Below are 53,658 nucleotides of genomic sequence, written 5' to 3' on the forward strand. Positions count from 1 at the left end.
CACTCCGGATCACGGACCGGGAATCGATACGATGACCGCATGGTTCCCCATGACGTGAGCGAGAAGACGCCGGGCACGCTGCTCGTTGCGCGGCTGCACGTCGACCTGTGCAGGCTCTCCAGCGCGATCTGTACGAGCCGCCTGCCCGCCGGCCGCCGGGCCTGAGCCGGGCCCGCGGCCCGAGCACCCGTCCGAAACGCACCAACCCCCGCGCGGGGGCAGAGCCGCGCGCCCCACGCCACCTCTCCGCATCCGACAGGAGCCCACGCCATGGCCATCGAGGTCCGAATCCCGACCATCCTCCGCACCTACACCGACGGCGCCAAGGCCGTCGAGGGCGACGGAGAGACCCTCGCCGACCTCTTCACGGATCTGGACAGCCGCCACAAGGGGATCCGCGAGCGCATCGTCGACGGCGACGAAATCCGCCGCTTCGTGAACGTCTACCTCAATGACGAGGACGTCCGCTTCCTGGACGGCATCTCCACCAAGCTCAGCGACGGCGACAACGTCACCATCCTCCCGGCCGTCGCCGGAGGAGCCGCCGGGGCGAAGCCCCGTCCGGCCGGGGCGGCGGTCGGGCGACGGGCGGGCATGAACTGATGCGGTACGACAGCCCGCTCGCCGCGGTGGGCAACACACCGCTCGTCCGCCTGCCGCGGCTGTCGCCCTCGGCCGACGTCCGTATCTGGGCCAAGCTGGAGGACCGCAATCCCACCGGCTCGATCAAGGACCGCCCCGCGCTCCACATGGTCGAACAGGCCGAGAAGGACGGCCGATTGACCCCCGGCTGCACCATCCTGGAGCCCACCAGCGGCAACACCGGCATCTCGCTCGCCATGGCGGCCAAGCTCAAGGGCTACCGCATCGTGTGCGTCATGCCGGAGAACACCTCCCAGGAACGGCGCGACCTGCTCGCCATGTGGGGCGCCGAGATCATCTCCTCCCCGGCGGCCGGCGGCTCCAACACGGCCGTACGCGTGGCCAAGGAACTGGCCGCCGAGCACCCCGACTGGGTCATGCTCTACCAGTACGGCAACCCCGACAACGCGGGCGCCCACTACGCCACCACCGGCCCGGAGATCCTCACCGACCTCCCGTCCGTCACCCACTTCGTGGCAGGCCTCGGCACCACCGGCACGCTCATGGGCGTCGGCCGCTACCTGCGCGAACACAAGCCCGACGTCAAGATCGTCGCCGCCGAGCCGCGCTACGACGACCTGGTCTACGGGCTCCGCAACCTCGACGAGGGCTTCGTGCCCGAGCTGTACGACGCCTCGGTCCTCAGCACCCGCTTCTCGGTCGGCTCCGCGGACGCCGTCACCCGTACCCGCGAACTCCTCCAGCAGGAGGGTATCTTCGCGGGCGTCTCCACCGGCGCCGCGCTCCACGCCGCGATCGGAGTGGGAAACAAGGCCGTCGAGGCGGGGGAGCAGGCCGACATCGTCTTCGTCGTGGCGGACGGCGGCTGGAAGTACCTGTCGACGGGCGTCTACACCGCCCCGACGACGGAAGCGGCCATCGAAACGCTGCACGGCCAGCTCTGGGCGTAAGGGCTGTCCCGCAATCCCCTCGTACTCGATCGCCGGACGAGCCGAACAGACCGGACCACCGGCCCGTCCGGCGATCGGGCCCGTCTCCGGGCCGCGCCCAGGGCGCCTCGCGCCCCGACCTCAGCCGAGCCCGCGCACCCGCTCCCACACCCCCGGGTCCACCACCCCCACCCGCCGTCGGAACCCCCGCACGGCAACCTCCCGCAACTCGTCCGTCTCCAGGAAACTCGCCCGCTCCCGCGCATCCCCCACCGTTCCCGCGGGCAGCGCGATCACCCCGGGCCGCTCCTGGTGATGCTTGCTGGTGATCTTCGCGACGCGCGCCGAGCCACCCCGTACCGACAGCACCAGGCAAGGCCGGTCCTTCGCCCCGGGCCCGTCCTCGTAGGGCACCTCGGCCCACCAGATCTCACCCGGCCGCGGCCCGCGCTCCGGCCCCGTCCCACGCCCCGGCCCCGCCGGCGGGCGCGTCCGCCCGCCCGGACGCCCGCCCGAGCGCGTCCCCGCCCACCTGCCGGAACGCCCGCCCGGCCGCCGCCCTCCCCGCCCCCGCCCATCGGCGAGCGCCGCCACGAGCGCGAGCAGCACGACAACAGCGAACGCGATCCACCACCAGGACATGTCCATGTCCCGACCGTACCGGCGTTCCCACCTCTTCCATCGAACCGGTGACAGAGCAGGTGAGTTCCCCCACAACGGACGGCCGTGGAGGAGCGACCGGCTGTCTCGCGCCTTACGCTCGACAAACCGCTCAACAGACCGCACGAACCCTCCCCGTTCCCACGTCTCGGAGGTTCACGCTCCATGAAGCTCACCGTCGTCGGCTGCTCCGGCTCGTTCCCGTCCCCGGGATCGGCGTGTTCGAGCTACCTCGTAGAGGCCGACGGCTTCAGGCTGCTCCTCGACATGGGCAACGGCGCCCTCGGCGAGCTGCAGCGCCATGTCGGTCTCTACGACCTCGACGCCGTCTTTCTCAGCCACCTCCATGTCGATCACTGCATCGACATGTGCGCCTACTTCGTCGTCCGTTACTACCGGCACGGTGGCCCTGCCGGCCCCCTCCCGGTCTACGGCCCCGACGGCACCGAACAGCGGCTGACCACCGCGCACGGCGACACCCCGTCCGAGCGGGCGATGAGCGAGGTCTTCGACTTCCACACGCTGAAGCCGGGCTCGTTCGAGATCGGCCCCTTCTCGGTCCGCACGGAGAAGGTCCGCCACCCCGTCGACTCCTTCGCCATCCGGATCGAGCACGGCGGCCGCTCGCTCACGTACTCCGGCGACACGGGCGCCTGCGAGGCCTTGGACGAGCTCGCCGAGGGCGTCGATCTGTTCCTCTGCGAAGCATCGTTCATCCATGGCAAGGAGGACATCCCGGACCTCCACCTCAACGGCCGCGAGGCGGGCGAGATCGCCGCCCGCGCCGGAGTGGGACGTCTCGTCCTCACCCACATCCCGCCCTGGACCGACGCCGACCTCAACCTGGCCGATGCCCGCATGTTCTACGACGGACCGGTCGAGGTGGCGGCACCGGGCGCGGTCTACGAGATCTGAAGCCCGACCGACGCCGGGGACACGACGAAGCCCTCGCCTCCCGCCGGGGAGGTGAGGGCTTCGAGCCGTTGCGGCGTACGGGCCGGGCCCGCGCCGAGGGCTACTTCGCCTCGGCCTTGAGGAGCTCGGCCAGCTCCTCGTCGGACTCGCGGCCCGGGGTCGGCAGGTTGAACTTGGTGATCGCGAAGCGGAAGACCACGTAGTAGACCACCGCGAAGCAGAGACCGACCAGCACCAGCAGCCATGGCTTGCTCGCGATGCCGAGGTTCAGGAAGAAGTCGACCGCACCGGCGGAGAAGCCGAAGCCGTCCTTCATGCCGAGGCCCCAGGTGAGGGCCATCGAGACACCGGTGAGCACCGCGTGGACCGCGTACAGCACCGGGGCGATGAACATGAAGGTGAACTCGATCGGCTCGGTCACACCGGTGACGAACGCGGTGAGAGCGAGGGAGAACATCATGCCGCCGACGACCTTGCGGCGCTCGGGGCGGGCGCAGTGGACGATCGCGAGGCAGGCCGCCGGGAGGGCGAACATCATGATCGGGAAGAAGCCGGTCATGAACTGTCCGGCCGTCGGGTCACCGGCCAGGAAGCGGTTGATGTCGCCGCTCTTGCCGTGGTACTCACCGGCCTGGAACCAGGGGAACGAGTTCAGCAGGTGGTGCATGCCGACCGGGATCAACGCACGGTTGGCGACACCGAAGATGCCCGCGCCGACCGCGCCCGAACCGACCAGCCACTCACCGAAGTTGTGCAGTCCCGTGCCGAGCACCGGCCAGATGTAACCGAAGACGATGCCGATGACCAGGCCCGCGAACGCGGAGAGGATCGGGACCAGACGGCGGCCGCCGAAGAAGCCCGCCCAGGCCGGCAGCTTCGTCCGGTGGAACCGCTGGTAGAGCAGCGCGACGACGATACCCATCACCACACCGCCGAGGACCTTGGCGTCCACGGGTGCGTCCGTCATGACCACCTTGCCGTCGACGACCGTCGCGACCTGCGGCAGGTTGCTGTCGGTGAAGGTGGCGAGCACCTTCTGGAAGACCAGGTAACCGGTGACGGCGGCGAGGGCGGTCGAGCCGTCCGACTTCTTGGCGAAGCCGATCGCGATGCCGACGGCGAACAGCAGCGCCATGTTGTCGAGGATCGCGTTGCCACCCGCGGCCATGAAGCTCGCGATCTTGGTGATGAAGCCCGGGAACGAGTCCCTGCCGAGCATGTCGTCGTTGCCGAGACGGACCAGGAGCGCGGCCGCGGGCAGCACGGCGACCGGCAGCATGAGGCTGCGGCCGATGCGCTGCATGACCGCCATCGCGCCGGCGCCCTTCTTCTTGGTGACCGCGGGCGCGGTGTCTGCCGTGGACATCAACTTCCTCCATTGGACAAGGCGCCGCCCAGGTCGATGAGGGGGGAGGCGGCGACTCGAAGAACGCGGCAGATCGCCACGTGGTCTGAACCACTCAGTGGTGTAGACCAGTTGTAGCACGGTGTGGGCGGGATAAGGAACCTTCACGATCCGACTACTTCGCATGAGCTATCACCCACGTTCGGTGACATGACGAAGACCCCCGGACTCAAGGGTCCGAGGGCCTCTGTCGATGAGGTCGAAAGACCCCTCTGATCTGCTATTTCGTGAGATCCCGCTCGATCTCCGCCTCCAGCTCGTCGGGCTCCCGGCCCGGCGTCTGGAGGTTGAATCTGGTAATCGCGAACCGGAAGATCGCGTAATACGCGGCGGCGAAGACCAGGCCGATCGGGATGATCAGCCATGGTTTGGTCGCCAGGCTCCAGTTGATGACGTAGTCGATCAGACCCGCGGAGAAGCTGAAGCCGTCCTTGACCCCGATCGCCCAGGTCACCGCCATCGAGACGCCGGTGAGCACCGCGTGGATCGCGTACAGCAGCGGCGCGACGAAGAGGAACGAGTACTCGATCGGCTCGGTGATGCCCGTCACGAACGACGTCAGGCCGACCGAGAGCATCATGCCGCCGACCGCCTTGCGGCGATGCGGCTTGGCGCAGTGGTGGATCGCCAGCGCCGCCGCGGGCAGGGCGAACATCATGATCGGGAAGAAGCCCGAGGTGAACTGGCCGGCCGTCGGGTCGCCCGCCAGGAAGCGGTTGATGTCACCGTGCACGACCGTGCCGTCCGGCTTGGTGAAGTCGCCGAACTGGAACCAGACGAACGTGTTCAGGAACTGGTGGAGACCGATGACCAGCAGCGCGCGGTTGGCGACACCGAAGATGCCGGAGCCGGCCCAGTCCAGGTCCACCAGCCACTTGGAGAAACTGGTCAGACCGTCGCCGATCGGCTGCCAGAGCCAGGCGCACAGCGCGGCGAAGAGCAGGCCGACGAACGCCATGATGATCGGGACGAGCCGGCGGCCGTTGAAGAAGCCCAGCCAGTCCACCAGCTTGACCCGGTGGTACCGCTGCCAGAACCAGGCGGACAGCAGGCCCATCACGATGCCGCCGAACACCCCGGGGTTCTGGTACTGCGCGGCCGTCACCTTGGCGTTGCCGGTGACACAGGTGCCGAACCAGGTGCCCCCCGAGGTGAATGTCGAGCCGGGCGCGCAGTCCACCGGGAAGGCGTGCAGCACCGCGTAGTAGACGAGGAAGCCGGCCACCGCGGCGAGCGCGGTCGAACCGTCCGACTTCTTCGCCATGCCGATCGCCACACCGATGCAGAACAGCAGCGGGAGGCCGAGCCCCGAGTCGAGCAGCGCACCGCCCGCGGCCTCGAACACCTTGGCCACGTTGCCCCAGCGCAGGCCCTCGTCGCCGAATACGTCCGGCTGGCCGAGCCGGTTGAGAATGCCTGCCGCGGGCAGGACGGCGATCGGGAGCTGGAGGCTGCGGCCCATCTTCTGGAGGCCTTGGAAGAAGCCGTTCCACCATGTCCTCCGCGGTACTGCTGCGCTGCTCGTCGAGCTCATCGGCGTCCTCCCGGAACACGGCGCGGTCGGCAGTCGTTGCACACTGGTGTAGACCAGTTGGGGTACGGTGCGTAACCCGCCTGGAAGACAGGGCACCGATGATCGTCATCATTGAGGACGGTCCAGACACTCGCTCGCGAAGTTGGGCCAAACGTGCGTTACGGTGACGAAACGGACCCAGGGTGGGCCGTCGCACGCATGTGAACAACCAGGGAGAAGGCCATGGCCAGCAAGGCTGAGAAGATCGTCGCCGGGCTCGGCGGTATCGAGAACATCGACGAGATCGAAGGCTGCATCACGCGCCTCCGCACCGAGGTCCACGACCCCAGCAAGGTCGACGAAGCCGCGCTCAAGGCCGCCGGAGCCCACGGCGTCGTCAAGATGGGCACCGCGATCCAGGTCGTCATCGGCACCGACGCCGACCCCATCGCCGCCGACATCGAAGACATGATGTGACCGGCCGTCGAACCCTCCGCATAACCCCCCGCTGAGAGCCTGTCGGGTGACCTCGGATCGGATGGCGGGCGCGGTCCGGTGCGTGCGATTCCGAGGTGGAGGAGGGGGTCGACGCGGAGCGTCGGCGACCGACGACAACGCGGGAAGCGTACGTACCAGGGCGTGACCGCCCGGCCGGAGGTCACCCGACAGGCTCTGAGCCGGACCGCTCAGCTCCACGCAGGCCCCGCCCACCCGGACGGGGCCTGTGCCGCACCGGAACGGAAGCCGCGCCGGACCCCGCACCGCATCGCTCCGGCAGCCGCCCCGGGCACCCGAACGGGCGCCGTCCCCGCACCGGATACAGTCGACGCCATGTCTCGCATCGACGGCCGCACCCCCGAACAGCTCCGCCCCGTCACCATCGAACGCGGATGGAGCAAGCACGCCGAAGGCTCCGTACTCATCTCCTTCGGCGACACCAAGGTCTTCTGCACCGCCTCCGTCACCGAGGGCGTCCCCCGCTGGCGCAAGGGCAGCGGCGAAGGCTGGGTCACCGCCGAATACTCCATGCTGCCCCGCTCCACCAACACCCGCGGCGACCGGGAATCCGTACGCGGCAAGATCGGCGGCCGCACCCACGAGATCAGCCGGCTCATCGGCCGCTCCCTGCGCGCCGTCGTCGACTACAAGGCCCTCGGCGAGAACACCATCGTCCTGGACTGCGACGTCCTCCAGGCCGACGGCGGCACCCGCACCGCCGCCATCACCGGCGCGTACGTCGCCCTCGCCGACGCCGTCACCTGGGCCCAGCGCAAGAAGCTCGTCAAGCACGGCCGCAAGCCGCTGACCGACACCGTCTCCGCGATCAGCGTCGGCATCGTCGACGGCACCCCCCTCCTCGACCTCTGCTACGAGGAGGACGTCCGCGCCGACACCGACATGAACGTCGTCTGCACCGGCGACGGCCGCTTCGTCGAGGTCCAGGGCACCGCCGAGGCCACCCCCTTCGACCGCAAGGAACTGGGCGTCCTCCTCGACCTCGCCACCGCCGGCTGCGCGGACCTCACCGTCTTCCAGAACGACGCCCTCGCCCGCACCCTCGGCGAGTAACCCCCGCGAGCCCACGAGGAGTACGGGCAGGCCTCGGGCACGCAGGTAAAGAAGCAACCAAATACGCACCACAACGCGTCGTTACGAACACGGGCGCACGGGTCGAACCGTGCGCCCGTCCGCGTATCCGCACCCGGGGAGGAACCGCACCATGGCCAAGGCCGCCCGCCACCGCCGCATCACCCTCGCGCTGACCCTGACCGCCCTCGCCCTCACCGCGGCAGCCGGTTGCGGCGTGGTGGACAAGGCACTCGACTGCGTGCGTACCGCCGACGCCATCGCCACCGGCGTCGACAACCTCCAACAGGCCGTCTCCAACGCCTCGAACGACCCCACCCAGGCATCCGAAGCCCTCGACGCCATCGAGAAGGAGCTCCACGACCTCGGCGACAAGACCGACAACGCCGACCTCGGCAAGGCCGTCGACGACCTCCGGTCCGGCGTCGGCAACGTCCGTGACGCCATCGACAAGGGCGACGCCACCCCCGACATCACCCCCGTCACCGAGGCCGCCCAGGAGATCGGCAAGGTCTGCACGCCCTGACAGCCCGGACAGCCGTGACGGCCCTGCACGCCCTGACCACCACCGATACTGGGTGACATGACCCGCCTCATCCTCGCCACCCGCAACGCCGGGAAGATCACCGAACTCCACGCGATCCTCGCCGACGGAGGCCTCGACCACGAACTCGTCGGCGCGGACGCGTACCCGGACATCCCCGACGTCAAGGAGACCGGCGTCACCTTCGCCGAGAACGCCCTCCTCAAGGCCCACGCCCTCGCCGAGGCCACCGGCCACCCCGCCATCGCCGACGACTCCGGCCTCTGCGTGGACGTACTCGGCGGCGCCCCCGGCATCTTCTCCGCCCGCTGGGCCGGCACCCACGGCGACGACCGGGCCAACCTGGACCTGCTCCTGGCCCAGCTCTCCGACATCGACAACCCGCACCGCGGCGCCCATTTCGCCTGCGCGGCGGCCCTCGCCCTCCCCGACGGCACGGAACGCGTGGTCGAGGGCCGCCTCCTGGGCACCCTGCGCCACACCCCGTCCGGCACGAACGGCTTCGGCTACGACCCGATCCTCCAGCCGGAGGGCGAGATGCGCACCTGCGCCGAGCTGACCCCGGCGGAGAAGAACGCGATCAGCCACCGCGGCAAGGCGTTCCGGGCGCTGGTGCCGGTGGTGCGGGAGTTGGTGGGGTAACACGGCAACGCCCGGCCCCTCGTTGAGAGGGCCGGGCGTGCTCGGCCATTCGGTGCGCCCGGTCGGATTCGAACCGACACAAACACGACCACCTAAAGATCGCCGCTCACCAGTTGGCGTACGGGCGCAGAACGAAGCCAAGGTTACCGTGCTGCGCGGGGCCGGCGGGAGCGACTGGAGAAATTTGGGGTTTGGCTGTGGCAGGACGGGCACAGGTACCGCAGATTTTCCGCGCGGTTGTCGAGCCGGTCGCCGTTGACGTGGTCGACTTCCAGGGCCAGGCGCTTGCCCTGCCACACTCCCCCCAGGCCGCATTCGCCACAGACTTGCGGTACTCCGGTCTCGTCGAGTGCTCGTCGCAGGAGGGCTGTCTTTGTCCTCGGTGCCCCCGCGGGTAGCCGCTGCAGGATGTCCTGCGCTGCACGGCGGGTGGTTGGAGGGCAGCGCGGCCTGGTGTTCCACCCGGTGCCCGTACCGCACGATGCGCAGCGTTCCGGCACCCCCACGCGGATGAGTTCCCGGCGGAGCCGGTCGCCGGGAGTCCTTCCGTCGAGTGGCGACTTCAGAGTGAGCAGACTGTCATGCGGGCCCCTTGGGCGGCGTGAGGGCATGGAGAAGTGTGATGGGTCGATACCCAGCGCTGTGATTCGGCGGCTGATGTGAGTGTGGTTGCCTCCGAACGGGCTGACGCCAGGGCGTCGGAGGACATCCTTCATGCTGGCGGAATCGGCGACCACCTCGCGCAGCCGCGCTTCCTGGTGATTCGCGGCCTCGTACGGATCGACGAGTCGTCTATCGGAGGGTCACGTCCGATATCCGACAAGATGCGGAATGCTCTGCACTGCTTCGGTCGGGGCTGAAGCGGTGCAGAGCATTCCAGGGCCGGCGGAACTTCGGGTCAGATGCCGAGGTCCTTGATGATCTTGGCCACGTGGCCGGTGGCCTTGACGTTGTAGAGGGCTCGCTCGACCTTGCCCTCCTCGTCCACGACGATCGTGGAGCGGATGACGCCCGTCACCGTTTTGCCGTAGAGCTTCTTCTCGCCGAAGGCGCCGTATGCCTCAAGGGTCTCCTTGGAGGGGTCGCCGACCAGGGTGACCTTGAGGTTCTCCTTCTCGCGGAACTTGGCGAGCTTCTCGGGCTTGTCGGGGGAGACGCCGATGACGTCGTATCCGGCGCCGGCGAGCAGCTCCAGGTTGTCGGTGAAGTCGCAGGCCTGCTTGGTGCAGCCGGGGGTGAGGGCGGCCGGGTAGAAGTACACGATGACCTTGCGGCCCTTGTGGTCGGCGAGCGAGATCTCGTTGCCGTCGGCGTCGGGGAGGGTGAAGGCGGGGGCGGTGTCGCCGGGCTGGAGTCGCTCGCTCATGGTTCTCCTCAGGTGGCACGTGGGGTGTACGGGACCGAGCGTAATAGGGGTGCCGTCGGGTGCGTGGGCGGTCGAGCTGACAGACTGTCGATGAAGGTTTACCGGACGAGGACCACGGAGGCGGCGCGGTGTCGGATGCCAGGACCCCTGCGCAGATCGAGGCGGACATCATCAGCAGGCGTGAGCAGCTTGCGGTGGTGCTCGATGAGATCGGGGTGCGGGTGCACCCGAAGACGATCATGGGTGATGCGAAGGCCAAGGCCGCCGAGGCCGTGGACCGGACGGCGGGGCGGGCTTTTGTCGCGGTGAACCGGACGGTTTCGGACGTGAAGGCGCAGTTCGTGTCCGAGGACGGTGCTCCGCGTCTGGAGCGGGTGATCCCGGCGGCGTTGCTCGCGGTGGGTGTCGTGGGCCTGGTCGTGGTGTCGAAGCGGCGCAGGAACAACTGATGCCGCGATCCGCGTACCCCGGGGGCGTGCGGAGCCGCGGCGGGCAGGTAGGTTGCGGGGCGTGAGCGAGAACACCGACGACAAGCTGCCCATCCGCATGCTGCACGACCGTGTGCTGGTCCGGTCCGATACGCCCGAGGGTGAGCGGCGTTCGGGCGGCGGCATCCTGATTCCGGCGACGGCCGCGGTCGGCCGTCGGCTGGCCTGGGCCGTCGTGGTCGCGGTGGGTCAGAACGTGCGGACGGTGGAGCCGGGTGACCGGGTGCTGTACGACCCCGAGGACCGTGCGGAGGTCGAGGTGCGCGGTGTGGCGTATGTGCTGATGCGCGAGCGGGATCTGCACGCGGTGGCGGCGGACCGGTTCGAGGGATCGGTGGATTCCACCGGGTTGTATCTGTAGGCCGTGGCAGTCGCGAGTGACCTGGTGACCGGTGTCACCAGGTCTTTTGCTTGTTCTTTGCTACGGTGGAGCCACCCCGACGAGACGCGCCGTACCGGGTTTCGCAAAGACGACGCACCCGTGTTGTTCGCGTTCTGTCTTGTCGGAGGTGCTGTCGTGGCGTGGGTTCTGCTGGTTGTCGCCGGTCTGCTGGAAGTGGCCTGGTCGATCGGGATGAAGTACACCGAGGGGTTCACCCGGCTGTGGCCGAGTGTGTTCACGGGGCTCGGGATCGTGGCGAGCATGGTGATGCTGTCCCATGCGGCGAGGACGCTTCCGATCGGTACGGCGTACGGCGTGTGGGTCGGCATCGGTGCGGCCGGTGCGGCGATCCTCGGCATGGTGGTGCTGGGTGAGCCGGCGACCGCCGCCCGGATCTTCTTCGTCTGTCTGCTGCTGGTGGCCGTCGTGGGGCTGAAGGCGACCTCGGGTCACTGACGCGGTGCCACGGGCGCCGGGGGCGCCGGCGGTGCCACGGGCGCCTGGGGTGCCGGCGGTGCCACGGGTGCCGGCGGTGCCATGGGCAGCGAGGGCGCCGAGGGGACGGGGGTGCCCGGGGCGCCCGGGAACAAGTCGTGGCGGTTCCCGGTGTCGGGGCCGCCCGGACCGCCGATGTTCCCGTCGCCGTTCACCGCACCGCCGTTCGCGGCGCCGCCGCCGGTCGGGCCGCCGGTCTCCGTGCCGCCGATGGCGGGTCCGCCGGTTCCGGGTCCGGGCGGGCCGCTGGGCGAGGTGCTTCCAGTGCTGCCGGGCGGAGTGCCGACGGGGGGCCCGGACGGTGTCACGGTGCTGCCGGGGCTGCTGCTCTGTTCGGTGGGCGGGGCGGTTTCCTCGGCGCCGCTTTCGAGGTTGAGGTCGAAGTCCTGGATGACGGTGCCGCGGAGCGCGGCCTCGGTGTACTGGGCCCAGGTGCGGGCGGGTGTGTCACCGCCGTTGACGCGGGCCAGTCCGAGTGCTCCGTAGAGCGATTTCTGCACGCCGGTCTCGGGGTCCTGGCCCATGACGGCGATGACGGTGGTGAGGTCGGGGGTGTATCCGGCGAACCAGGCCGCCTTGTCGTCCTCGGCGGTGCCGGTCTTGCCCGCGGCGGGGCGGCCGGCCGCCTGGGCGGCGGCGCCGGAGCCGCTCTCGACGACGCTCTGGAGGATCGCCGTGGTGGTGTCGGCCGCCTCCCGGCTGACGGCCCGCCCGGTGTTCCTGCCGGGGAGTTCCAGGTCCGTGCCGCCCTTGCTGACCCTGTCGACGAGGACGTACGCGCCGTGCCTGCCGTGGTCGGCGAGGGTGGCGTACGCCTCGGCCATGTCGAGGACGCTCGCCGTGGCGACGCCGAGCGCGATGGATGGGTACGGGGCGAGGTCGGGGGTGTTCTCGGGGATGCCGAGGCCGATGGCGGTCTGCTCGACCTTTTTGGGGCCGACGTCCTCGGCCATCTGGGCGTAGACGGCGTTGACGGACTTGTCGGTGGCTCTGCGGACGGTGATGGGGCCGTAGTCGGTGTCGTCCTCGTTGGCGGGGGAGTATCCGGTGGGTCCGTCGGGGCCCTCGACCATGCGCCTGTTCATGCCGTCGTAGACGGTGTTGGGAGTGATGCGCCGCCCGTCCTGGGTGGTGGAGCCGTTGGCGACGGCGGAGGTGAAGACGAACGGCTTGAAGGTGGAGCCGACCTGGTAGTCGCGGCGGGTCGCGTTGTTCACGTACTGCTTGGTGTAGTCGATACCGCCGTACATGGCGACGACCCGGCCGGTGGCGGTGTCGATGGAGGCGCCGCCGACGCGGACGTTGCGGTCGGCCTGGCGGTCGGTGCTCGTCTGGGACATCACGTTGTCGTCGACGGCTTTGACGAGCGCGTTCTGCTTCTTCCTCTCCAGGGTGGTGGTGATCCGGTAGCCGCCGGTGGCCAGGGTGTTCTCGTCGATGATCTTGTTGCTGGTGAGGTAGTCGTCGACGGCCTGGACGATGTAGCCGCGCTGTCCGGAGAGTCCGGTGGGCGGCTTGACCTTGCCCGGCACGGGGAACTTCATGGCGGCGCGTTCGCCGGCGCCGAGCCACTTCTCCTTGACCATGCCGTCGAGTACGTAGTTCCAGCGCGCGAGGGCCGCGGTCTTGTTCTCGGGGTGGACGACGACGTCGTACGCGCTGGGGGCATTGAGGAGAGAGGCGAGGTAGGCGCCCTCGGCGGTGGTGATCGAGCCGATGTCCTTGCTGTAGTAGGCCTGGGCGGCGGCCTGGATGCCGTAGGCGTTGCGGCCGAAGTAGCTGGTGTTGAGGTAGCCCTGGAAGATCTGGCTCTTGGACTCCTCGCGGTTGAGTTTGACCGCGATGAAGAACTCCTTCATCTTGCGGGTGACGGTCTGTTCCTGGCCGAGGTAGTAGTTCTTGACGTACTGCTGGGTGATGGTCGACCCGCCCTGCGTGCCCTTGCCGGTGAAGGTGTTCCAGGCGGCGCGGGCCATGGCCATGAGGTCGACGGCCCGTTCGGAGTAGAAGTCGCGGTCCTCGGCGGCGAGGACCGCGTGCTGGACGGTGAGTGGGACCTGGGCGAGTTCGACGTTCTCCCGGTTGACCTCGCCGGAGCGGGCGATGACGCTGCCGTCCTTGTAGAGGTAGACGTTGGACTGCGCGGTGGCGCTGGCGTTGGCGGGCGGGATGCCGACGAGTTCGTACCCGGCGATGAAGCCGCCGATCAGGAGGGCGACGACGACGAGGACGGCGCCGACGACCATCCGCCAGGTGGGGACGGCGCGGCGCCAACCGGTGCGCTTGGGGCGCTCGGGCTCCTTCGCCCTGCCGTGCCCGCCGCCCGCTTCTCCGCCGTGGCCGCTCTGGCTGCCGTGGACGGCGTGAGCGCTGTTGTCGTCGTGGGCGGACGGATCCCTGGGGGCCCAGGGCCGGGGTTCGTTCTCCCCGCTCGGCTGCTGTGGCTCGTCGCTCATGTCCGTGCAGACTCCTCGGCCGCGGTCAGTTCCCTCATAGTGCCCTTTTTGATGGAATATGCCTCGGATCGACCCCCGAAAAGCGGTCGCGGCGGCTGCCTCCACTGGTCTAAGGTCTTGCGCTTTGGTGTCCAACGCCGTTGGGCGCCCGAGCGACGAGCGACGGGGGTGGATGCGTGCGGCTGTACGCGGTGGTGGCGGCGGGCGGGTTCCGGCGCTATGCCACCTACCGGACGGCGACGGCGGCGGGAGTCTTCACCAACACCGTCTTCGGTTTCATCATGACGTACACCTATGTGGCGCTGTGGGACCAGCGTCCGCGGCTCGGCGGTTACGACATGCCCGAGGCCCTCACCTATGTCTGGCTGGGGCAGGCTCTGCTGATGACCTGCGCCATGATGGGCGGCGGTTTCGAGGACGAGCTGATCGAGCGGATCCGTACCGGCGATGTCGCGGTCGATCTCTATCGGCCCGTGGACCTTCAACTGTGGTGGCTGGCAGGGGACTTGGGGCGGGCGGCGTTCCATCTGCTGGGCCGCGGCATCGTCCCGATGTTCCTGGGCTCGCTCGCCTTCGAGCTGGCGCTGCCCGGCTCGCCGGGGATCTGGCTGGCCTTTCTCGTCTCGGTGGCGCTCGGTGTCGTGGTCAGTTTCGCCATCCGCTATCTGGTGGCGCTCTCCGCGTTCTGGCTGCTGGACGGGGCGGGGGTGTCGCAGATGACGGCCCTGGCCGGGATGTTCTTCTCCGGGATGCTGCTGCCGTTGACGCTGTTCCCCGGCGTGCTGGGCGAGGTGGCGCGGGCGCTGCCGTGGTCGTCGCTGCTCCAGGTCCCCGCCGATGTGCTGCTCGGCAAGCACACGGGGTGGGGTCTGGTGGAGGCGTACGCCTTCCAGGGCGGCTGGGCGGTGACGCTGCTGCTGGTGGGGCGGTTGGTGCAGTCGGTGGCGACGAGGAGGGTGGTGGTCCAGGGTGGCTGAGACGGCCGGGGCGGCGAAGGCGGCCGGGGCCGGGACGGCGGACCCGCCCGAGGTGGTGTTCGTCGAGCGGTCGAGGCTCGTCGAGGGGGTCCGGGCATACGGGCTGATCGCGGCGATGTGGCTGCGCTCGACGATGGCGTACCGCGCCTCGTTCGCGATGACGGCGTTCGGGAACTTCGCGGCGACCGCCTTCGACTTCGTCGCGATCCTGCTGATGTTCTCGCACGTGGACGCGCTGGGCGGCTACTCACTGCCCGAGATCGCCCTGCTGTACGGGGCCTCGGGCACGGCGTTCGGGCTCGCCGATCTGGTGATGGGCTCGATGGACCGACTGGGGCGGCGAGTGCGCGACGGCACGCTGGACACGCTGCTGGTACGGCCAGTGCCGGTGCTCGCCCAGGTGGCGGCGGACCGGTTCGCGCTGCGCAGGCTGGGGCGGATCACCCAGGGGGCGCTGGTTCTCGGGTACGCGCTGGTGGCGCTGGACGTCGACTGGACGCCGCTGAGGGTGGTGATGGTCCCGCTGATGCTGCTGAGCGGGGCGTCGATCTTCGCCGCGGTGTTCGTGGCCGGGGCGGCGTTCCAGTTCGTCGCGCAGGACGCCTCCGAGGTGCAGAACTCCTTCACGTACGGAGGGAACACGCTGCTCCAGTACCCGCCGTCGATCTTCGCGAAGGATCTGGTGCGCGGGGTGACGTTCGTGGTGCCGCTGGCCTTCGTTAACTGGCTGCCCGCGCTCTACGTGCTGGGCCGGGACTATCCGCTGGACCTGCCGGACTGGGTGGCGTTCCTGCCCCCGGTGGTGGCGGGCCTGTGCGGGCTGCTCGCGGGTCTGGCCTGGCGCACGGGGCTGCGCGCCTACCGCAGCACGGGAAGTTGACGGAACACCGGGCAGGACAGGACAGGCCAGGGCAGGGACGAGGTCAGGGATGAGGGACATGGACGCGGGACCCGACACCGATACCGCTGTCAGCGGTATGGACACCACCGACACCACCGACACCACACGCACCGGCGCCGGTTTCATCGAGCTCGACAACGTACAGAAGGTCTTCGACGTGCGCCGCAAGACCGGCTTCATGCGTGGTGAACGCCACCAGGTACGCGCCGTCGACTCCATCAGCTTCCGCATCGCGCGGGGCGAGATGGTCGGCTACATCGGGCCGAACGGCGCCGGGAAGTCGACCACGATCAAGATGCTGACCGGCATCCTCACCCCGAGCGGCGGCCGGCTGCGGGTGGCGGGCATCGACCCGTCGAGGGAGCGTACGAGGCTGGCGCACCGGATCGGGGTGGTGTTCGGCCAGCGCACCACGCTCTGGTGGGACCTGCCACTGCGCGACTCCTACCGGCTGATGCACCGGATGTACCGGATTCCCGACGCCCGCTTCCGCGAAAATCTGGACCGATGCGTCGAACTCCTGGACCTGGGCGAGCTGTTGGACGTACCCGTACGGCAGCTGTCGCTGGGGCAGCGGATGCGCGGTGACATCGCGGCGGCGCTGCTGCACGATCCCGAGGTGCTGTACCTGGACGAGCCGACGATCGGCCTGGACGTCGTGTCCAAGGTCAAAGTCCGCCAATTCCTGAGGGACTTGAATGCCGAACGCGGAACGACCGTGCTGCTCACCACGCACGACCTGACGGACATCGAGCAGCTCTGCAAGCGCGTGATGGTGATCGACCACGGCAGGCTGATGTATGACGGCGCGCTCGCCGGGCTGCACGAGGTGGGCGAGAGCGAGCGGACCCTGGTGGTCGACCTGGAGCGTGAACTCCCTCCGATCCGGCTGGACTCGTCGCCTTCGGTCCGCACGGTGAAGGTGGAGGGGCCGCGCCAGTGGCTGGCCTTCCCGGCCTCGGAGTCGGCCGCGCCGCTGGTCGCCCGGATCGCCGCGGACTACCCGCTGGTCGACCTGTCGGTGCGCGAGCCCGACATCGAGGCCGTGATCGCGAAGATGTACGCGTCGTCCGGCGGCCTGCGGGTCGGTGACGGGAGCGTACGCGTTCAATAGGCTGCGCGGTATGACAAGTGACCTTCCGGAAATGCGTGCCTCCGATACCGAGCGTGAGCGTGTCGCCGAGACCCTGCGCGAGGCGGTGGCCGAGGGCCGGCTGGAGATGGAGGAGTTCGAGCAGCGGCTCGAATCGGCCTACAAGGCGCGTACGCACGGGGAGTTGGAGCCGCTCGTACGTGACCTTCCGGCGCCGGGAGCGGAGATCGCCTCGTTGAGCCAGGCCCCGGTACGCGCGGCGACGGGATCGGGGGCGCGCTGGGCGGACCGGGTCGGCAAGCCCGCTACGTCGAGCGGGGCCTTCGCGTTCTGGGGCGGGTTCGGCCGCCGGGGGAACTGGACGGTGGGCCGGAAGTTCACCGCGTTCGCGATGTGGGGCGGTGGTGAGATCGATCTGCGCGAGGCCAATTTCGAGGACCGTGAGGTGGTCATCCGCTGCATCACGATCATGGGCGGCATTCATGTGGTGGTGCCGCCGGAACTGAATGCCGACGTCAGGGGCATCGGCATCATGGGCGGCTTCGGGGAGCACTCGAAGGACGAGGGGGTTCTGTCGCCGGATTCCCCGCGGGTGCGGATCACCGGGTTCGCGCTGATGGGCGGCGTCGGTGTGGAGCGCAAGCGGAGCAAGGCGGAGAAGCAGCGGTTGAAGGAGGCCGAACGGGCCCGGGAGTTGGACCGGCGGCGCGGCGGGTCGGAGAAGGGCGAGGGGGCCTCGGGCCGGTTCGAGGACTGAGCCCCGAGGCTGTTCTGTCCCGCGCCCTGCCCGAACGGCCCTTCGCCGCGGCGGCCCCGTCCTTCTCTCAGAGCTGGTCGGAGACGGGCTGTCCGTGCCGCAGGGCCGCCAGGTCCACCAGCGAACCCAGCCGCCGGTAGCCCGTGTCGTTCAGGTGGAGGTGGTCGCCGGAGTCGTAGGACGGCAGGAGCCGGGAGGGGCGGTACGGGTCGCGGGCCGCCTTGTCGAAATCGATGACCGAGTCGAAGACCCCGCCCGCCCGGATGAGGTCGTTGACCTGTTCCCGTACGGCGTTCCGGGCGGGGGTCCAGGTGCGGAACCCCTCGTACGGCATCAGCGTCGCCCCGACGACCCGCAGTCGTTGTGCGTGGGCGCGCCGGGTCAGGGACCGCAGGGCGTCCGCGATGCGTCGCGGGTCGGTCTCCTGCGGGGACTGCTGCACATCGTTGATGCCCAGCGCGATGACGACGGTCCTCACCCCGGCGACGTCCAGTACGTCGCGGTCGAAGCGGGCACTCGCCCGCACACCGCTTCCGTCGCGCAGGATGCGGTTGCCCGCGATGCCCGCGTTGGCCACTGCGTACCGGTCGTGCAGGCGGTCGGCCAGGACGTCGGGCCAGCGGCTGTTGGCGTCGAGGGTGGAGCCGGTGCCCGCCGTGAGCGAGTCGCCGATCACCGCGATCGTTCCGGCGGCGGTCTCGTTGTGGACGTCGACGGCGGTGAGGTAGCGCCAGTCGGTGGTGCGCCAGGTGCCCCGCTCGTCCTCCACGTACGACGTCTGGTGGGTGCCCGGGTGGATCGTGACGGGACCCTCGGCGGTGGGAGTGCGCAGGGCGACGACGAGATCCGCGTCGGCGGCGACCGGGACGACGACCGGGTCGCTGACGACCCGCCCGCCCGCGGCGACGGTCACGGCGGACGCGCCCCGGAAGGTCACGGGGCGGGTGTTCACCGTGGCGTGGTCTATCACCAGCGGGCGCGTACCGAAGAGGTTGGAGAGGGTGATGCGGGCCGCGTCGCCCCCGACGCTGGTGTGCACGACGTTACGGATGGTGCGCCGGGCCGGGTCGCCGCCGTGGTACGTGTCGATCACGCCGGTGGTGGGTGCCGCCGTCCAGGTGCTGAGCCAGAGGCCGGTGGAGTGGGCGGGCGCGGCGGGCGTACGGGCCACGGACCGCGGATCGGGTGCGGCGATCTGCTTGCGGCCGGTGCCGGAACCGGAGAACAGCAACGGGCCGGCGAACGCCACCCCGGCGGCGAGTGCGGCGGTGCCCGCCACGAGGGCGATGAGCAGGGCGTACCCCTGACGCCTGGGCATGGGCGGTGTGTCTCCTCGTGATGGTCGGGCTGGTCCCATGATGGGGCAGGGCTCCGGGAACTCGACGTGCGGCCCGGGAGTAGGTCAGGTAAGGACAATGCGTACGGGACACCGGGGGCGATACGTACGCGGACGGGTGGAGCGGATGGAACGGATCGATCGGACCGGACCCGGGGAACAGGGTGCGGGCCAGGCGGAGCGTGCCCACGAGCAGGCGGTGGGCGCGGCCCGTTCCGGGCCCGGCGGCCGTCCGGCCCCCCTTGCCTCGTTCGCGTACACCGCCGCCGACGAGGAGAAGCGGCGCGGTGTACGCCGGATGAAGACCACGGCGACGGGCCTCCTTCTGCTGGTCGCGCTGGTGTACGTCCTCGCCACCTGGGCGAAGAACGCGGGCGTGGGCGGCTGGCCGGGCTTCGTCGCCGCGGCGGCCGAGGCGGGGATGGTGGGTGCGCTGGCCGACTGGTTCGCCGTCACGGCGCTGTTCAAGCGTCCGCTTGGCCTGCCGATCCCGCACACCGCCATCATCCCCACCAAGAAGGACCAGCTGGGGGCCTCTCTGGGTTCCTTCGTCGGGGAGAATTTCCTTTCCGGCGATGTCGTGCGCAGCCGTATACATTCCCTCGGCATCGGCGGCCGGCTCGGGGCCTGGCTGGCCGAGCCGCAGCACGCCGACCGGGTCACCGCCGAGCTGTCGACCGCGCTGCGCGGTGCGCTGACGGTGCTGCGGGACTCCGATGTGCAGGCCGTGGTGGGCGAGGCGATCACCCGGCGGGCCAACGCGGCGGAGATCGCCCCCGGCCTCGGCAAGATGCTGGAGAAGATCGTCGCCGACGGCGGCCACCGCAGGATGGTGGACCTGATCTGTGTGCGCGCCCACGACTGGCTGGTGCTGCACGGCGATTCGGTGATGGACGCGGTGCAGGGCGGGGCGCCGGGCTGGACGCCGCGGTTCGTCGACAAGCGGGTGGGGGAGCGGGTCTACAAGGAGCTGCTGCGCTTCATCACGGAGATGCGGGACATGCCGGGGCACCCGGCGCGCGCCTCGATCGACACCTTCCTGACGGACTTCGCCGCCGACCTCCGGACGGACACGGACACCAGGGCGCGGGTGGAGCGGCTGAAGTCGGAGATCCTGGGGCGCGGTGAGGTCCAGGAGGTCATCGCGTCGGCCTGGTCGTCCGTACGCACGATGGTCATCGCGGCGGCGGACGACGAGCAGAGCGAGCTGCGGCTGCGGGCGCGCGCCTCGCTGCTGACGTTCGGCGCGCGGCTGGCGACGGACGGGCGGATGCAGGCCAAGCTGGAGGGCTGGCTGGAGGACGCGGCGGTCTATGTCGTCACGACGTACCGCACGGAGATCACGTCGCTGATCAGCGACACGGTCGCGAGCTGGGACGCGGACCAGACGTCGAAGAAGATCGAGGCGCACATCGGCCGCGACCTGCAGTTCATCCGGATCAACGGCACGGTGGTGGGTGCGCTGGCGGGGCTGCTGATCTATACCGTGTCGCGGGCGCTGGGGGCGTAGGACGCAGGGCGCGCGGGGTCCGGGGCATCCGGTCCCACGGAAGCCGGGGCCCGGCGCGCCCCGGGGCCGTTCGCGAGGACGGGCGCCGGGCGCCCGCAGGGGCCTGAGTCAGGCGGCCCGGTGTGTGACCGCCCACGACGCGGCGGCCACGCCGCCCGCCACGGCGAAGACGGCGGGCCAGGCGCCGACCTTCTTGGCCAGCGGGTGCGAACCGGCGAACGCGGCGACATACGCGGCGGTCAGCCCGGCGGCCGCACGCGGTCCCGCCTGCCGGTTCCACTCGTACGCGGCGACGCTGCCCGCGGCGGCGAGGGCCACCCCGCCCAGCGGGCGCTTCTTCGTCCACCGGGCGACGGCGTACCCGCCGACCAGCCCGCTCGCCGCCACCGCCGCTGCAGGAACCTTCGCCATCGCAGCCACCTTCGCCTTCTCGTCCGTGTCGTCCGGGCCCGGAGCCCGGGTCTTCGAGGCTAACGCGGTGTCCGTACTTCCTGTCGCCGAGGGGGTGCACGGGCGTTTACCCTGAGGGGGTGAACGCTCGTGCACCCCCTGCGCGATGCCCTGGCCGACGAGCACCGTACGGAGAGCCATGCCCGCGGACATACCCGCCCCCACTGCCGCCACCATCAATGGTGAACAGGCCCCGCACCCCCGTTTCGCCGTCGGCGTGCTGGCCTTCTGCGGCGTCGTGGTCGCGGTCATGCAGACGATCGTCGTACCGCTGCTTCCGCACATCCCGGCCCTCACCGGCGCCTCCCCGGCCGCGGCCAGTTGGCTGGTCACCGTCACCCTGCTCACCGGCGCCGTCTTCACGCCCGTCCTGGGCCGCGTCGGTGACATGTACGGCAAGCGTCGCGTGCTCGTGGCCTCGCTCATGGTGCTGGTGCTGGGTTCGGTGCTGTGCGCGGTCAGCTCCCACATCGGGGTGCTGATCGCCGGCCGCGCCCTGCAGGGCGCGGCGCTCGCCGTGGCACCGCTGGGCATCAGCATCCTGCGTGACGAACTCCCGCCCGAGCGTGTGCTGTCCGCCGTGGCGCTGATGAGTTCGACGCTCGGCATCGGCGCGGCGATCGGACTTCCGGTCGCGGCACTCGTCGTCGAGAACTTCGACTGGCACACGATGTTCTGGGTCTCGGGAGCGATCGGCGTCATCGACATCCTGCTGGTGCTGTGGTGCGTACCGGAGTCCCCGATCCGCACCCGCGGCCGTTTCGACGCCGTCGGCGCGCTGGGCCTGTCCGGGACCCTCGTCTGTCTGCTGCTCGCGGTCACCCAGGGCGCGGACTGGGGCTGGACATCGGCCCGTACGGTCTCACTGCTCGTCGCGGCCGTGGTGCTGGCGCCGGTCTGGGGCGCGTACGAGCTGCGCGTCGCGACGCCCATGGTCGACCTGCGCGTCTCGGCCCGCCCGGCCGTCCTGCTGACCAATGTCGCGGCCCTGCTGATCGGCTTCGCCTTCTACGCCAACTCCCTGGTCACCGCGCAGATGGTGCAGGAACCGAAGGCGACGGGATACGGGCTGGGCGCCTCGCTCGTCGTCAGCGGGCTGTGTCTGCTGCCGGGCGGCGTGATGATGGTGGCGCTCTCACCGGTCTCGGCGCGGATCTCCGCGAAGTACGGTCCGAAGGTCAGCCTGGCGGTGGCGGCGGGGGTGATCGCGGCCGGATACGTGGTGCGGTACTTCACCAGCCACAGCCTCTGGGCGATCATCGCCGGTGCGACGGTCGTCGCCTCGGGCACGGCCATCGCGTACTCGGCGCTGCCCGCACTGGTGATGCGCGGCGTCCCGGTCGGCGAGACCGGCGCGGCCAACGGTCTCAACACCCTGATGAGGTCGGTCGGGCAGGCGTTCTGCAGCGCGACGGTGGCCGCGGTGCTCGCCAACCTCACGTTCCTGGCGGGTGGCCGGACGGCCCCGACGCTCCACGCCTACCAGGTGGTCTTCCTGATCGCGGCGGGCGCGGCGCTCGCGGCGCTGCTGGTCACGCTGTTCCTGCCCGGCGCCCGCAGGTCCGCGACGGGTACGGTCGAAGGGAGCCGCGACGCCGCCCGCGACCGGGAGGACGGTGTGCGGACGATGTCGATCCGGGAGGGCACATGACCAGCGGGCAGGCCACCGTACCGGCGCCGGGTGCCGTGGACGCGGCGGGCACGGGCCGGGACGCGATCCTGCGCGCCGCACGCCGGGCGTTCACACAGCGTCCGTACGCCGAGGTGACCATCAGGGCCATAGCGGCCGACGCGGGGGTGAGCCCGTCGCTGGTCGTCAAGCACTTCGGCCGCAAGGAAGAACTCTTCAACACCGTCGCCGACTTCGGCCCCGCAGCCGCGGAACTCTTCGACGCACCGCTCGGTACGCTGGGCCGCCACATGGTCGTGACGCTGGTGAGACGACGCCGGGAACTGCAGTCCGACCCCTTGCTGCGGGTCGTCTTCTCGCTCGGCAACCGCGACGAACGCTCCCTGCTGCGCGACCGCTTCCACGAACAGGTCACCGACCCCCTGGCCGCCCGCCTCCCCGGCCCCGAACCCGCTCTGCGTGCCGAACTGATCGCCGGCCACCTCCTCGGCCTCGGCGCCACCCTCAGCCTCCACCGCGACGGCGCCGGCGCGGAGGCAGGCCCCGAACACATCGCGGACCTGTACGCGCCCGCGCTGCAGACCCTGATCACCGGCTCAGGAGCGGGCGGCACCGGACCCGCGGTGTGACGTCGGGGCCGCCCGGAGGACCATCGACGGAGCAGGCCGGTTCCGGGGTGTGCCGGGTCTGTGTACAGTGGGCGGCTGCGAAGGGGAGTAGCCCCGCAAAACCGGTCGTCGACATGCTGGAGCCCCTCGGCTCCCGGTGGCCGGGCCCGTGCAGAATCTGCCGGGTGGGCGAGACCTTCGGCTCTTTGTCGACGATGTACGTACGTCGCGGGGCCGAGGTCGTACGCCGGGACTCCCGCCGCGTGTCGCCCAGGAACCCGCGGTGCGGGAAAGCCGGGCGGTCAGTGTGATCCATTTCGTTCTGCTCATCATGTGTGCGGTGGCGATCTATCTCGCGTGCGAGTGGTTCGTCAACGCGGTCGAGTGGCTGGGCGAGCGCCTCAATGTCGGGAAGATGGCGGTCGGCACGATCCTGGCCGCGTTCGGCACGGCACTGCCCGAGTCGGTGGTGACGCTGGTCGCGGTCACCACGGGCGCCACCGAGGAGGCCAGGAACATCGGCGTCGGCGCGGCGATGGGCGGTCCGCTGGCGCTGGCCACGGTCGCCTACGGGGTGACCGGCGGGATGCTGCTTCTCGAACGCCGCAAGGAGCGCAGCCTGGTCCTGGCCACCACCGGCAGGCCGGCCGACGGCCCCGACGGAGTCGAGGCGCTGGGTGATGAGAAGGACATGAAGCGGCTGGCCAAGGACCAGAAGTGGTTCCTGCCGATCTTCGTCGTCAAGGTCGCCCTCGGCCTGGTCGCCTTCGCCTTCAAGCCCGCCCTCGGCCTGCTGTTCTTCGGTGCCTACGCCGTCTACTTCTGGCGCGAGATCCGCAGCGGCGACGACGGCGAGGAGGACGAGGTACTGGAGCCGCTGAAGCTCCGGCCCAAGGCCGCCACCCCGGCCACCTGGGCTGTCGTGGTCCAGACCCTGGCCACACTGGTCGTCATCTTCTTCGCGTCCCAGCTGTTCGTGAAGCAGCTCGACGCGATCGGCCCGATGCTCGGCCTCTCGGCCGCGGTCACCGCGCTGCTCCTTTCGCCGATCGCGACGGAGCTGCCCGAGATCATGAACGCGATCATCTGGGTCCGTCAGGGCAAGACCAAGCTGGCCCTGGCGAACATCTCGGGCGCCATGATGATCCAGGCGACCGTCCCCAGCGGCCTGGGACTGCTGTTCACCAGCTGGAAGTTCGACGGCGCCCTGCTCTGGGCCGGACTGATCACCATGGCCGCGATCGTCTACCTCCTGGTGACGATGCGTGCCCACAAGCTCACCCCCGGGCGACTGGCCGTGGCAGCACTCTTCTACGTCGTCTTCGGCCTGGGACTCATCCCGATCCTGGCCTGACGGCCGCCCGCCCGTCCCTTCGCCGTGGCGGCCCGGAAGGGCCGCGCGCGGCCTCGCGGCGATCGGCGCCGGCGAATTGGATCGGTGTCGTCGTCCGGGTGGAGATGCGGGAGTGCCGCGAGGCCGCCGTACAGAACGGTTCGTACGTCCGCGGGCGCCACGGCGCGCGCGGTGGTGACGGATCAGCTGAAGACGACGGACCGCAGCTTCAGCCGGCTGGAGGCGTGGCCGCCGTTCGGCCGGAGGGTGAAGTAGTCGCCCTCGCAGTCGACACCGGTGAAGACGGTGGCGGTCGCGTCGGTGTGGTTCCACGGCGTGTGGGCGGGGCTCGACGAAGCGGGGTCGGCGACCTCGGGCAGGGTGATGCAGACCCCGCTCGGCGGGTTGAACAGGAGGCCGATCTGCGGGGCGCCGTCGAGGCCGCTGTACGTGTAGCCGAAGTCTCCGGAGGCCGCGTCGGCGGAGGCCGGCACGGCGACGACGAGCGCGAGCGCTCCGAAGGCGGCAGCCACGGTGGAACGAAGACGCATGAAAGGCACTCCTTGTGCGGGGGAAGAAAAATCGGAACCCGCCCAAGTCTGTGTCTCTGACCTGCGGTTACCGACGAATAAGGGATCTCTTCACCCGGACGGGAACTGCTGAATCGGTTCTGCCAGCGGCCATGTGGGTCACGTGCGAACCCGCACTGGCTGTATTGCCCTGTTGGGGACGCGGCTGGCGGGTGGTTCGCGGGTTGTCGGTCGTCGCGGTTCCGGCGCGCGACGATGCCGATGGCCTCGGCCGACGGGAACCGGGTGCCGGTGATCGCAATGCCGGATGGGTCTCAACGCCGCGCGTGGCGGATCTTCAACCGTCCGCATGGTTCCGGAGATCCGGATCCTCGGGCCGCCGGAGCGGGAACGCCGCCGGTCCTTGTAGCGCAGGTCCTTCCACCCAGTCCGCAAACCCTCGGCGTCCACGACCGCGCCGTGTCCCGGTCTTCTTCGCTGAACAGCGGCGGCGGGTCTTCCGGCAGAGAAGTCGCCGTTTCACCCTAAGGGCGTGCAGATGTTTGACCCGTGGCTTCCTGCTCGATGGGTCGTTGCTCTGATATGAGCGGGTTGGATGGTCAACGGGACGTGCTGGTAGTCAAGTTCGAGGCGATCCTGCCGCATCTGGACGAGCGGCAGCGTCGTCTGCTGATAGGGGCGGAGGCTCGGTCGCTCGGCCACGGCGGTCGTCGACCTCAACCCGGCACTTCGGGCGGCGCTCCTCGCGCTGGTCGAGCCCGACGTCCGCGGGGACCCTATGTCACCGCTGCGCTGGACCACCAAATCCACCCGCAAGCTCGCCGAGGAATTGACCCGCCAAGGCCACAGGATCTGCGCGGATACGGTGGGCGACCTCCTGCGCGAGGAGGGCTTCAGCCTCCAGAGCAACGCCAAGACCCTGGAGGGCAAGCAGCACCCCGACCGGGACGCCCAGTTCTGCTATCTCAACGACCGGGCCCGCCATCACCAAGACTGCGGAGAACCGGTGATCAGCGTGGTCACGAAGAAGAAGGAACTGGTCGGCCCCTTCAAAAACTGCGGCCGTGAATGGGAGCCCAGAGGCGAGCCAGCGCGGGTCGACACCCACGACTTCCCCGACCGCGAGCTGGGCAGAGCAGTGCCCTACGGCATCTACGACGTCGCCGCGAACACCGGCCGGGTCAACGTGGGCACCGACCACGACACCGCCGCGTTCGCCGTCGAATCCATCCGCCGCTGGTGGAACGGAGCAGGACGAGACACCTATCCCACGGCCGGCCGGCTGCTGATTACCGCCGACGCGGGCGGCTCCAACGGCTACCGCACCCGCACCTGGAAGACTGAGCTCGCCCAGTTCGCAGCAGAGTCCGGCCTGGAGATCTCTGTCTGCCACCTGCCTCCCGGCACTTCGAAGTGGAACCGGATTGAGCACCGGCTGTTCGGAGGGGCGGCCGACCGCTCGTCATGATGGTCTTGGACGGCTCAACCCGGCGAACCCATGCGGTCACAGCTGGTGCCGCATCAGGCAGCGTTCGCCCTGTTGTGTTGTGACGCGCCGCCCGGCTCCTGTCCTTCGCGGCGCGTGGCCGTCGGCTGTGCGGGTAGCAGAACACCTACGTGTTGATCAGGTGAGGCCGAGGAGGGCAAGCGGGCGTCCGGCAACCGGGCGCTCCGGCTTCCACGTCTCATTGAGGGGCCGTTGTCGATCCGAGGGGGGAGTACCGATGGCCAGGCGACACGAGAAGGTAGACGACGATGATGCCGGATGGGTCTACGAAGGTCGTGACTGGGACGGTGCGCCGCGTCGCTGGCGGGTGCGCATGGACAAGCTTGACGACTTCAACCACGGCATCTGCGCCGACATGATTGTGCCGTTCCGCCTGGGACGTGTACGACAAGTGGCTAGACCTGCGGCTGGCACTTCAGGAGGTGCAGGTGGCCCGTTCGATGCGGCGCGACGGCTCCCTCATCTGGGTATCGGATCACGAGCTCCCCTGAGCCGGTTGGACACCCGCTACGCGCGGGCCGCCGGTCCACCGGGCAAAGCGTGGTTGACACATCGCCCCGCGTCCAAAACAGTTTGAACGGAGCGGTGTTCGGGCTTTGTCCGCTCTTCGCCGGAGCGGGTTCTTCACCCAGGCCACAAAGTGGTCCATCCAGCTCCGATCCGAGCTCGATGAACCGTATCGCGTGCCCGGGCCGCCGTGGCCCCTGCGGTGGCGGCAGCGCCCGCCAGTGACCAGCCCGGAGGGGAAGGAGACCAGGATGAGTGACGAAGCCGAGGAGAAGATCCTCGAAGCCGGAAGCCGGTGCGTTGCACGAAACGGGATCCGCGGCCTCCGGGTGAGCGACGTGGCCAAAGAGGCCGGCGTCTCCAACGGCCTCATCCACTACCACTTCGTGGACCGGCAGGGCCTGCTGACCGCGATGCTGGAGTTCGTGCACCGCCGCTCCCGCGACCGGCTCGCCGGCTCACCAGCCAACTCGCCGCGGACGAAGTGAAACCGTCGTCCGCCCGGAGGGCGGGCGCCGCGGCGCCCGCCCTCCGGGCGTGAAACCCGGTGAGCCGCCGGTTCCCCTCCACCGAAGCACGCTGCTGCCGGACGCCTCGAAGATCTCGACGTCATCCCTGCCGCGCCCCCGCCAGCCGCCCCCGTGCGGCGGCCTGGATCCGGGAGGGCCCGAGCCCCCACTGGAGGGTGCGTCCGACGGCCGTCGCCAGGGGCCGGTCCCAGCCGGTGCGGACGGGGGCCGGGCGATGGATGCCGAGTTCGGTGCGGGCCCAGTCGGGGAGGAGTCCGACCGAGGCGTTCGTGAGCAGGCTCACGACCAGCCGCTCCCGTCGTGTGCGTCCGAAGCGGCGGAGGAACAGTACCGAGTCCAACGCGGCTGGAGTGGCGTGGAGTTGGGGGCGCAGGCGAGCCAGGTACCGCTCGGCTTCGAGGGACGTGCGCGGTACGTTCCGTGCGCCCAACGCCTCGGCCATGGGGGCGGTTTGGCGGTAGTAGGCGTCGCACTCGGCGGGGGTCAGTCGGAGCGGCCGGGGTGCGTAGGTCTGGTGGCCGGCGAGGAAGCTGCGCACCTCGGCGGTGTGCACCCAGGTGAGCAGGTCGGGGTCGTCCGCGCGGTACGGCCGGCCGTCGGGGGCGGTGCCGTGCACCCGGGTGTGGATCCGCCGGACGAGGTCGATCACCTCGCGGGCGGCGGCCGAGGAGCCGAAAGTGGTCGTGGTGATGAACCGTACGGTTCCGTTCAGCCGCCCGACCGGATCGGCGCGGAAGTCGGAGTGCTGGTCGACCCCCGCCATGGCCAGCGGATGCAACGACTGGAGCATGAGCGCGGCGAACCCGCCGGTGAGCATCCCGGTGGCGTGCCCGTGCACCCGCCACACCGGATCCCCCGGCGCGATCCCGAACAGCCCGGGATCACCGGGCGGCCCCGCGTACCGCTCCAGCTTGAGATCCCCGCCGTGCATGGTCGCCGTGAGTTCCGCCGCGATCCGTTCCCGCAGTCCCACCAGCACCTCCAGGATCCGTGTCCTTCAGCCGAGGGTACCGACCCGCCCGGCGAGCACGGCCACGAGGATGAGCAGTCCGCACAGAGGGTTGGTGCCGAACGCCCGCCCGCAGGCTCCGACATCCGCAGGATCGGCCCGCCATACCTGCCATCCCAACTGCCCCGCGACCACGCACAGTCCGGGCCAGTACAGCGGCCCGAGCCCGGCCACGATCCCGAACCAGGCGAGCAGCATCACACACCCCGCGTACACGCCGCCCACCACCACCCGGCTACGCCGCCCCAGCAGCACGGCGGCCGACCGCACCCCGGCCCGGCCCGGCGATCGCTCCCAGCGCGATCCATCCGGGCACCACCAGCAGCCAGGCCCCCACCGGCCGGTCCAGCCGCAGTAACTCCAGATACGGCCGCACCCCGGCGGGGGTCCGCCCCACCAACCGGGCGGCCCGACCTTGGGCCGGGACTTGAGTCGGGGCTTGGGCCGGGGCTTGTGAGGCGACGGTCATACCGATTCACGTCCCTTCCCAGGGGGATTGCATGCCGATCGGTCCAACCTGGCCCCGGCTGGGTGGTGCTTCAAATGATCTTGAGTGGTGGATCGCGTCGGGTGATACGTCGACATGAACTGTCGGATGCCGAGCGGGAGTTCGTCCGGCCGCTGCTGCCCAGGTCGTTGCGGGGCAGGAAGCGGCTGGACTACCGCACCGTGCTCAACGGGACCGTGTGGAAGTTCCGTACCGGGACGGCTTGGCGGGACGTTCCTGAGCGGTACGGTGCGTGGGCCACGCCGCACGGGGCTCCTGCCGGAACCGTGTCGATCAAGATCACCGTCACCGGTGACAAGCTCGCTGAGGACTGCACCGAGACCGTTCGTGAAGTGCGAAGCGGCCCGGTGATGTCAGTCAGTGGCGGAGCCACGACCACCGGAACCCGCGTACGAGCATCGATGTCAGTGGTCGATGCGATCCTGCCCGCATGGACGAGCTGATGCGGCGCCGGGTCTATGGCGCCGACCACGACGACCCCGATCCCGGGCCGCAGCCCGGCCACGAGTACGTGGAACTGGTCGGCGGCCCCCTCGACGGGCTGCTGCTGGACGTGACCGGGTGGACAGCCGAGGAACGTGCGACCGGAGCCATGCTGACCACGGAGATCGGCGCCTACGGTCCGGGTGGCCACGCCGAGTACGGGCCCAGGCCCGGCACACCGAACAGGTGGGACTGGCTGGGGGACGTGCCGTAGCTCGTCGCGGCCGGGTCACTGCAGGCGCCCCCTGCCTCCCGCCCCGGCGCGGCTGGGAGCGCCGCTTCGGTGGCCGGTGCTGTGACCGGAAGGGGGCACCGGCGCGCGACGCCCGGCGTGATCCGGACGAGAGGCCCCGGCGGCGAAGCGGGACGGGGGCATGCCGAAGGTGCGCGTGAAGGCGGCGGTGAACGCGGCGGGAGAGGCGTAGCCGAGACGACCGCCGACCTCGCTGACCGAGGCGGTGCGCAGCAGCGGGACGGCCGCGAGCAGGCGGGCGCGGGCCCGCCAGACGGCGGGGCTGTCACCGACCTCGGAGCGGAAGTGCCGGGTGAAGGCCCGTTCGCTCATGGCCGTCCTCGCGGCCCATGCGGCATTGGTGACGCCGGCGTCAGGGGCGGCCAGGTACTCCCGGCAGAGCCTCGCAAGATCGGCGGAAGCGGGGATACCGACGTGGAACGGGAGCGGGGAGAGCTCGGCGATCTCGTGCAGGAGGAGCGCGGCGATGCTTCCCTCCCGCCCGGAAAGGCTGTAATCGGCCTCGAACTCGACCGCTGCCAGCAACAGTTCGCGCAGCAGCGGCGACACGTCCACAACCGTGCAGGTGCCGGGCCACCAGGGGATGGCATCCGGCTCGATGTACAAACTCCGGGTGCTCACCCCCATCATGCGGACACGGTGCCGGGTGGCGGCCGGAATCAGTACGGCCCGCTCGGGCGGAACGGTCCAGCTGCCGTCGGCGGTGTCGACGACCATGACCCCGGTGGCGCCGTAGAGGAACTGCGCGCGCCGGTGTTCGTGCCAGTCCAGTACATGGCCGGGCGGGTAGTCGGTACCGATCGGCAGGACGGCCCGGTCGACGTGGTCGACGCCGTCCAGGGAGACGTTCTTCACCCCAGCCACCCTACTGGCCGAGACGCGAAGGAATGGTGCCGACCATCGCATGCGGGAACTCCGCCCGAGCTGGTGGAGTGGGGACCATGGACGTTGTGGCATTGATCGGGATCGGACTCCTCACCGGGACGACGACGGTGTTGTTCGGATTCGGCGGCGGATTCGTCGCGGTGCCGGTCGTGGTGTGGGCGGACGCCGCACTCGGAGCGGACGCGATGCGGGTGGCGACGGCCACCTCGGCCCTGGTGATGCTGGTGAACGCGGGGTTCGCGACGGCTGTCACACCACGGCGGGTCCTCCTCGCGCTCCGCGGCAGCGGCACGCTGCTGCTCCTGCTGGCGGCCGGTGCCTCGGCCGGCGCGCTCGCCGCGCGCCTCGCCCCGGCCGATCCGGTCCGCTGGGCGTTCGTCGCGTACGTCGCTCTCACCATCGCCGACGTGCTCCTGCGCCCCGGGTTCCTGCGCCCGCGCACCCGGGCCGAGGCGACCTCCGACGCTCCGCGTCCGCCGTCGGCCGTCCTCGGCGCGCCGATCGGTGCGGTCGCGGCCTTCCTCGGCGTGGGAGGCAGCGTCATGACGGTCCCCGCGATGCGGCGGGCCGGGCACACGATGCAGGTGGCGACCGCGCTCGCCAACCCCCTCACCCTCGCCGTCGCGCTCCCGGCCACCGCATGGTCCCTGGGCGGTGCCGCGGTTCCCGCCGCCCAGGACGCGCATGTGCACCTGGTGGGTCTCATCGACCTCCGCGCCGCTTCGGCGCTGCTCCTCGGGGCGCTGCCGGTGATCGCGGTGCTGCGACGGCGCCCGCCGCGGATCCCGGACCGCACCTACGCCTGGGCGTACATCGGGCTGCTTGCCATGGTGACGGTCGCGATGCTGCTCCCGGCCTAGCGCGGGACCGCGGCGACCTGCCCCGCCTCGCACATGAACGGGGCGGCGCACGCCGTCGGGGTGTCGGTGCACGCCGCCCTCGGGTGGGACGAGTTGCGGGAAGTGGCCCGCGTTGTCCTGCCGGTGCCGTTCGGGCCGAGCAGGGAGAAGATCGTTCCTTCCGGGACGGTCGGGTCAGGTCGATGCCGTCGAGCACGGTCCTGTCGCCGTAGGACTTGCGCAGCCAGCCGTTCGCCGCGATGGCCGGGTCGGTCACATGTGGGGGCCCCTTCCAGAGGCTGCGGGCTACAGGCTGCGGGCGGTGATGTCGCCGTAGGCGGTGGTGGCGTGGATGTTCAGGCCGGCGGCGCCGCCGTCGGTGTTCTTGAGCGTGTTGTGGATCCGGCCGTGGGTGGTGCCGGCGTCCAGGGAGGCGGAGATCCCCTGGGCGGCGCCGATCGAGATGTCGCCGTGCTCGGTGCGCAGCGTGAGTGTGCCGCGCACGGCCTCGGTGATGTGGAGGTCGCCCTTCTGGGTGCTGATCTGTGCGGGGCCGCCCAGGCGGCCGACCGAGATGTCACCGGCCTGGAGGGTCAGGCGGGCGCTTGCGGCCTCGTCGACTTTGACCGAGCCCTGTGCGCCCTCGAAAGTGACGTCGCCGAGCCGTCCGACGCCCCGGAGCTCGGCGTCGGCCGCCTTCGCCTCGATCCGGGAGCCGACGGGCAGTTGGACGGTCACCTCGATGGATCCGGAGGGGCCGAGGATGCGGTTCTTCGCCGCCGGGGCCTCGATCCGCAGGACGCCGTCGCCGTATACGACCTCGATCTGCTCCGCCGCCTTCACGTCGCGGCTCCTGGAGGCGTCCGCGGGCAGGATCTCGACGGTGGTGTCGGCCCGGTCTGCGGCGATGAACCGGATGTGTCCCGCGGGGATGTCGAGGGTGGCCGAGACCGGGGCGGGGGTGTCGAACTTCTGCATGGTGCCCTGCTTCTTCTGCATCGTGCGTTCCTTCGGCTCGTTGTTTCTGATGATGGAAACGCTACGTAGCATTCACTGATTCGGCAACATGCTTGTTGCTCACGAATGACATCAGTGCAGCTCAAGGCCGATAAATCATTGCAATGTTCCAAGAAGCAATGCAACAGCTTCTCTCTTGTTCGTTGCAATGAATTGACGGTGAACGCTATCCCGGGGTGCGGAGGCGTGGTGTGAGAAGCGCCGACCAGGAGGTGTGGTTCAGCGGCACAGCGCCGCGTCCACGGCTGCCTCAAGGTGCTCGACGGCACTGTCGGACGTCGGTTCAAGGGTCATCGTGACGGCGGCGGCGCGGCCGTCGTCGGTGGCTGCGGCCCAGGTCCGGTAGCCGGGGATGGCACCGCTGTGGGCCCAGGCGACGCGCTCGCACGACAGTGGCGTGCTGATGATTCCCAGGCCGGCGTTGTAGCCGTCTTTCCCCATGAGAACGGTGGGGCGCATCTGGTCGAGCTGGGCCTTCTCAACTCAAGAAGGCGGCCGCCCAGCAGCGCGGAGAAGAAGGCGCTGAGGCCGGAGTTGGTGGAGACCACGCGCCTCCCGCCCAGGACGCGGAGGGGTCGATCTCGGTGACGTTGCGCAGGGGCGCGCCCGGCCGGTCCCGGCGGTAGCCCTGGGGGTGGCGTTCCCGGATGGTCGTCTCGCCGGGATCCCCTTCCCGCGCACGAGATTCGGCAGGTAGGTGTCCACCGGGTCGTCGAGGCTGATCTCGCCTTCGCCGACCAATTGCAGCGCGACCACCGCGGTGAACGTCTTGGTGACGCTGCCGATCCGCACCTGTCCGTCCCGGGGCACCTTCGCGTGAGTGTCCCGGTCGCCTTCACCCGCGGCATAGGTGCGGACGTTCCCGTCGGCCTCCCTCTATCACACTCGCCGGCGCACCGGGTGCGCCATCGGAGCGCACCAACGTCTCCAGTCCCCGTAGCACGGGGTCCGGCCCGGCGGCGGTCGCGGATGCCGCCGGGCCGGTGGTGACAACGGCGGCCAGGGCAAGGGCGGTAAGGGCGAGGCGGGCAGGCATCGAGGTTCCTCCGGAGCAGAGTCGACGGGCCTTGGTGGCAAGGTCAACTCTCCTGGGAGCAACCTTCGTCGCCCATCGGTGATCACCCTGGCCGGGCCCCTGGTTCACCCCTGGCCGGGCCCCTGGTTCGCCCCTGAGGCACGGCCCGCCCGCAACCCGCGCCGCATGGGGAGCTCTAAGCCTCCCACCAGCCGTCGAGTTCGTCCGGCCGGAAACGCATCATGACGGAGGCGGTCCAGAAGAGTACGACGAATACGCCGCTCACGATCTCCCAGACGAGGCGGAAGACGTCCGTACCGGGCCTGGGACCGAGGGCCGGGCGGACCTTGCGCTGCGGGTCGATGGTGATGAGATACCGACCTCCGGTCCGCAACTCCCTGCTCACTGTGGACAGCTCGCGCTGACGCAGGTTCCCCGGGTAGGAGACGGCGTAGGTGTAGGTCGTGATGCCGTCCGGGTCGGAGGACGAGGAGGTCTCCTCCTTTATCACGCCGTACACCTCCCGGCCCCGGTCGTGCAGGGCGTTGGACGAGAGGTACTGCATGTGCAGAGCGCAGAAGAACCCGGCCGCTATCCCTCCCAGCAACCCCCACGAGTACCCGATGCCGGTGCCCAGTCGCGTGAGTGCCAGGGCGCAACCGACGGCAATGCCGCTCCCCAGCAGCAGCAACAGTCCGAGCGTGCTCTCCCAGGTGTAGAGGGCATGACCGAGCAGGGTCAGCAGCCACAGTGTCACCAGCCCGGCGGCCGGGCCGAGCACGATCCCCGCGCACAGCCGAACACTTGGAACTCTCACTCCGCGGCGCGGCATTGACGACCCCCTGACGACGCTGATCCGGCCCGGTCCGGTCTCCTATGGACTCATGATTCCGGCGGGGACGTCCAGAGCTTATGAATCTGTTGGGCGAGCTCACAGGCGTGGTCATAGAGTGGCGCCGTGATGACCCGGATGATCGTGCTCAACGGTGGCTCCAGCTCAGGGAAGTCCGGGATCGCCCGGTGTCTGCAGGCGGTCCTGCCGGAGCCCTGGCTGGCCTTCGGCGTCGACACACTGGTCGACGCGATGCCCGCGTCCATGCGGGCATCGGACGCCGGCATCGAGTTCGCACCGGACGGTGAGGTGATCGTGGGCCCCGAGTTCCGTACGTTGGAGACGGCGTGGATCGAGGGGGTCGCCGCGATGGCCCGTGCCGGAGCCAGGGTCATCGTCGACGAGGTCTTCCTCGGCGGAGCGGAGTCCCAGCGGCGTTGGCAGAAGGCGCTGGACGGCGTAGGCGTGTTGTGGGTCGGCGTACGGTGCGAGAGCGAGGTCGCCGCGGCCCGCGAGGTCGCGCGCGGTGACCGGGGCACAGGAATGGCGGCGTCGCAGGCGGACGTGGTCCACCGGGGAGTTCTCTACGACCTGGAGGTGGACACGACGCGGAGCGAGTCCATGGAGTGCGCCCGGATCATTGCCGACCGCGTCGGGTGATCCGTCCGTTCCCACCCGTCGGGGCCCATGATCATTTCCGGCCGCGGCGCGCAGTCACGCACCACACGCACAGCGGGCGCGGCAGCCACAGCAGGCACAACGCACCCGGCGCCGAAGGCCGCACCGCATGTCACCGAGGGCCGCACCGCACGTCGTCGGGCTCCGGCCGGCCGACGACCCCCGTCACCGCTCCTGTTACGGCCCGGAGGCCGCAACAGGAGCGGTGACGTACGGCGCGCGCTGTTCCCCTGCGAGGACCCCTCAGTTGGCGGGGGCCTGGTAGAGACCCCGGCCGGCGCGGTGGGCGCGGGAGGTGGCGACGAGCCGGTCCAGGGTGCTGCGGACGGTGTTGATGCCGTTGGGGGTCAGCTCACGCCCCAGGGCCTTGGTGACGTCACGGGCACGGACCGGGGTGTCGCCGAAAGTGGACAGCACCTTGATGGCCATCTCGGTGAGGCTGCCACTGTCGTCGACAGCCGGTGCGGCGGGTGCCGCCTTCTTCGGGGCCGCGACCTTTGCGGACCTGGCGGCCTTGGCGGACGCGGCGGTGGCCTTCTTGTCCTTCGGAGCGGCGGCCTTCTTGGCTGCCGGCTCGGCGGACTTCGTGGTCTTCGCGGGCTTGGCGGCCTTGGTCGCGACGGCCTTCTTGGCCTGGCCGCGCTCGCTCTTCGGCTTGGCGGCGGCAGCCTGCTTGCGGCCCTTGGGGGCGGACGTCTTCCGGGCGGTGCGGCGTGCGGGGGCAGCCGCTGCCGGCTCCTGCGCGGCCTCTGCCCGGACAGCGGAATCGATGGAACCCTGAGCCTGCTGCGGGATCTGCGGGGTCTGCGGAACCTCGGCAGCGACAACGCTCTCGGCCTCGGCCTTGACGTCCTCGTCCTCGGTCTTGACGTCCTCCGTCCTGACCTCACGCGCCTCCGTGTTCGCGGGAACGGGGGAGGCGGCCAGCGAACGCAGTGCCGTCAGCGCGGTCCGCACCGACTCCAGCCGCTCGGTGACAGTCGCGAGTTCCTTCTCCAGGGCCTGCTGGTGCTGCTCCAGGCGGGGAAGTTCCGCCTCCAGCACGGCAGTTGTGGCATCGATGGTGCCCAGTGTGTTGGTCTCTGAGGTCATGTTGTCGCCCTTCTCTCCCGGCCGACCGTTGGTGACCGATGTGGTGCAGCGTAAGGGGCGTTGTGTTGTGGCCGGAAATCGACGCTTCGGCACGCACAGTCAGGAGCCGCTTCCAGTGCTGGTCGCCAGTCTCCTGAATCCTCCTGCCGCGCGCCCCGAGACCGACCAAGAGGCACTCGTTTGGCCGCATGCGCTTCATCGGTGGGGTGCCCTGCCGGACCGCCGCGGTCTACGCATCGCAACGCGGCGCGGCACGAGGAGGGGCGACGGAACACGATGCGCCAGAAGACGGCAGGGCGTGCGGATTTCGTGGCGCGGGCGCCGATGCTCGTACTCGCTGCCGGAGGCTGTGGTGAGGGTGAAGGGCCGGGGGCGACGCTTCAGGGTTCGGGGGTGACGCATCGGGGGCCGGAACCGGGATGCCGGATCGGCGGTTGCCCGGTGCGGTCTCGCGGGGGAGATGCGTCGGTTCGCGGAAGGCGAGGCAGCTCGTGTCCGGTGACACCGGGGGACGCGCACCCCGGACCGCGTACCGCGCTGGTCCGGGGCGGTCACGCGTCCGCGGCGGTCACGCGTGCGGGGCGGTCACGCGTCCGCGGCGGTCACGCGTGCGGGGCGGTCACGCGTCCGAGGTGGACCCGCCACCGGGGCGAGGCCCACGCCAGGAGGGATCCGGGCCGGGGGCGGGGCCCACAACCGAAAGGGACCGCCAGGCCCGCCCCGGCCGGCCGCCAGGCCCGCTCGGGCCGTCAACTTCCGATGTCGCTGCCGTCGCCACCATCCGCTTCGGCGCCGCGCGAGGCGGCCTCGGCCATCCGGGCCGTGGTGCTGGCGCCATCCAGCGCCTCGCGGATGATGTCCGCGTGCCCGCAATGGTGCGCGATCTCCCGGAAGACATGCAGCAGCACGTGCCGTACGGTCCACGCGATCGGCTCCGGCGGTGACCAGGGATACCGGGGGAGTGTCACGAGACGGCCGAGATCGGGCTCCTGCCGCACCGTGCGATCGAATTCCGCCGCCGCCGCGTGAAAGGCGTCGAGCAGCCCGGCCAAGGTCTCGCCGTCGGTCATCCGATTGCTGTCGGGATCGAGGTCGGCCCAGCCGACCTCGCCGGGCGCCGTACCGTCCACCACGGCGAGCCAGGTCCGCTGCACGTCACCGAGATGCTTGACCAGGCCGCCGAGCGTCAGCTCGCTGACGGTGGTGGTGAGTCCGGCTTGCTCGTCACCGATGTCCGCGACGGTGTAGAGGAAGTTGGTGCGCTGATCGGCGACGATCGCGAGAAGATCCTCGCGTTCCCCGGCCCGTGCGTCGTCGGCGCCGGTCGTTCCCATGAACGTTCCCCCTCCGGACGGTTCGTGGCCGCACACACTACGGCGTCTCCCGGGCGGCCGGGGATCGGAGACGCGACGGGTGCGAGGGGTGCGACGGGTCTCAGGTCCGCACCTCTCCGTGCATCTGTTCGCCGAAAGCGACCGACGGTGCCTGCCGCACCCCGGCGCGGTCCAGGCTCAGCCGCAGAGCCGTGACCAACAGTGCGGCGACGGCGAACCCCGTTCCAAACCAGGTGAGTTGACGTGCTCCGTACGCGGACAGGACCCACCCCCCGACCGCCGTTCCGACCGTGATGCCGAGGTTCGAGAACGAGATGAAGAGGCTGTTGCCGAACTCGGGCGCGTCGGAGGCGTCCCGCCCCAGCCAGCTCTGGCTCACGACGAGCCCGCCCGAGTGCACGGCCCCCCAGACCAGTACGGCGACGACCATCGGCGCGAACAGGGGGCCCACGGTGTACAGGAGCACGTAGACGAGCAGGCACAGAACCGGGTAGCCGACCGCGGTACGAATGAGGTCGCGCCGCAACAGCTCACCGAAGACGAAGTTGCCGAGGACCATCACCACGCCGAACGCCATCAGCATGGCGCTGACCCAGGTGCCGTCCATGTGCGTGACCTGGCCCAGGTACTCGGCGAAGTAGCCGTAGACCGAGAACATCGCCGCGAAGACGAGAACGACGGACGCGATGGTCAGCCACAACCGCAGCCGCTTCAGAACCTTCAACTGGGCACCGTAGGAGACCCGTTGACTGACAGGCATCGGCGGGACGAACAACAGCATGCCGATGAAGGCGAGCAGATTGACGAGCGCGCCGAACCAGAACGCCGTGGCCAGGGACACATGCTCGGCGAGGTACGAGGTCAGTGGCACCCCGAAGGCGAAGCCGACGGTGACGCCGCCGAACACGGTGGTCGTGGCGCGGGTGGCGTCCTCGGCGGGCACCAGCCGCGCGGCGGTCGCGAGCGCGACCGCGAAGAACACGGGATGGAAGAGCGCGGGAACGATACGGAAGGCGAGCATCACCTCGTACTGCGTGGTGAGCGCGTAGACGGCGTTGGATACGGCGAACACGGCTATCGCGGTCGCGAGCACCTTCTTGCGGTCGATGCCGGAGGCGAGCAGCGTGGTGAACGGCCCGGATACGGCGATGACCAGGGCGAACACTCCGACGAGCCAGCCCGCGGTGGACGGTGCGACGTCGAGTTCCGCCGAGACCTGGGGGAGCACACCGACCATGCCCATCTCGGTGGTGATGATCCCGAACACGCCCAGGGCGAGCACCAGGACGGTGACGGAGGCCTTTCTCATGGCGACCTTTCATCAAATCTAGAAAAGTAGATATATGCGAGCCTGAGGCGGCGCGCGCAGGGGATTCGTCGGGTCTACAGCTCGTCGCGGACGTGCGCGGCGAACTCCGCGATCACCGGCTCGTTGCGCCGGTAGTACGTCCACTTGCCGATGCGTTCCGAGGTGAGCAGCCCCGCGTCCTTCAAGGTCTGCAGGTACCCGGACACCACTGACTGCGCCAGTCCGGCACGCTTCTGGATGTCGCCCACGCACACCCCGATGTGGAAGCCGAGCCCCTGCTGTCGGTAGGAGTCCTCGTCGAAGTACTTCTCCGGCTCCCGCAGCCACTGCATGAACTGCAGGCGTGCGGGATTGGCGAGCGCCTTGTGTACGGCCAGGGGGTCCACCGGCCTGCCTCTCCGTTCGGCTTCTGGTTCATATCTAGCTTTCTCGATATGTAGGCGCAAGTCAAATCGTCGAAATCGGCCAGAGCGCTGATCCAATCGTTATGCGGGACTAAGAGGGCAAGTGATGCACTGTGTGACGCATGTGGTCATAGGTTCATTGACGGGTACGCGACGGTCGCAGGAAGCTGAGCAGCCCCCCACGGAAGCCCTTTCTACTCCCAACCGTTGGATTACCCATGCGCACAGTTGCTTCCGCAGGCACGCTCACGGCCGCCGTCACCGCGGCCCTGCTGCTTGCCCCTACGGCATACGCCACCGCCCCCGGCGACAACGGCACCGTGAAGATTCACGATGCCTCGACCGGTGAGGAGCTCCGTAAGAACGAGCCTCACGTGTGCACCTTCTATCTCGACGCCTTCGGTTTCGACGCCGAGCAGAGCGTCGACTGGCGCATCGAAGCCTGGGCCCCGACCGCCCATGTCAAGGGCGAGACCGTGAAGTCCGGTTCGCTGACGCTCGACGGTGAGGGGCATGGTCGTTCGCAGGACCAGTCCCTGCCCGACGGTCACTACAAGCTGTTCTGGAACTTCGCCGGTGAGCACGGCCGGGCCAAGCACAAGGTCTTCTGGGTCGATTGCGGCGAAGATTCGAAGCCGGGCGGTGAGAAGCCCGGTGGTGGCAAGCCGTCCCCGTCCGACACCCCGTCCCCGTCCGACACTCCGTCGACGTCCGCGGCCCCGTCGACGTCCGTGACCCCGTCCGGCCCGGAGCAGTCGACCGCGGAGCCCGCGTCGTCCGCCCCTGAAGGCGCTGCCCCGGCGTCCCCGGCTTCGGGCTCCTCCGCTTCTGCCTCCTCGTCACCCTCCAGCCGGACCGGCGGGGACCTCGCCGAGACCGGTAACGGCGCACCCGTCGGCCTGCTGTCCGCAGCGGCCGCCGCGCTCGTCGCGGCCGGCGGCTTCCTGGTGATCCGTCGTCGCAAGGCGCAGCAGCAGCACTGACGCGCCGATTCCTGTGTGCCCCCGTGCTCCGCGACTTCGAGGGCGGGGGCGCACAGCGGCTGGACGAACAGGCTGCCGTGCAGGCACGCGCGCCTCCGCGCACAGGCCGGGACCATCCGGTGCCCGGTGAACAACCCCACCGGTGAACTCGCGTGCGAAGCGGCGGAGATGGTGGACGTACCACCGGCAAATCACCGGCGCAGCTCGATCCGGCTCGCCTGACGGGGCGAAGTTCCGTTCGCGTGGCGGGAGATGGAGGCGATGCGGTACGGTGACGAAACCATCACCCTCTGTGCGCGTCCGTGTACATGGGGCAGCCCCCGGCGGTGCTGGTAACACCATCCGAGGGCCTACACCACCAGTGGAAGAGACCCACCGGAAATGCTGCGTCATGCTATCGCGCCCACCGCGCGCTATACGAAGGCATCACACGATGTCGTCCGCCATCCGCGTCTGAGTAGTGACGCGAAGATCCTGCTCCTGTACGTCCAGGGCTTGCCCGAGGGCCCCACGTACAAGCCGTTGAGCGAGCTTGCCCAGAAGCTGGGCATCAAGGGCCGCGCGTACCAGAAGGCGAAGGAACAGCTGGTCGAGCACGGATACGTGCACGAGTGGCGGAGCCAGGGCGGCGGGGGCCGCTGGCTGACCGAGCAGTTGGTCGCGAACAACCCTCTGACGAGCGAGCAGGCGGGGCACCTGAGAGAGACCTCGCCCACGGCCGCCCCGCCACCGAGTAAGCGGTTCCCGACGGTCGGTGAACCGACTGCCCGGACGGTCGGTGGCTATCAACCGGTAGAAGACCACAGTGACAAGACCACTCCCCACCCACCCTCCGAACCCGAGCCGACGCCCGGACCCGCACCGGAACCGACCCCGACGACCCCGGCACCGGACCCAACGCAACTCGCCCGAGCGGAACGCGTCCTGCTCTCCCTGCGCCACACGCGCCGCGAACTCCACCTGGGAGTGAGGGAAGCACGCGCGCTGGCCGTGGAGGCGGTCAAGTGGCTGGAACGCGGCCTGACCGAGTCCGACCTCCGCCACGCCTTACTCGCCGAACGCCCCGAGAACGGCGTGCGCTCGGCCGTCGGCTTCCTCCGCCACCGCCTCATCCAGAAGCTCCCCGAGCTCCGGCTCCCACCGCTGCCGCACCAGCCCCAGCCCGTCCGCGAGCTGTTGGAGTGCAAGGGTCCGGGCGGCAAACACGTCTTCCGCCCACTGGCCGACGAGACGGAATGCGCACCGTGCCGCCGGTCCGCAGCGCAGGCGCCTCTCCACGGCGCCCCCGCGCCGGAGCCCGACCGCATCCCGTGGCGGGAACGGATCGCGAGAATCAGCGGGACGTCGGCCGCCCTGCCCGCGCGACAGTAGGACTGTCCGACCCGACTGCCATAGTGCGGCCCATGGATGAGAACTCCTTCTGGGCCCTGCTGGAGGGCTCTCAGCAGCGGACCGGTGACCCGGACCAGCGGCTGGAGGCACTGCGTGAGCAACTCATGCAGCGGTCACCGGCAGAGATCGTGCAGTTCCAGGCGTGCCTGCACCGGGTGCGACGGCGGATCGACACGTGGGAGATGTGGGTGGCCGCCGAGCAGATCCACGGAGGATCGTGCTCCGACGACAGTTTCTGGTACTTCCAGTTCTGGGTGCTCGGCCTCGGCCGAGAGACGTACGAGAGGGTGGTGGCCGATCCGGATTCGTTGGCGGAGACCCCGAAGCTGCGCGCACTGGCCGGACGCCCCCTGCAGGACTGGTCGGACGACGAGTGGCCCGAGTGGGAGTCGCTGGACTACGTCGCGGCCGAGGCCTTCGACATGCTGACGGGCGAGGAGGAAGGCCTTGAGAAGGCACTGGAGGCCGAGGGCCTGGACCTCCCCTGCAACCCCGAACCGAGCGGAGAGGCGTGGGACATACGCAACGCGGACGAAGCGTCGCGTCGGCTGCCACGTCTCAGCCGGATGTTCCCGCTCGCCGGCTGCTGAGAGCCTGCCGGGTGACCTCCGACCGGGCGGCCACGCCCTGGTGCGCACGCTTCCCGCGTTGTCGTCGGTCGCCGACGCTCCGCGTCGACTCCCTCCTCCGCCTTGGAATCGCACGCACCAGACCGCGTCCGCCATCCGATCCGAGGTCACCCGACAGGCTCTGAGTCCACGCGGGAAATCTTGAGAGAGACGGCCGTCGGCTCGCCGTTGACCAGAACGGGCATCCCTGGTGGTTCCGCTATCCGGCCACGGCTGCACGCCTCGCCGCCCAGAAACGGTGGACAACCCAGCCGGCAGTGAACACAGCGCCCGTCCAGACGATGACCTCGGCGAGAACAATGGTCGGGGTCAAGGTGGCGTGCGGTCGGGGCGGTAGCACGACCATCTGCACGGCAGCACCCACCGGAACCGTCAACGCCGCAAGCAAGCCGATCAATCCAGGCCGCCGGATGGCTGCACCCACCGCGCCCAGGATCAGCCCGAGCGGCACTCCCGCCACCCACCACCTGACCATCTCCGTTTCGGCCCCCGAGGCGAAGGCGTCCGTCACGTAGTACGCCCCCGTGGCAGCGATCAGCGCCAAGGCCCCGGCCAGCGCGCCTCGGACCGGTGTCCCCGCCAGCCAGCCCACCGCCACCGCCAGCGCGGCCCAGGACCAGCCTGCGTCCACCAGCAGGCTGAGCACCTTGGCAGCGCCGGCCCAAACGGTGCCCCTAAGAGGGGCGCCGAGCTCCCCGTAGGGGGAGGAGAGCGCGTTGATGAGCGAGGTGGCCGCCCCGAATCCCGCCCCAGCCGCAAGAGCACCCATCGTGATCTTCATACCGGGAGAGTATCCAGCAGGCGCCTGCCGGGGCCGCGAGTGGGCGCTGTCGGCTTTCCAGTAGTGGCTGTATCGCCTAGGCAAGAGGCTTCATGTCCTGAGGTGGGCAATCGCGTTGCCCAACCTGATCTGCCCTCCACAGGTACTGGCTGCTCAACTGGATCGCCTGGCCGACGTCATCGGCATGGACACTGTCTACCTCGGTGTCGTCCCCCTCCACGCATCGATGGAGGTTCCCCCGGCCAACGGCTTCTGGAGCTTCGAAGCCCGCCCGTGAGCACCGAGGACTGGCATGCCGAACTATGGCTCGACGACGTGGACACCATTGCCACGTACCAGCGGGTGTGGCAGTCCCTGAATGAGTCGGCCCTGTTAGGGGCGGAGACACAACACGTGATCGCCCAGGCTCGACGGAGCGTCGACGCTCGCTGACGTGTTCCGCAACTTGAAGTTGGGTGCTTGGTCTCAACTGCTGCCCGAGGGCGCCGGATCTGATCACGTGCACCCACGCGCCTCTACATGGTCTGTCGCAGGTTTCGTACAAACTCGTCCCAGGCACTCCTCTGGACGGATACGCGGGGCCCTCCGGGGCGTTTCGAGTCGCGTACGCCGACGGCGGATACCAGGTCAGCAACTTCGACGCACTCGGTGCCGCTACCGCCGCTGTACGACGACTTGAACCAGTGCACGCATTCGTGATCCATCAAAGCTCCTTGCAGGCCTCATTCAGGAGCGCGGCAGACAGATCGATATCCAGCGCCTGCGCACGCAAGTACTCGAATGCCAATCTATAGCGTGCGAGTTCCTGCGGCTTCTCCATGAAGAGACCGCCGCCGATGATGTCCACGTACACGACGTCGAGTTCAGGTGCAGGGCCGCCGAGGACGACGAAACTTCCTACCGCTGCGGCATGGGCGCCCGCCATGAACGGCAGTATCTGAACGGTTACGTGGGGCTGCGAGGCCTGTGCGCAGAGATGCTCCAACTGCTCGCGCATGATGGCGCGGCCACCCACGATGCGTCGGATGACTGCCTCGTCAATCACGGCCCAGATGTGCGGAGGCTCCGCCCGAACGAGGAGCTCTTGCCGTTTCATGCGGATGTCCACCATGTGGTGGATTTCCTCGTCCGTGCACCGCATCTCCGAAGCGCGGTGCACTGCCTCGGCGTACGCTCGCGTCTGTAGTAGGCCGGGCACGTACATGCAGGCGTAATGGTCCTCACTGACCACTTCGTCTTCAAGAGTCAGCATGAGGTTCATTGACTCAGGAATTGGGTCTGCGAGAGAGCGCCACCAACCCTGGATCCGTGCACCCTTGGCCAGCTCGACCAGCGACGCACGTTCCTGATCCGAGGCGCCGTATTCACGGCAGAGGGCATCGACTGCGGGCCACTTGACCGTGCCTTCCTTCGTCTCGTAGCGACTCAAGGTTGCCTTGGAGATGCCGACCCGAGCTCCGGCCTCTTCCAATGTGAGGCCCTTGCCCTCGCGGAGGCGGCGCAGGTCCGCACCGAGTTGGCGTCTGCGGGTAGTTGGTCCGACTGGCATGGCTGTGGTCCTTCATGTTGATCCCTCAGAGCGTGCCGCGTGCGGGGTGCATCGAGCAAGACAGCGCACTTCGGGGGCGCGCGTTGGTTCATGTGCTCCCACTACTGCTGGATGAGAGTTCCATTTTGAGAGTCTCAGTGCCACTGTATGAGAAAGATCGGACACACACAGTGACCGTCTTGCGTGAGGGGTGATCGGCTTGGATGAGTGTCGGTTCGGCGTGGACAGAAAGGCATGGGATCTGGCGTTTCTGGCCAGCGCGGAGGAGGTTGCCGGCCTGCGGCGAGTGATGCGGTTACACCTGGAGCTCTGGGGCCTGTCGGGGGTCATCTACGCGGCGCAGATCTGTGTCACGGAGCTGGTTGCAAACGTGGTCAGGCATGTAGGTCCCGGGACCCCGTCGTGTCTCGCCGTATCCATGAACGGGAGCCGACTCCGCATCGAGGTGAGCGATCCCGATCTGCGAGCACTTCCTACGCTCATTAGGGCGGCGGGGGAGAGCGAGGCCGGGCGGGGCATGGTCCTTGTGGACGGGGTCGCAGATTGCTGGGGTGTCATCCTGCGAGGTGACTCCAAGGTCACCTGGTGTGAGCTAGCTACCGGCCTCCGGTCATCAAACGATCACGTTGATAGTCCCCAAATCGCGAAAGTGGAAGCACTGCTGGGGCTCTGCGGACTTAGCGGCGTCCCGGCGAGGTCGCAGCGTGAACGGCTGAATCTCACCCTAGGGAGGGGGATGGTCATCGATCTCGTTGTCGACCTCCTTCATTGGCTCCGTGCCCACGGTTGCGATCCGGACGACGCCCTCGACTGCGCGCGGACGCAGTTCGAGTCCGAGGTGGCGGAGCCAGCGTGAAGCGACCCTCGGTTGAGGAGTTTGGCGAAATCGCCACAGAGGCGGCCGACTTGGATGTGCGATGCGGCTGGACGGGCTCGTGCAACCTGTGGTGCCTCGTGATCGCTGCTCGGCATTGTGGCAATGCGTAGCAGTGTCCAGAGGGTAGGAGCAGGGCGAGGTGGGCTGATTCTGTGGCCGCGGCCACGATGGGGTGGGCGGCTTGCCCTGGCGCTCGCCCCAGCCGCAAGGCATTGCCAATGCGTCGCTTTGGGACATTTTTCGATGGAAAATGGCCATGATCAGCCGGAAGAGTTGATCGAACACTAGTACTCGGCAATATGTTCGCATGTCGCCATCGAAGCCCATCTATTTTGGCCCGCCTCCTGACGTGAGCGAGGGGCAATGGTTTCGAACTCACGACGCTCTGTATGCGGCCGATGTGCACCGGTTTCGTGGTCAAGGCATCTCGGGAACGCCGCACGAAGGTGTCGACTCGATAGTCGCCAGCGGTGGCTATGCCGGTGATGAGGACCTGGGTGACACCATCATCTATACGGCGCAAGGCGGATCGCCGGACAAGGACGGTCACATCACGGAGAATCAGTCACTGACTGGGGTCAACGAGGGGATGCTGATCAACTATCGGGAGGGCTTGCCCATCCGATACGTACGCGGTCTAGGGATAAAGAGGCGCAAGGCGACGGAAGGCTACCGATACCGGGGTCTGTACCTCGTGGAGGGTTACTGGAGCGTGCTGACTGAGGGTGGGCACCTCATGTGGCAGTTCCGTCTTGCGAAAGCCTCGGCGGGGGAGCGCTGGGGCTCGGACGAGGTGAGCGATACAGGTGTGCGTGACGAGACGCCCCCGGTTCAGCAAGCGGCTGCAAGGTACGTCAGCACCCAGCGTCGTGTGCGTAACACTCAGGAGGCCCGCGCTATAAAAGCGCTCTACAACAACACCTGTCAGATGTGCCGTGTCCCGGTCGTGGTAGACGTTAATGGCGCGCGGTACAGCGAGGGCGCGCACATACATGCACTCGGTAGACCACATGGTGGTCGCGACATCCGGAGCAACATCCTGTGTCTGTGCCCGAACTGCCACGTGCTCTTCGATAGCGGGGCACGTCTTATCACTGATGACCTCAAGGTCGTGGACGCCCTCAGCCGACGGGTGCTCGGAGATCTCCACGTGGAGCCCGAGCACCAGATTGACCCAGCGTGTGTGCACCAGCATCGCTCGCGGTGGGCAGATCGTTCAGATGGTGTCTAGCTCTCCCGACATCGCACAGCGGGGGATTAGCTGGCAGCGATTGTCGAGTAGGTCCACACGTCTGCTGGCATCTCGTGGCGGAGCTGCCACACGATGCCCATAGGCTTGCTGCCCTTGTGTTCCACGTACTCGGCGGGGCCAAGGAGTATCCACGGCTGGGGCCCGCCGATGTCCGTCTTCTTGTAGCGGCGGACGAAGAGTAGGACGTGGGTGCCCTCCTCCTTGTGGGTCTGGTAGCGGATCCCCGTGGGGGATGCCTCTGAAGTCTGGTTCTGGGATTCCCAGTGGAACAGGGACTCGTTCCGGGCGTAGTCCTTATAGCGAGTCTCTGGTGAGAAGTCCTTCTCGTCCTTTTCGAGGGTGATGAGTAGTGCGTCAGTCTGGATGCTTTCGCACCACTTCACACCTTCGCGGAAGTGTCCCGGCATGAAGCCACCCACGTAGGACTGCCCCAGGGCGGGGAGGATCTCTTCCCGACTGTACGAGGAGTGCACTGTCAGCGGCAGGCTTGCATGCCTGCCGAGCAGCGGGACGGGTACGTGGTCGACCTGGTCCAGGACATGGGTGAGGACCTGGCGGAGCTCGTCGCGGAAGGCGTGCTGAGGACGAAGTGTGTTGAAGCCCTCCTGGTAGCTGTTGAAGTCGCCGCCCAACGGCCACAGAGAGAAGAAGAACATGCGCGCGTACGCCTGTTCCTGCTCGCTGAGGTCGTCGTATGTGGGGGCCTCGTCAGCGAGGAGCTTGCTGTACGCGGCGACTCGGAGCGGGTCATCGACGTGAAGGAACGCCGATACGCGCTTCAGCAGCGGAGCTTCTCCCTCCGGCCCGGTCTCAGGGAGGAGCTTGGCCCTGCGGAGTAGACCCGTCCATGAATTCCCGTTGCCCCGGTAGAGCTCCTTGAGCTCTCGACCGCTCTCCTTGAGGTACTCCGCTAGCTGAGGCTCGGCGTACGCGGCGACCTCTCGTGCTAGCTGAGTGACATTGACGCTGATCTGGCTGCGGATGTTGTCAATGATCAGCTCCTTGGCCTTCGACTCAAGGATGATCTGGCAGCCAGACGGCAGCTGCGGAAAGTCGTGCTCGATGTTGGCGAGCAGGCGATTGCGAGTGAGGTTGGTCAGCGCGCGGAACTGCTCCTCGAAGCGGAATTCCTTGCGGTGCTGACCGATGAAGTCCAGCACAGTGAGGACGGCCTTGTCCTCGGTCCGACGCAGGCCTCGTCCCAGCTGTTGGAGGAAGACTGTGGCGCTGGAAGTAGGGCGCAAGAGGAGCAGAGTGTCGACGTCAGGGATGTCGAGTCCCTCGTTGAACAGGTCGACGGAGAAGATGACGTGAAGCGTGCCGGCCTTGAGCTGATCCAGTGCGTCTTTGCGCTCGTGGCGTGAAGTCTCGCCAGACAGGGCGACCGCATGGAGGCCGGCTCGTCGGAAGAAGTCGGCCATGAAGACGGCGTGGGCGACTGACACGCAGAAGCCCAAAGCGCGCATCGAGCTTGGGTCGGCAACCTTGTCCTTCACAGCCTGCACGACAAGCCTGGCTCGTGCGTCATTGCCAGTGAAGAGATTACTGAGGGCCGTGGCGTCGTACGATCCCCGCTTCCAGGCGATGGCGCTCATGTCGGTGTTGTCGGTGATGCCGAAGTAGTGGAATGGACTGAGCAGGTCGTTCTCCAGGGCTTCCCAGAGGCGCATCTCTGCTGCGATCCGACCTCCAAAGAACTCGTCCTGGACGTTCAGTCCATCCATGCGTTCCGGGGTAGCGGTGAGTCCCAGCAGTTCCTTGGGGTCGAAGTGATCCAGGATCCGCCGGTACGTGGGGGACGTGCCGTGATGGAACTCGTCGATCACGATGACGTCGAAGTGGTCTGGAGTGAAGCGGTCCAGCGCACGTGAGTTGAGCGACTGGACGCTGGCGAACACATGCGTCTGGTTGTCGGGGATCTCCCCACCGACAAGGAGCTCGCCGAAGTTCGCGTCAATCAGCACGTCCTGGTAGACGCGCAGAGACTGTTCCAGAATCTCCTTGCGATGGGCTACGAAGAGCAGCCGTGGGTCACGGCCCAGCGTCTGCCGCAGCCGCTTGAAGTCCAGAGCTGCCATCACGGTCTTGCCTGTGCCGGTCGCGGCAACGAGGAGGTTGCGGTGCCGATCGTGGACGGTGCGCTCCACTTCGAGGCGTTCCAGCATGTCGCGCTGGTGAGGGTAGGGATGGACCTCAAGTCCAGAGAGCGTGATCGTGGTGCCGCCATTCTGGTTGGATCGGCCCGCCTGAGACAGCGCATCGTCCAGTCGCTGGGCGTCGCTGTCGGGGTCGTACGGCTCGAAGGAGCGCTCGCTCCAGTACGCGTCGAATGTCGCCTCGAACTTGCGGAGGACGGAGGGGGTGGCGACCGACGACAGGCGCACGTTCCATTCGAGCCCGTCGAGAAGCGCAGCCTTGGACAGGTTTGAGCTGCCCACGTACGCCGTGTCGAAGCCGCTTCCGCGGCGGAAGAGCCAAGCCTTGGCATGGAGGCGTGTTGAGCGGAGCTCGTAATTGACCTTTACTTCGGCGTCGAACTCGCGGACCAGGCGATCCAACGCGCGTCGCTCTGTTGCTCCGATGTAGGTCGTTGTCAGCACGCGGATGGGCACACCACGGTCGCGTGCGGAGGAAAGTGGCTGCTCAAGGACCCGCAGTCCGTGCCACTTCACGAAGGCACAAAGGAGATCAACGCTGTCCGCCGTAGCCAACTCGGCGCGCAGCTCAAAACCCAGGCTCGGGTCATCCGGCGAGTTGGTGATCAACGCCGTCTCGGAGAGGGGTGTCGCCGGGCGAATCGCGTATACGCCGGGAGCCTCTTGCTCCGCGACTGCGAGTAGTTGCCGGGGGCCGTCGATGACGAGGTCGGCCCACTCGGCCGCACCCTCGATCGTGTTGAGCGACTCCAGGATGTGGTTGGCGGCGATCACCTGCTCCGCAGGTGACAGGCCCTGGAGGACGTGGCGCACGACGGTCGCGATATGGCGCGACAGCACGTGAGGCACGGACTCGTGGCCGACTATGTCATCGATGGAACGCCAGCCTGTTGAGTCAAGCCGCTTCATCCGCTCTTCTAGACGACGGGTGATCAGCGTCTCGTAAAGCCCAGCAACCGGAGCTGCGTCGCCTGCAAAGTCGTTGGGCATGACCGAGTCCCCCTCATCTCGTCACCTACCCGTGCAGTTGTATCAAGCGGGGCTGACAAGCTGTGGGTCTGCCCATGCCTTCACTGGCGTCTCGGTTGTTGGGTCCCACCTTCGGGGCTTCTGCCGAGGTCCCGCACATACCCGAGCCCCGGCCGTCCGCTCAGCACGACTTCTTCTCCGGTGGGGACGAATCCCGCGCGGGTCAGGACCGCTTGTGAGGCCGGGTTGTCGTGTGTGGTGGAGGCCCGCAGTGTGGTCAGGCCGTACTCCTCGGCTGCCAGGGTGCAGAGGTGGCGGACGGTGGCCGTGGCCAGGCCTCGGCCGGTGGCCTTCTCGGCTACGCGGTAGCCGAGTTCGGCTGAGCCGTTCGCCGCGTCGACCAGGTTGAAGCGGCCCAGGATCACACCCAGGTCGTCCACCAGGACGTGGAAGTGACAGGCACCCGTGGCCTGTTCGGCGAGGAGGGCCGCGAGGCGGGCGTCGAAGTTCGTGAAGTAGTCGTCGCCGCGGTCCGGGACCGATGCGGCGAAGAACATGCGGTTCTCCTGCTCGAACGCGAGCAGGGCCGGGGCGTGATCGAGGTGGAGACGCTGGAGGTCGGGCATGGCTGCACCATACGGATCGGCGGCATGACGGGGCCATCGGGATTCCGGGGGACGCCACCCCCGTCGTCGTGTCGTGACACTCGCGGCCCGATGTGTCACGTTCGCGCGCGAGGTCATGGGTGGCCGTGCGGTACGGGAACGGCCCCGGCCGGGCCGGGGCCGCCCCTCCGAGTCGTCGGTTCAGTCCGTGCCGTGGCACTCCCGGTACGTCCGGCCCGAGCCGCACCAGCACGCCGCGTTGCGGGCCGGGGGCCAGGGGGTCGCCCGGCCGCGGGCGGCGAGGGTGGTGGCGTACTGGGGGAGGAGGTCCGGGTCGGCCGGGGACGTGGCCTCCGAGGCGGCGAAGGCCTCGTACGACGGGACCGTGCCGGTCACGATGCCGAGGTTCGGGGTGCCTGCGTGGTGGAGGTCGCGGAGGGCGGCCTCCAGGCGGGCCAGGTGGTCGGGGTGGGAGGGGTACTCGCTGCGCAGGTTCGGGTACGCGGTGAGGAGTTCGTCGAGTTCGGCGGCCGGCCAGTGCAGCACCGCCACCGGGAACGGGCGGGACAGCGCGGTGCGGTACGTGCCCAGTTCGGCGCGGATGCGGGTGATCTCGGCCCGGAGCTCGCCCGGGTCCGAGGAGCCCAGCGCCCACAGGCGCTTCGGGTCGTGCAACTCGTCCAGCGGGACGGCGGCGGTGTGGAGGGTGTCGGCCAGTTCGTCCCAGACGTCGTGGTCGGTGCCCATCAGCCTGCGCACACGGTGGCGGCCGATCAGCAGCGACTGCGTGGCGTACGGGACCTCCTCGCCCGGCGTCAGGAGGAGGGTCAGCGCGGTCGTGAAGCAGTCGTGGGCCGCGGTCAGCTCGTCGTGCGATTCGAGGGTCTCGGCCACGATCTCCCACGGCGCGGGGTCGAGCGGGCCCGCGGCGCGGATGCCGTCGAGGATCGCGCGGGCCTCGGCCTCGTGGCCGTACTCCCACAGGTTGGCCGCGTTCAGGGCCTTCACCAGGTGCGGGTGGTCGAGGTCGGGGGAGGCGAGCAGTTCGTCGTAGAGGGTGGTGGCGCGGGCGCGGTCGCCGGCGAGCTCCAGGTGGGCCGCGGCCTGGAGGAGCAGCGGCTCACGGTCCTCCGGATACTGCGCCGCGGTGCGCAGCAGGCGCTCGGCTTCGGTGGTGTGGTCGGCAGGCGTGTCGGGGCGCATGAATCACACCGTACTGCTGTGCGGCACCTGCACGGAGGGCGGTTCCGGCTCTGGAGAGTTGGGGGACATGGCCCTATCGTGCGGGCCGTGCGGAAGCGGATACCGGTTGTGACGCAGCGGAACTCGCGAGGGCGCAGGGCCGCCGCGCGCGGGCTCTGGACGGGTGCCGAGGCGGTGGTCACCCTCGGCGTCGTCCTGTTGTTGCTCGTTGTTCATCAGCTGTGGTGGACCAACCGGCAGGCCCGCGCCGACGCCCGGCACGAGGTGCGGGCCCTTCAGCGGGAGTGGGCGGAGCCGGAACGGGAGAAAGCGGGGCAAGACGGGAAAGGGCAGCCGCAGGGGGACGGCGACGGTACGGGGGGCCGCGGCGGGTCCGGCCCCGGGGCCTCCGGTGGCCGGGCGTCCGCGGGGCGCACCGCACCCACCGGACCCCGCCGGGATCAGGCGTATGCCGTCATCCATATCCCGCGGCTCGGGCTCGCCGCCCCCGTCGCCCAGGGCATCAGCAAGCGCGGGGTGCTCGACAAGGGGTACGTCGGGCACTACCCGGGCACCGCGCAGCCCGGCCGGGCGGGGAACTTCGCGCTCGCCGGGCACCGCAACACGCACGGCGAGCCCTTCCGTCACATCAACCGGCTGCGGCGCGGGGACCGGATCGACGTCGAGACGCGGGACGCCGTCTACACGTACACCGTCGACCGGACGCTCGGGCGGACCAGTGCGCGCGACGGCGGTGTCATCGCGGCCGTCCCGCGCAGCAATGTGAAGCCGTACCCCGGCTACACCGCGGCCGGCTCCTATGTGACGCTCACTACGTGCACGCCCGAATTCACCTCCCGATACCGGCTTGTCGTATGGGGGAGGCTGACGGATGTCCGGGCGCGGTAGCGAGGCCGTAAGGTTCCCTGACGTGCTCAGAAGACGTCCGCATCTGTTGTGGTTGCTGGTTCCCTATGTGCTGTACCTGGGGGCGCTGCCGTTCGTGAACCGGGTCCATCCCGTGGTTCTCGGACTGCCGTTCCTCTTCGTGTGGCTGCTCGGTGCGACCCTGCTGACACCCGTCGCCGTATGGCTGACCCGACGGGGGGACCGCCGGTGAACGCCACGATCGCGACCTCCGTCTTCGGGGTCTTCATGGCCGCCACCGTCGCCCTCGGGCTGCTCGCGATGCGCGGGCGGCGGAGCGGGAGCGGGGGCGGTGGCGGGCTCGCGGAGTGGTCCGTGGGCGGACGCAGCCTCGGGACCGTGTTCATCTGGGTGCTGATGGCCGGTGAGGGCTACACCAGCTTCAGCTACCTGGGCGCCGCGGGATGGGGCTACAACTACGGGGCGCCGGTGCTCTACGTGGTGGCGTACATGTCCTGCGGCTACGCCGTCGGCTATGTCGTCGGGCCGATGCTCTGGGCGTACGCGCGCAAGCACGGGCTGGTCGGGATCACCGACATGGTGGCGCACCGCTTCGGGCGGCCCTGGCTCGGCGCGCTGGTCGCCGTCCTCGCGACCGTCTTCCTGCTGCCGTACATCCAGCTCCAGATCACCGGCATGGGCGTGGTCGTCTCGACCATCTCCTACGGTGCCATCGGCCTGAACTGGGCCTACTTCATAGCCTTCGCCGTCACCACCGGCTTCGTCGTGGTGAGCGGGCTGCGCGGCAGCGCGTGGGTGTCCGTCCTCAAGGACGTCCTCGTGATCGCCACGCTCGGCTTCCTCGCCTTCTACGTTCCGCTGCACTACTTCGACGGGTACGGGCCGTTCCTCGACCGGCTCGTCACCGAGAAGAGCGAGTGGCTGACGTTCCCGGGGCACGGGGACAGCGGGCTCGGGCAGGCGTGGTTCATCACCACCTCGTTCCTCAACTCCCTCACCGTGGTGATCTTCCCGACGACCGTCGCCGGCTATCTCGGCGCGAAGAACGCAGACGTGCTGCGCCGCAACGCGATGCTGCTGCCC

Annotated in this window: 58 protein-coding genes, 1 tRNA gene, 3 pseudogenes and 1 riboswitch (1 of these 63 only partly in view); of the genes and pseudogenes, 34 read left to right on the plus strand and 28 right to left on the minus strand. The window is 69.0% G+C overall.

Going from position 1 to position 53,658, the window contains the following annotated elements; genetic code table 11:
• Window positions 1–39: 39 nt before the first annotated feature.
• From ACIOHC_RS00580 to ACIOHC_RS00590, 3 genes are all read left to right on the plus strand, one after another.
• A complete protein-coding gene (locus ACIOHC_RS00580; protein ID WP_351073430.1) occupies window positions 40–165 on the plus strand; it encodes a putative leader peptide in 126 nt (41 codons plus the stop codon).
• Window positions 166–270: 105 nt separating this feature from the next.
• On the plus strand, window positions 271–603 hold the full coding sequence (locus ACIOHC_RS00585; RefSeq protein ID WP_351073428.1) for a MoaD/ThiS family protein: 333 nt from the start codon (window positions 271–273) through the stop codon (window positions 601–603).
• Window positions 603–1,553: a cysteine synthase gene (locus tag ACIOHC_RS00590; RefSeq protein ID WP_351073426.1), complete on the plus strand. Its 951-nt coding sequence runs from the start codon at window positions 603–605 to the stop codon at window positions 1,551–1,553. The genes ACIOHC_RS00585 and ACIOHC_RS00590 overlap by 1 nt, the downstream gene beginning before the upstream one ends.
• A 120-nt stretch (window positions 1,554–1,673) precedes the next feature.
• Here ACIOHC_RS00590 and ACIOHC_RS00595 read toward each other — a convergent pair whose 3' ends face one another.
• Window positions 1,674–2,180: a type II toxin-antitoxin system PemK/MazF family toxin gene (locus ACIOHC_RS00595; RefSeq protein WP_351073424.1), complete on the minus strand. Its 507-nt coding sequence runs from the start codon at window positions 2,178–2,180 to the stop codon at window positions 1,674–1,676.
• Window positions 2,181–2,357: 177 nt separating this feature from the next.
• Between ACIOHC_RS00595 and ACIOHC_RS00600 the strand changes: the two genes are divergently transcribed.
• On the plus strand, window positions 2,358–3,107 hold the full coding sequence (locus tag ACIOHC_RS00600) for an MBL fold metallo-hydrolase (protein WP_351073422.1): 750 nt from the start codon (window positions 2,358–2,360) through the stop codon (window positions 3,105–3,107).
• Between the two features lie 100 nt (window positions 3,108–3,207).
• On the opposite strand, the gene ACIOHC_RS00605 is transcribed toward ACIOHC_RS00600, so the two are convergent.
• Together ACIOHC_RS00605 and ACIOHC_RS00610 are read right to left on the minus strand one after the other, a co-directional pair.
• A complete protein-coding gene (locus ACIOHC_RS00605) occupies window positions 3,208–4,473 on the minus strand; it encodes a PTS transporter subunit EIIC (RefSeq protein WP_351073420.1) in 1,266 nt (421 codons plus the stop codon).
• Window positions 4,474–4,732: 259 nt separating this feature from the next.
• On the minus strand, window positions 4,733–6,046 hold the full coding sequence (locus ACIOHC_RS00610) for a PTS transporter subunit EIIC (protein WP_351073418.1): 1,314 nt from the start codon (window positions 6,044–6,046) through the stop codon (window positions 4,733–4,735).
• 222 nt (window positions 6,047–6,268) lie between these two features.
• On the opposite strand from ACIOHC_RS00610, the gene ACIOHC_RS00615 reads away from it, so the two are divergent.
• From ACIOHC_RS00615 to rdgB, 4 genes are all read left to right on the plus strand, one after another.
• Window positions 6,269–6,502: a glucose PTS transporter subunit EIIB gene (locus ACIOHC_RS00615; protein ID WP_014156020.1), complete on the plus strand. Its 234-nt coding sequence runs from the start codon at window positions 6,269–6,271 to the stop codon at window positions 6,500–6,502.
• A 354-nt stretch (window positions 6,503–6,856) separates the two neighbouring features.
• Window positions 6,857–7,594 carry a ribonuclease PH gene (gene rph / locus ACIOHC_RS00620; RefSeq protein WP_351073416.1) on the plus strand — a complete coding sequence of 246 codons (738 nt, stop codon included), beginning with the start codon at window positions 6,857–6,859 and terminating at the stop codon, window positions 7,592–7,594.
• Between the two features lie 151 nt (window positions 7,595–7,745).
• Window positions 7,746–8,138, plus strand: a complete 393-nt coding sequence (locus ACIOHC_RS00625) for a hypothetical protein (protein WP_401840779.1) — start codon at window positions 7,746–7,748, stop codon at window positions 8,136–8,138.
• A 57-nt stretch (window positions 8,139–8,195) separates the two neighbouring features.
• Complete coding sequence (gene rdgB, locus ACIOHC_RS00630) at window positions 8,196–8,798, plus strand: RdgB/HAM1 family non-canonical purine NTP pyrophosphatase (protein WP_365689187.1); 603 nt, start codon at window positions 8,196–8,198, stop codon at window positions 8,796–8,798.
• A 53-nt stretch (window positions 8,799–8,851) separates the two neighbouring features.
• On the opposite strand, the gene ACIOHC_RS00635 is transcribed toward rdgB, so the two are convergent.
• The 3 genes from ACIOHC_RS00635 to bcp all read right to left on the minus strand — a co-directional run bounded on the left by ACIOHC_RS00635 (window position 8,852) and on the right by bcp (window position 10,164).
• A tRNA-Leu gene (locus ACIOHC_RS00635) sits at window positions 8,852–8,926 on the minus strand.
• 15 nt (window positions 8,927–8,941) lie between these two features.
• Window positions 8,942–9,514 (minus strand): HNH endonuclease signature motif containing protein, encoded by a 573-nt coding sequence (locus ACIOHC_RS00640; RefSeq protein WP_401840782.1) that lies wholly within the window; start codon window positions 9,512–9,514, stop codon window positions 8,942–8,944.
• Window positions 9,515–9,696: 182 nt separating this feature from the next.
• On the minus strand, window positions 9,697–10,164 hold the full coding sequence (gene bcp, locus ACIOHC_RS00645) for a thioredoxin-dependent thiol peroxidase (RefSeq protein ID WP_351073410.1): 468 nt from the start codon (window positions 10,162–10,164) through the stop codon (window positions 9,697–9,699).
• Window positions 10,165–10,292: 128 nt separating this feature from the next.
• Here bcp and ACIOHC_RS00650 point away from each other — a divergent pair, with 128 nt between their 5' ends.
• From ACIOHC_RS00650 to ACIOHC_RS00660, 3 genes are all read left to right on the plus strand, one after another.
• Complete coding sequence (locus ACIOHC_RS00650) at window positions 10,293–10,613, plus strand: DUF3618 domain-containing protein (protein WP_351073408.1); 321 nt, start codon at window positions 10,293–10,295, stop codon at window positions 10,611–10,613.
• A gap of 61 nt (window positions 10,614–10,674) precedes the next feature.
• Window positions 10,675–11,013, plus strand: a complete 339-nt coding sequence (locus ACIOHC_RS00655; protein WP_030923137.1) for a co-chaperone GroES — start codon at window positions 10,675–10,677, stop codon at window positions 11,011–11,013.
• 54 nt (window positions 11,014–11,067) lie between these two features.
• Window positions 11,068–11,132, plus strand: a riboswitch (guanidine-III (ykkC-III) riboswitch).
• Between the two features lie 37 nt (window positions 11,133–11,169).
• Entirely contained in the window at window positions 11,170–11,490 is a 321-nt protein-coding gene (locus ACIOHC_RS00660) for a multidrug efflux SMR transporter (RefSeq protein WP_351073407.1), read from the plus strand.
• Here the strand turns inward: ACIOHC_RS00660 and ACIOHC_RS00665 are convergent.
• A complete protein-coding gene (locus tag ACIOHC_RS00665) occupies window positions 11,484–13,985 on the minus strand; it encodes a transglycosylase domain-containing protein (RefSeq protein ID WP_389635921.1) in 2,502 nt (833 codons plus the stop codon). The two genes, ACIOHC_RS00660 and ACIOHC_RS00665, sit on opposite strands and share 7 nt — an antisense overlap.
• Before the next feature lie 176 nt (window positions 13,986–14,161).
• Here ACIOHC_RS00665 and ACIOHC_RS00670 point away from each other — a divergent pair, with 176 nt between their 5' ends.
• The 4 genes from ACIOHC_RS00670 to ACIOHC_RS00685 all read left to right on the plus strand — a co-directional run bounded on the left by ACIOHC_RS00670 (window position 14,162) and on the right by ACIOHC_RS00685 (window position 17,713).
• Window positions 14,162–14,962, plus strand: a complete 801-nt coding sequence (locus ACIOHC_RS00670; RefSeq protein ID WP_351073404.1) for an ABC-2 family transporter protein — start codon at window positions 14,162–14,164, stop codon at window positions 14,960–14,962.
• A 52-nt stretch (window positions 14,963–15,014) separates the two neighbouring features.
• Complete coding sequence (locus tag ACIOHC_RS00675) at window positions 15,015–15,842, plus strand: ABC transporter permease (RefSeq protein ID WP_389635973.1); 828 nt, start codon at window positions 15,015–15,017, stop codon at window positions 15,840–15,842.
• 97 nt (window positions 15,843–15,939) lie between these two features.
• Complete coding sequence (locus ACIOHC_RS00680; RefSeq protein ID WP_351073599.1) at window positions 15,940–16,977, plus strand: ATP-binding cassette domain-containing protein; 1,038 nt, start codon at window positions 15,940–15,942, stop codon at window positions 16,975–16,977.
• Between the two features lie 31 nt (window positions 16,978–17,008).
• The gene (locus ACIOHC_RS00685; RefSeq protein WP_351073402.1) at window positions 17,009–17,713 is read left to right on the plus strand and encodes a DUF1707 domain-containing protein; all 705 of its coding nucleotides are present in this window, start codon (window positions 17,009–17,011) and stop codon (window positions 17,711–17,713) included.
• A 67-nt stretch (window positions 17,714–17,780) separates the two neighbouring features.
• Here ACIOHC_RS00685 and ACIOHC_RS00690 read toward each other — a convergent pair whose 3' ends face one another.
• Window positions 17,781–19,031 (minus strand): SGNH/GDSL hydrolase family protein, encoded by a 1,251-nt coding sequence (locus ACIOHC_RS00690; RefSeq protein WP_351073400.1) that lies wholly within the window; start codon window positions 19,029–19,031, stop codon window positions 17,781–17,783.
• Window positions 19,032–19,176: 145 nt separating this feature from the next.
• Here ACIOHC_RS00690 and ACIOHC_RS00695 point away from each other — a divergent pair, with 145 nt between their 5' ends.
• Window positions 19,177–20,559: a DUF445 domain-containing protein gene (locus tag ACIOHC_RS00695; RefSeq protein WP_351073399.1), complete on the plus strand. Its 1,383-nt coding sequence runs from the start codon at window positions 19,177–19,179 to the stop codon at window positions 20,557–20,559.
• A 108-nt stretch (window positions 20,560–20,667) separates the two neighbouring features.
• On the opposite strand, the gene ACIOHC_RS00700 is transcribed toward ACIOHC_RS00695, so the two are convergent.
• Window positions 20,668–20,970, minus strand: coding sequence for a hypothetical protein (locus ACIOHC_RS00700; protein ID WP_376208080.1), 303 nt, complete (start codon window positions 20,968–20,970; stop codon window positions 20,668–20,670).
• A gap of 178 nt (window positions 20,971–21,148) precedes the next feature.
• On the opposite strand from ACIOHC_RS00700, the gene ACIOHC_RS00705 reads away from it, so the two are divergent.
• The 3 genes from ACIOHC_RS00705 to ACIOHC_RS00715 all read left to right on the plus strand — a co-directional run bounded on the left by ACIOHC_RS00705 (window position 21,149) and on the right by ACIOHC_RS00715 (window position 24,601).
• Complete coding sequence (locus tag ACIOHC_RS00705; RefSeq protein WP_401840787.1) at window positions 21,149–22,660, plus strand: MFS transporter; 1,512 nt, start codon at window positions 21,149–21,151, stop codon at window positions 22,658–22,660.
• Window positions 22,657–23,268 (plus strand): TetR family transcriptional regulator, encoded by a 612-nt coding sequence (locus ACIOHC_RS00710; RefSeq protein ID WP_351073393.1) that lies wholly within the window; start codon window positions 22,657–22,659, stop codon window positions 23,266–23,268. The genes ACIOHC_RS00705 and ACIOHC_RS00710 overlap by 4 nt, the downstream gene beginning before the upstream one ends.
• Before the next feature lie 286 nt (window positions 23,269–23,554).
• Window positions 23,555–24,601 (plus strand): sodium:calcium antiporter, encoded by a 1,047-nt coding sequence (locus ACIOHC_RS00715; RefSeq protein WP_401841214.1) that lies wholly within the window; start codon window positions 23,555–23,557, stop codon window positions 24,599–24,601.
• A 182-nt stretch (window positions 24,602–24,783) separates the two neighbouring features.
• On the opposite strand, the gene ACIOHC_RS00720 is transcribed toward ACIOHC_RS00715, so the two are convergent.
• Window positions 24,784–25,131, minus strand: coding sequence for a hypothetical protein (locus ACIOHC_RS00720; protein WP_351073389.1), 348 nt, complete (start codon window positions 25,129–25,131; stop codon window positions 24,784–24,786).
• 561 nt (window positions 25,132–25,692) lie between these two features.
• Between ACIOHC_RS00720 and ACIOHC_RS00725 the strand changes: the two are divergent.
• Window positions 25,693–26,551, plus strand: a pseudogene (locus ACIOHC_RS00725) (ISAzo13 family transposase); the annotation flags it as partial.
• Between the two features lie 824 nt (window positions 26,552–27,375).
• A complete protein-coding gene (locus tag ACIOHC_RS00730) occupies window positions 27,376–27,612 on the plus strand; it encodes a TetR/AcrR family transcriptional regulator (RefSeq protein WP_351073387.1) in 237 nt (78 codons plus the stop codon).
• Window positions 27,613–27,733: 121 nt separating this feature from the next.
• On the opposite strand, the gene ACIOHC_RS00735 is transcribed toward ACIOHC_RS00730, so the two are convergent.
• On the minus strand, window positions 27,734–28,627 hold the full coding sequence (locus tag ACIOHC_RS00735) for an oxygenase MpaB family protein (RefSeq protein ID WP_351073385.1): 894 nt from the start codon (window positions 28,625–28,627) through the stop codon (window positions 27,734–27,736).
• A 24-nt stretch (window positions 28,628–28,651) separates the two neighbouring features.
• A complete protein-coding gene (locus tag ACIOHC_RS00740) occupies window positions 28,652–29,029 on the minus strand; it encodes a hypothetical protein (protein WP_401841217.1) in 378 nt (125 codons plus the stop codon).
• A 177-nt stretch (window positions 29,030–29,206) separates the two neighbouring features.
• On the opposite strand from ACIOHC_RS00740, the pseudogene ACIOHC_RS00745 reads away from it, so the two are divergent.
• Window positions 29,207–29,413, plus strand: a pseudogene (locus ACIOHC_RS00745) (transposase); the annotation flags it as partial.
• Between the two features lie 188 nt (window positions 29,414–29,601).
• Window positions 29,602–29,868, plus strand: coding sequence for a hypothetical protein (locus ACIOHC_RS00750; protein WP_401840791.1), 267 nt, complete (start codon window positions 29,602–29,604; stop codon window positions 29,866–29,868).
• A gap of 15 nt (window positions 29,869–29,883) precedes the next feature.
• Here the strand turns inward: ACIOHC_RS00750 and ACIOHC_RS00755 are convergent, their stop codons facing one another.
• Window positions 29,884–30,762 carry an AraC family transcriptional regulator gene (locus tag ACIOHC_RS00755; protein ID WP_401840793.1) on the minus strand — a complete coding sequence of 293 codons (879 nt, stop codon included), beginning with the start codon at window positions 30,760–30,762 and terminating at the stop codon, window positions 29,884–29,886.
• Between the two features lie 86 nt (window positions 30,763–30,848).
• Between ACIOHC_RS00755 and ACIOHC_RS00760 the strand changes: the two genes are divergently transcribed.
• On the plus strand, window positions 30,849–31,652 hold the full coding sequence (locus ACIOHC_RS00760) for a sulfite exporter TauE/SafE family protein (RefSeq protein WP_351073375.1): 804 nt from the start codon (window positions 30,849–30,851) through the stop codon (window positions 31,650–31,652).
• Between the two features lie 110 nt (window positions 31,653–31,762).
• Here ACIOHC_RS00760 and ACIOHC_RS00765 read toward each other — a convergent pair.
• The 5 genes and pseudogenes from ACIOHC_RS00765 to ACIOHC_RS00785 form a co-directional block, all read right to left on the minus strand.
• A pseudogene (locus ACIOHC_RS00765) lies at window positions 31,763–31,908 on the minus strand (ABC transporter); the annotation flags it as partial.
• A gap of 29 nt (window positions 31,909–31,937) precedes the next feature.
• Window positions 31,938–32,609, minus strand: coding sequence for a DUF4097 family beta strand repeat-containing protein (locus ACIOHC_RS00770; protein WP_401841219.1), 672 nt, complete (start codon window positions 32,607–32,609; stop codon window positions 31,938–31,940).
• Between the two features lie 258 nt (window positions 32,610–32,867).
• Window positions 32,868–33,107, minus strand: coding sequence for a hypothetical protein (locus tag ACIOHC_RS00775; protein ID WP_401840795.1), 240 nt, complete (start codon window positions 33,105–33,107; stop codon window positions 32,868–32,870).
• A 24-nt stretch (window positions 33,108–33,131) separates the two neighbouring features.
• Window positions 33,132–33,458, minus strand: a complete 327-nt coding sequence (locus ACIOHC_RS00780) for a serine hydrolase (RefSeq protein WP_401840798.1) — start codon at window positions 33,456–33,458, stop codon at window positions 33,132–33,134.
• A 401-nt stretch (window positions 33,459–33,859) separates the two neighbouring features.
• Window positions 33,860–34,444 carry a hypothetical protein gene (locus tag ACIOHC_RS00785; protein ID WP_351073373.1) on the minus strand — a complete coding sequence of 195 codons (585 nt, stop codon included), beginning with the start codon at window positions 34,442–34,444 and terminating at the stop codon, window positions 33,860–33,862.
• 189 nt (window positions 34,445–34,633) lie between these two features.
• Here ACIOHC_RS00785 and cpt point away from each other — a divergent pair, with 189 nt between their 5' ends.
• The gene (gene cpt / locus ACIOHC_RS00790) at window positions 34,634–35,155 is read left to right on the plus strand and encodes a chloramphenicol phosphotransferase CPT (protein ID WP_401841221.1); all 522 of its coding nucleotides are present in this window, start codon (window positions 34,634–34,636) and stop codon (window positions 35,153–35,155) included.
• A 261-nt stretch (window positions 35,156–35,416) separates the two neighbouring features.
• On the opposite strand, the gene ACIOHC_RS00795 is transcribed toward cpt, so the two are convergent.
• From ACIOHC_RS00795 to ACIOHC_RS00810, 4 genes are all read right to left on the minus strand, one after another.
• Window positions 35,417–36,265 carry a hypothetical protein gene (locus ACIOHC_RS00795; protein WP_401840801.1) on the minus strand — a complete coding sequence of 283 codons (849 nt, stop codon included), beginning with the start codon at window positions 36,263–36,265 and terminating at the stop codon, window positions 35,417–35,419.
• Window positions 36,266–37,014: 749 nt separating this feature from the next.
• Window positions 37,015–37,599, minus strand: coding sequence for a DinB family protein (locus tag ACIOHC_RS00800; RefSeq protein ID WP_351073369.1), 585 nt, complete (start codon window positions 37,597–37,599; stop codon window positions 37,015–37,017).
• A gap of 100 nt (window positions 37,600–37,699) precedes the next feature.
• Window positions 37,700–38,908: an MFS transporter gene (locus ACIOHC_RS00805; RefSeq protein WP_401840803.1), complete on the minus strand. Its 1,209-nt coding sequence runs from the start codon at window positions 38,906–38,908 to the stop codon at window positions 37,700–37,702.
• A 74-nt stretch (window positions 38,909–38,982) separates the two neighbouring features.
• Window positions 38,983–39,294, minus strand: coding sequence for a metalloregulator ArsR/SmtB family transcription factor (locus ACIOHC_RS00810; protein ID WP_351073365.1), 312 nt, complete (start codon window positions 39,292–39,294; stop codon window positions 38,983–38,985).
• Window positions 39,295–39,530: 236 nt separating this feature from the next.
• Here ACIOHC_RS00810 and ACIOHC_RS00815 point away from each other — a divergent pair, with 236 nt between their 5' ends.
• The 3 genes from ACIOHC_RS00815 to ACIOHC_RS00825 all read left to right on the plus strand — a co-directional run bounded on the left by ACIOHC_RS00815 (window position 39,531) and on the right by ACIOHC_RS00825 (window position 42,277).
• The gene (locus tag ACIOHC_RS00815) at window positions 39,531–40,295 is read left to right on the plus strand and encodes an LPXTG cell wall anchor domain-containing protein (protein ID WP_401840806.1); all 765 of its coding nucleotides are present in this window, start codon (window positions 39,531–39,533) and stop codon (window positions 40,293–40,295) included.
• A gap of 381 nt (window positions 40,296–40,676) precedes the next feature.
• A complete protein-coding gene (locus ACIOHC_RS00820) occupies window positions 40,677–41,666 on the plus strand; it encodes a hypothetical protein (RefSeq protein WP_401840808.1) in 990 nt (329 codons plus the stop codon).
• 32 nt (window positions 41,667–41,698) lie between these two features.
• Window positions 41,699–42,277, plus strand: a complete 579-nt coding sequence (locus tag ACIOHC_RS00825; protein WP_401840811.1) for a DUF4240 domain-containing protein — start codon at window positions 41,699–41,701, stop codon at window positions 42,275–42,277.
• Between the two features lie 238 nt (window positions 42,278–42,515).
• Here the strand turns inward: ACIOHC_RS00825 and ACIOHC_RS00830 are convergent, their stop codons facing one another.
• A complete protein-coding gene (locus ACIOHC_RS00830) occupies window positions 42,516–43,097 on the minus strand; it encodes a hypothetical protein (RefSeq protein ID WP_351073357.1) in 582 nt (193 codons plus the stop codon).
• 115 nt (window positions 43,098–43,212) lie between these two features.
• On the opposite strand from ACIOHC_RS00830, the gene ACIOHC_RS00835 reads away from it, so the two are divergent.
• Window positions 43,213–43,374, plus strand: coding sequence for a Scr1 family TA system antitoxin-like transcriptional regulator (locus ACIOHC_RS00835; RefSeq protein ID WP_401840813.1), 162 nt, complete (start codon window positions 43,213–43,215; stop codon window positions 43,372–43,374).
• Window positions 43,375–43,612: 238 nt separating this feature from the next.
• On the opposite strand, the gene ACIOHC_RS00840 is transcribed toward ACIOHC_RS00835, so the two are convergent.
• Both ACIOHC_RS00840 and ACIOHC_RS00845 read right to left on the minus strand, forming a co-directional pair.
• Complete coding sequence (locus ACIOHC_RS00840; RefSeq protein ID WP_351073355.1) at window positions 43,613–43,801, minus strand: DUF397 domain-containing protein; 189 nt, start codon at window positions 43,799–43,801, stop codon at window positions 43,613–43,615.
• Entirely contained in the window at window positions 43,801–44,646 is an 846-nt protein-coding gene (locus ACIOHC_RS00845; RefSeq protein WP_351073353.1) for a helix-turn-helix transcriptional regulator, read from the minus strand. The genes ACIOHC_RS00840 and ACIOHC_RS00845 overlap by 1 nt, the downstream gene beginning before the upstream one ends.
• Window positions 44,647–44,866: 220 nt before the next feature.
• On the opposite strand from ACIOHC_RS00845, the gene ACIOHC_RS00850 reads away from it, so the two are divergent.
• Complete coding sequence (locus ACIOHC_RS00850) at window positions 44,867–45,502, plus strand: ATP-binding protein (RefSeq protein WP_351073351.1); 636 nt, start codon at window positions 44,867–44,869, stop codon at window positions 45,500–45,502.
• 328 nt (window positions 45,503–45,830) lie between these two features.
• Window positions 45,831–46,754, plus strand: a complete 924-nt coding sequence (locus tag ACIOHC_RS00855; RefSeq protein WP_351073349.1) for a YDG/SRA domain-containing protein — start codon at window positions 45,831–45,833, stop codon at window positions 46,752–46,754.
• Window positions 46,755–46,780: 26 nt separating this feature from the next.
• Here ACIOHC_RS00855 and ACIOHC_RS00860 read toward each other — a convergent pair whose 3' ends face one another.
• The 3 genes from ACIOHC_RS00860 to ACIOHC_RS00870 all read right to left on the minus strand — a co-directional run bounded on the left by ACIOHC_RS00860 (window position 46,781) and on the right by ACIOHC_RS00870 (window position 51,708).
• The gene (locus ACIOHC_RS00860) at window positions 46,781–49,921 is read right to left on the minus strand and encodes a DUF3427 domain-containing protein (protein WP_351073347.1); all 3,141 of its coding nucleotides are present in this window, start codon (window positions 49,919–49,921) and stop codon (window positions 46,781–46,783) included.
• Between the two features lie 80 nt (window positions 49,922–50,001).
• Window positions 50,002–50,526: a GNAT family N-acetyltransferase gene (locus tag ACIOHC_RS00865; RefSeq protein ID WP_401840816.1), complete on the minus strand. Its 525-nt coding sequence runs from the start codon at window positions 50,524–50,526 to the stop codon at window positions 50,002–50,004.
• Window positions 50,527–50,706: 180 nt separating this feature from the next.
• Window positions 50,707–51,708: an SEC-C domain-containing protein gene (locus ACIOHC_RS00870; protein ID WP_351073343.1), complete on the minus strand. Its 1,002-nt coding sequence runs from the start codon at window positions 51,706–51,708 to the stop codon at window positions 50,707–50,709.
• A 108-nt stretch (window positions 51,709–51,816) separates the two neighbouring features.
• Here ACIOHC_RS00870 and ACIOHC_RS00875 point away from each other — a divergent pair, with 108 nt between their 5' ends.
• The 3 genes in view from ACIOHC_RS00875 to ACIOHC_RS00885 are tightly spaced (at most 52 nt apart) and all read left to right on the plus strand, a layout consistent with a single transcriptional unit that may run on beyond the window.
• The gene (locus ACIOHC_RS00875; protein ID WP_401840819.1) at window positions 51,817–52,596 is read left to right on the plus strand and encodes a class E sortase; all 780 of its coding nucleotides are present in this window, start codon (window positions 51,817–51,819) and stop codon (window positions 52,594–52,596) included.
• Between the two features lie 52 nt (window positions 52,597–52,648).
• A complete protein-coding gene (locus ACIOHC_RS00880) occupies window positions 52,649–52,807 on the plus strand; it encodes a DUF3311 domain-containing protein (RefSeq protein WP_078840020.1) in 159 nt (52 codons plus the stop codon).
• A protein-coding gene (locus ACIOHC_RS00885; RefSeq protein WP_351073340.1) for a sodium:solute symporter family protein crosses the window boundary here: on the plus strand, window positions 52,804–53,658 show its 5' portion. 693 nt of this gene lie beyond the right edge of the window; the window shows 855 of its 1,548 coding nt (coding positions 1–855); it begins with the start codon at window positions 52,804–52,806; its stop codon lies beyond the right edge, outside the window. The genes ACIOHC_RS00880 and ACIOHC_RS00885 overlap by 4 nt, the downstream gene beginning before the upstream one ends.

The organism is Streptomyces sp. NPDC088252, from assembly GCF_044740965.1.
GTDB lineage: Bacteria > Actinomycetota > Actinomycetes > Streptomycetales > Streptomycetaceae > Streptomyces.

What these genes read in the sequence shown, in the direction of transcription:
- ACIOHC_RS00580 (WP_351073430.1), top strand. Translation starts at nt 40, where the DNA reads ATGGTTCCCCATGACGTGAGCGAGAAGACGCCGGGCACGCTGCTCGTT.
- ACIOHC_RS00585 (WP_351073428.1), top strand. Translation starts at nt 271, where the DNA reads ATGGCCATCGAGGTCCGAATCCCGACCATCCTCCGCACCTACACCGAC.
- ACIOHC_RS00590 (WP_351073426.1), top strand. Translation starts at nt 603, where the DNA reads ATGCGGTACGACAGCCCGCTCGCCGCGGTGGGCAACACACCGCTCGTC.
- ACIOHC_RS00595 (WP_351073424.1), bottom strand. Translation starts at nt 2,180, where the DNA reads ATGGACATGTCCTGGTGGTGGATCGCGTTCGCTGTTGTCGTGCTGCTC.
- ACIOHC_RS00600 (WP_351073422.1), top strand. Translation starts at nt 2,358, where the DNA reads ATGAAGCTCACCGTCGTCGGCTGCTCCGGCTCGTTCCCGTCCCCGGGA.
- ACIOHC_RS00605 (WP_351073420.1), bottom strand. Translation starts at nt 4,473, where the DNA reads ATGTCCACGGCAGACACCGCGCCCGCGGTCACCAAGAAGAAGGGCGCC.
- ACIOHC_RS00610 (WP_351073418.1), bottom strand. Translation starts at nt 6,046, where the DNA reads ATGAGCTCGACGAGCAGCGCAGCAGTACCGCGGAGGACATGGTGGAAC.
- ACIOHC_RS00615 (WP_014156020.1), top strand. Translation starts at nt 6,269, where the DNA reads ATGGCCAGCAAGGCTGAGAAGATCGTCGCCGGGCTCGGCGGTATCGAG.
- rph (WP_351073416.1), top strand. Translation starts at nt 6,857, where the DNA reads ATGTCTCGCATCGACGGCCGCACCCCCGAACAGCTCCGCCCCGTCACC.
- ACIOHC_RS00625 (WP_401840779.1), top strand. Translation starts at nt 7,746, where the DNA reads ATGGCCAAGGCCGCCCGCCACCGCCGCATCACCCTCGCGCTGACCCTG.
- rdgB (WP_365689187.1), top strand. Translation starts at nt 8,196, where the DNA reads ATGACCCGCCTCATCCTCGCCACCCGCAACGCCGGGAAGATCACCGAA.
- ACIOHC_RS00640 (WP_401840782.1), bottom strand. Translation starts at nt 9,514, where the DNA reads ATGAAGGATGTCCTCCGACGCCCTGGCGTCAGCCCGTTCGGAGGCAAC.
- bcp (WP_351073410.1), bottom strand. Translation starts at nt 10,164, where the DNA reads ATGAGCGAGCGACTCCAGCCCGGCGACACCGCCCCCGCCTTCACCCTC.
- ACIOHC_RS00665 (WP_389635921.1), bottom strand. Translation starts at nt 13,985, where the DNA reads ATGAGCGACGAGCCACAGCAGCCGAGCGGGGAGAACGAACCCCGGCCC.
- ACIOHC_RS00680 (WP_351073599.1), top strand. Translation starts at nt 15,940, where the DNA reads ATGGACACCACCGACACCACCGACACCACACGCACCGGCGCCGGTTTC.
- ACIOHC_RS00685 (WP_351073402.1), top strand. Translation starts at nt 17,009, where the DNA reads ATGCGTGCCTCCGATACCGAGCGTGAGCGTGTCGCCGAGACCCTGCGC.
- ACIOHC_RS00690 (WP_351073400.1), bottom strand. Translation starts at nt 19,031, where the DNA reads ATGCCCAGGCGTCAGGGGTACGCCCTGCTCATCGCCCTCGTGGCGGGC.
- ACIOHC_RS00695 (WP_351073399.1), top strand. Translation starts at nt 19,177, where the DNA reads ATGGAACGGATCGATCGGACCGGACCCGGGGAACAGGGTGCGGGCCAG.
- ACIOHC_RS00700 (WP_376208080.1), bottom strand. Translation starts at nt 20,970, where the DNA reads ATGGCGAAGGTTCCTGCAGCGGCGGTGGCGGCGAGCGGGCTGGTCGGC.
- ACIOHC_RS00705 (WP_401840787.1), top strand. Translation starts at nt 21,149, where the DNA reads ATGCCCGCGGACATACCCGCCCCCACTGCCGCCACCATCAATGGTGAA.
- ACIOHC_RS00710 (WP_351073393.1), top strand. Translation starts at nt 22,657, where the DNA reads ATGACCAGCGGGCAGGCCACCGTACCGGCGCCGGGTGCCGTGGACGCG.
- ACIOHC_RS00720 (WP_351073389.1), bottom strand. Translation starts at nt 25,131, where the DNA reads ATGCGTCTTCGTTCCACCGTGGCTGCCGCCTTCGGAGCGCTCGCGCTC.
- ACIOHC_RS00730 (WP_351073387.1), top strand. Translation starts at nt 27,376, where the DNA reads ATGAGTGACGAAGCCGAGGAGAAGATCCTCGAAGCCGGAAGCCGGTGC.
- ACIOHC_RS00750 (WP_401840791.1), top strand. Translation starts at nt 29,602, where the DNA reads ATGGACGAGCTGATGCGGCGCCGGGTCTATGGCGCCGACCACGACGAC.
- ACIOHC_RS00760 (WP_351073375.1), top strand. Translation starts at nt 30,849, where the DNA reads ATGGACGTTGTGGCATTGATCGGGATCGGACTCCTCACCGGGACGACG.
- ACIOHC_RS00770 (WP_401841219.1), bottom strand. Translation starts at nt 32,609, where the DNA reads ATGCAGAAGTTCGACACCCCCGCCCCGGTCTCGGCCACCCTCGACATC.
- ACIOHC_RS00775 (WP_401840795.1), bottom strand. Translation starts at nt 33,107, where the DNA reads ATGCGCCCCACCGTTCTCATGGGGAAAGACGGCTACAACGCCGGCCTG.
- cpt (WP_401841221.1), top strand. Translation starts at nt 34,634, where the DNA reads ATGATCGTGCTCAACGGTGGCTCCAGCTCAGGGAAGTCCGGGATCGCC.
- ACIOHC_RS00795 (WP_401840801.1), bottom strand. Translation starts at nt 36,265, where the DNA reads ATGACCTCAGAGACCAACACACTGGGCACCATCGATGCCACAACTGCC.
- ACIOHC_RS00800 (WP_351073369.1), bottom strand. Translation starts at nt 37,599, where the DNA reads ATGGGAACGACCGGCGCCGACGACGCACGGGCCGGGGAACGCGAGGAT.
- ACIOHC_RS00805 (WP_401840803.1), bottom strand. Translation starts at nt 38,908, where the DNA reads ATGAGAAAGGCCTCCGTCACCGTCCTGGTGCTCGCCCTGGGCGTGTTC.
- ACIOHC_RS00815 (WP_401840806.1), top strand. Translation starts at nt 39,531, where the DNA reads ATGCGCACAGTTGCTTCCGCAGGCACGCTCACGGCCGCCGTCACCGCG.
- ACIOHC_RS00820 (WP_401840808.1), top strand. Translation starts at nt 40,677, where the DNA reads ATGCTGCGTCATGCTATCGCGCCCACCGCGCGCTATACGAAGGCATCA.
- ACIOHC_RS00825 (WP_401840811.1), top strand. Translation starts at nt 41,699, where the DNA reads ATGGATGAGAACTCCTTCTGGGCCCTGCTGGAGGGCTCTCAGCAGCGG.
- ACIOHC_RS00830 (WP_351073357.1), bottom strand. Translation starts at nt 43,097, where the DNA reads ATGAAGATCACGATGGGTGCTCTTGCGGCTGGGGCGGGATTCGGGGCG.
- ACIOHC_RS00840 (WP_351073355.1), bottom strand. Translation starts at nt 43,801, where the DNA reads ATGGATCACGAATGCGTGCACTGGTTCAAGTCGTCGTACAGCGGCGGT.
- ACIOHC_RS00845 (WP_351073353.1), bottom strand. Translation starts at nt 44,646, where the DNA reads ATGCCAGTCGGACCAACTACCCGCAGACGCCAACTCGGTGCGGACCTG.
- ACIOHC_RS00855 (WP_351073349.1), top strand. Translation starts at nt 45,831, where the DNA reads ATGTCGCCATCGAAGCCCATCTATTTTGGCCCGCCTCCTGACGTGAGC.
- ACIOHC_RS00860 (WP_351073347.1), bottom strand. Translation starts at nt 49,921, where the DNA reads ATGCCCAACGACTTTGCAGGCGACGCAGCTCCGGTTGCTGGGCTTTAC.
- ACIOHC_RS00865 (WP_401840816.1), bottom strand. Translation starts at nt 50,526, where the DNA reads ATGCCCGACCTCCAGCGTCTCCACCTCGATCACGCCCCGGCCCTGCTC.
- ACIOHC_RS00870 (WP_351073343.1), bottom strand. Translation starts at nt 51,708, where the DNA reads ATGCGCCCCGACACGCCTGCCGACCACACCACCGAAGCCGAGCGCCTG.